Here is a 57,671-nt window from a genome sequence, read left to right as displayed (position 1 = left end):
TAGAGCGAACACCAATTACCCGGATGGAATAACGTATAGATACATACCGCCCAATCCCAATTTTGTAAACTCTTTGGGAATTAATATCGACTATGCATTTATTATAGAATATGTCGACGGCGTAGCGCCAACGGCAGTCTGTCAGGATTTTACAGCCTATGTAGACAGTAGTGGTAATGCTATCATTTCTGCTGCAGATGTGGATGGCGGTTCTAGCGATGATAGTGGATCGGTAACGCTAAGCATAGACACGAATACCTTCGATTGTAGCGATGTAGGGCCTTCCGGTGGTCCCTTCCAGGCGTATCAGGCCACGAGTAACAGTGGTAATCAGGCATGGACAGGTGAATTGGGGCTTAAATTCGATGTACTAACACCCATTTTTATTGATGAATTGGGAGCTTTCGATCATTTAAGCGATGGTATTAACGGGACTCAATCCGGTGGAATTCGAGTTGCGATTTTCGATCGGAACACTCAAAGTATTGTTCCAGGATTGGATATAATAATTTCAGGTAGTGCAGATCCATTGGTAAACAACCACAGAATGCGCAGCATTACGCCTGTAGAACTTCCCGCAGGACAGTATATGGTTGTGGCTAAAGGTTTTCAAGCAGGACAACTGAATGGAAATAACACGGGAAATGGCACCACAGATGACGGGGGAGGCCTTATCTCATTTGTAGGTACCCCCAACTATGGACCCGGTACGCCCGCAGGATTTAGCTATCCTAACTTAGTGGATGCAGGTCCTGCCAATAGATACTTAGCAGGGACTTTTAATTATTACCCCAGTACTGCTAATATAGTTACACTAACCGCGACAGATCCGGCAGGAAATACAGATACCTGTATGGCCAATGTAACAGTGTTGGACACAATTTCACCTACGGTAATGACTATGAATATGAATCTAATGTTGGACGCTTCAGGAAATGGAAGTATTACAACAGCGGATATTGATAATGGTACAACCGATAATTGTGGAATTGCCTCTTTGGCCCTTGATATTTTAGATTTTGATTGTACCAATCTGGGGGCAAATACTGTAGTGTTAACGGCTACGGACGTTAATGGAAACACAGCAACAAGCAATGCCGTGGTTACCGTCATGGATGACATTAACCCAACAGCTAATTGCCAAAATATTACGGTGTCTTTAGATGCCACAGGAAATATTACTATTTCACCATCCGATGTAAATAATGGCTCTACCGATAATTGTGGTGCACCTTCCCTTTCTTTGGATACGACCGATTTCGATTGCTCTAATCTCGGAGTGAATACGGTAACCTTAACAGCAACTGACGCTAGTGGAAACAGCGATAATTGTACTGCAACAGTTACCGTAGCAGATACAACACCACCTTTTATAACGCTTAACGGGTTGGGTACGGGAACCCTAGCAGATCCTTTTGTTTCTGTAGATCCAACTGTGGTTGGAGGAGTTCCTTCCGGACGTTATTATTTTAGTTTTAACGGGAATATATTTCAAGGTGAATTAGATAACGATAACCTAGGCGGATCTTGGCTTATGATTTTGAATTACGTACACCGTGCTGGAGATAATTCAGATCTTGTGGTTAGAAATGCAGACTTACCGTTATTGGGTTCTTCTACTTTGGGCGATAATGAGGCTGGGAGTGCCAATTGGGGACATTTTGGGAATACACTAGCAGCAGATATTGATTTTTCCGAAATCCGTTTCTTCGGTCAAACTTCGCGTGACCCCAATGATATTATTGATTTTACGACCAGTTATACGAACGTACTAACTTATGTAAAAACGGGAACTGGGAGTTTCTCAGGTATTAACAATCCGGCAAATTATTCACTAGGGCCTAATCATACGGCTTCCATTCCGCAAAATGCACCGAACTTCTTTACAAGCCGAGGAAATTTTGCACTTACAGATTTTCCCTTCTGGCGAGCTGGACAAGCCCACTGGGGAATCCGTGGATTAGGAGGCCGCTGGGAAGTGGACGACGCAGCTGGAAATAGTTTCAATACCATTCATAGAGTATGGGTTCGTGGAGATTTATCTCTTACATCAAGTGCTACTACTTCCTTGACTTTGGATGCTAGTGGAAATGCGACCCTATCGGTAGCAGATCTACCCTTGACAATTACAGACAACTGTATCAACTTTACCACTAGCTTGTCGCAAACCGATTTCACATGCTCCGATGTTGGGCTAAATACCATACAGCTTACCGCCACGGATGACTTTGGAAATAGTACTGCTATAGATGTATTAGTGAATGTAATAGACGATATTCCACCAGTGGTAAATGGTTGCCCAAGCGATTTTTCGGTGAACAATGATCCCGGCGAGTGTGGTGCCGTAGTTACTTTCACTGCACCTACGGCAACGGACAACTGTCCCGTTTCTGTGACACAGACTTCTGGTCCTGCAAGTGGTGACTTTTTCCCAGCTGGAGATACTCTAGTTGAATATACCATTGATGATGGAAACGGAAATGTAGAAACCTGTGGCTTTACGGTAACGGTTAATGACGTAGAAGCCCCAATAATTAATTGTGAGGATGTTACCATCGCGTTAGGGGATGATGGCACGGTAACCTTCGATCCGAGTATTAGTGTGGGGTATTCTGTTGATCAGTCAGGGACTTTTAATCCAATCGATATTTCAGCCAGTGGAACCGACGTAACCTTAAGTGATGACCAAGTTTCGGATCCGCTTCCTGTTGGTTTTGATTTTAACTTCTATGGAATTGACTATACCGACTTCCGTATTTCATCCAATGGATTCATCACCTTTAACGATGATACAGATAATGGGTGTTGTGATGGCGATATGATTCCCGATAACAATACACCAAATAATATTATAGCCTTGGCTTGGGAGGATTTAGATCCCGGAAATGGAGGGCAACCGACAGAGAATGTTATTAGATATGCGACCTTAGGGACCGCTCCCAACCGAATTTTGGTTGTGGAATACTTTAACGTAGACCATTTCTCAGATGGCTTGAATGTAACCACACAAGCTCAATTATATGAAGGGACCAATCGCATCGAAATTCATACTACAGAGATGCCTACCAATGGAGACCCTCATACGCAAGGTGTTGAAAACGCTAATGGAACTCTGGCTACCGCTACACCTGGCAGAAATGCAGAGGTTTGGGCAGTCACCAACGATTATGTAGCATTTATTCCTCCTTCTGGTGGCTTTGCTACGGATAATTGCGATATCACATTTACAGCTAATGCAACTACATATACCTGCGCCGATATCGGAGATCATACCGTTACTATCACCGCAACGGATCCGGCCGGGAACACTACAACTTGCGATATAACGGTAACTGTTTTAGATAATACGGCGCCAGAAATATATTGTAATGATATTACGGTTGAATTAGATGAGAATGGACAGGCAAGTATTGCTGCTACCGACTTAATTCCTTCCAATACAGACTATGTTATAGATCGATCTGGAATGTTTAATCCTGTTGATATTTCCAGCACAGCTACGCAGATTTCACTGAATGATGATGAGTTATCACCAAGCTTGCCCGTTGGATTTTCTTTCGGTTTCTATGGAAATACATATGATGACTTCCTTATCTCATCCAATGGATTCATTTCCTTTGGTACCAGGGACGCGGGTTGCTGCGATGGGGATGTGATACCTAGCACGAGTAACCCAAATAATTTTATTGCTTTTGCTTGGGACGATCTTGACCCTGCCGATGAGGATTTGCCAGCACCAGATATCATTCAATATGCCACTATTGGAACGGCTCCGAATCGGATTCTGGTAGTAGACTTCATAAATGTAGAACACATCGCTGAAACCATCGAGGTTACGAGCCAAGTGCAACTGCATGAAGGAACCGATATCATTGAGATTCACACCACTTCGAAGTTAGATAATGGCGAACCCTTTACCATGGGAATTGAGAATGCCACGGGAACGGAAGGTTTGGCTGTACCGGGAAGAAACTCCCAACGATGGAATGCAATAAATGAATATGTTGCCTTTATACCACCTGGAATAACCGAAAATTGTTCTGTGGATACCATTAGTTTGGATACCACCACTTTTACGTGCGATGATTTAGGAGATAATACGGTAACCATTACTATAACGGATCAGAGTGGTAATACGTCTACCTGTCAAGCTACAGTTACGGTTGAAGATAATTTAGCCCCAATAGTGTCCTATGATGGCGCCTATGGAGACGGATCGCAGACCAATCCATTTACAAGTATTGCCGATTATGCATTGAACGGAGTCCCAACAGGCGTATACTATTTCAACTTTAATGGAGCAACATTCCAAGGTTACCTGGATATGGATAACGTTGGAGGTAATTGGTTATTAGTACTCAACTATGTACACGCACAAGGAACCTTTCCTCCTCTAAACGATAGAAACACCAGCTTACCATTATTGGGGTCGTCTACTTTGGGAGATGACGAAAGTGGAACTGACTTCTGGGGACACATGAATTTTGAATTGGCACCGGAAATCGACTTTACCGAATTGCGATTCTATGGGGAAACAAGTGACCATGGAAGAATACTTCACTTCACCACCGATTTCGCTCCCGGAATCAACTATGTAAAAACGACCACTGGATCCTTCGACGGAATTCAAAATGGAAACTTTACGGCGATGCCTAATCATACAGCAGATCTTCCAGGCGTAGCTACTGGATTCTTGTCTGGTTTAGAGCGATCATTAACGCGAAGACCGTTCTTCAAGCTCAACGGACCTCCAATGCAAAGCCGTCTGTGGGAAATAGGAACAGCTGGCAATAGCCGCTGGACCATGGATTCTCGTGTAGGAGCCTTCAATACAAACACCATTCACAGAGTGTGGGCAAGGGGAGATGATTCACCAACCTTGGCCGGAAACCCTGTGGATCTAACCCTTCAATTGGATGCTTCCGGGAATACAACACTAACATCCACAGAACTACTTACAGTGATTACCCTAGTGGAGAACTGTCCAGATTCCTTGGTGTACACCTTTACGGAAGAGAATTTCGATTGTTCGGATGTGGGAACTCCTACTTTGGTCACTACCACCATTACCGATGGAGCAGGGAATTCGGTTAGTTTCCCAGTAAATGTAATAATAGAAGACAATGTGGCTCCTACCGCATTATGCCAGAACATTACAGTACAATTGGATGCCAACGGAATGGCTTCCATTGCAGTCGCGGATATCGACAACGGATCCAATGATGTATGTGGAATGCAATCCGTATCCATAGATGTAACCGATTTTACTTGTAGCGATGTAGGAGACAACAATGTGATTCTTACCGCTACCGATGTAAATGGAAATACTTCGACTTGTACAGCTGTTGTAACGGTAGAAGATATGGTGGCACCAGTTGCCATTTGTCAGAACATTACGGTTCAATTAGATGCCAATGGAATGGCTTCCATAACTGCGAGCGATGTTGATAATGGTTCTAATGATGCCTGTGGTATTCAGTCAACTTCTATAGATGTGACCGACTTTACGTGTAGCGATGTTGGAGATAATAATGTGGTATTAACCGTAACCGATGTCAATGGAAATACTTCCACTTGTACGGCCGTAGTTACCGTAGAAGATACCGTAGCACCTACAGCCCTTTGTCAGAACATTACAGTACAATTGGATGCCAATGGAATGGCTTCCATTACAGCTGGAGATATAGACAATGGTTCTAATGATGCCTGTGGTATTCAGTCAACTTCTATAGACGTGACCGACTTTACATGTAGCGACGTTGGGGATAACAACGTGGTATTAACCGTAACAGATGTCAATGGAAATACTTCTACGTGTACAGCTGTAGTTACCGTGGAAGATACAGTGGCACCGGCGGCCATCTGCCAGAACATTACGGTTCAATTAGATGACAATGGAATGGCTTCCATTACGGCTGGCGATATAGATAATGGTTCTAATGACGCCTGTGGAGTACAATCAACCTCCATAGACATTACCGAGTTTACTTGTGCGGATATAGGAGACAATAATGTAGTACTTACGGTTATGGATGTAAACGGTAATACTTCAACATGTACAGCAATTGTTACCGTTGAAGATTCCATTGCACCAACAATTTCATGTCCTTCGGATGTTACTACTAGTAATGATCCCGGAATGTGCTCTGCGATAGTAACTTTTGCCGACGCCATAACATTGGATAATTGTGGAACTGTCACCGTAGCGCAAACGGGTGGACTTCCTTCTGGAAGTGATTTCCCAGTGGGCACAAGTACGGTAGAATTCACCGCTACAGACGGTAGTGGTAATACAACGGTATGTACTTTCAATATTACCGTAGAAGATAATGAGGCTCCTGTCATTGCATGTCAGGACATCACTATACAATTGGATGATACAGGGATGGCTACCATCACGGCTGTTGACGTCACAGGGGTCGAGACGGACAACTGTGGGGTGGCTTCCTCATCCATTGATGTTTCCACCTTCGATTGCAGTAACGTAGGGATAAATAATGTGGTGCTAACAGTAACAGATATTCATGGCAACATCTCAACCTGTACCGCCATGGTTACTGTAGTAGACGTTACTGCACCGATGGTGGTATGTCAGGACATTACCGTTCAATTAGATGATACGGGAATGGCAATCATAGATGGTACCATGATCGATAATGGAAGTACGGATGCCTGTGGCATCGACACTTATGAATTGGATATTGACACGTTCGACTGCTCTATGATAGGAGATAATGTGGTGACCTTAACCGTTACCGATGTAAACGGGAACAGCGCTAGTTGTACTGCTGTCGTGACAGTTGAAGACAATATAGATCCAGAAGTAGTTTGCATGGATATCACGGTCGAGCTAGACGAAAATGGTTTTGTATCCATTCTACCAGAGGATGTGGCCACATTTACAGACAACTGTGCCATAGAAACTACGGCCATCGATATTTTCGAGTTTAGCTGTGATGATATTGGAGCACCTATCACTGTTCAGGTATTTGCTAACGATGCCAGTGGAAACTTGGCCACTTGTACCGCTCAGGTTACAGTGGTAGATGTATTGGCACCAGTCATTACGTGTCCTGAAGACCAAACGGTTGATCCGGGAGCTGGAAACCTGTTCTATGAAATTCCAGATTACTTCGCAACGGGAGAGGCCACGGTTATGGATAACTGTACCGATCCAGTGACGATCACTGCTCAGGATCCTGTCGCAGGTACATTAGTACCGGATGGAGTGTATACCATCACCTTAACGGCAGAAGATGAATATGGAAACGTTTCCACCTGTGAGTTTGAGTTAATTGTTGAAAGTGTGTTGGGTCTGGAAGACAATGCGATCGATCTTTCGACCGTCGTACTATATCCAAATCCAGCTTCGCAGTGGGTATACTTGAGCAATCCAATGCAGATAGCTTTGGAAACCGCTTCCATTTATGATATGAATGGTCGATTAATTCAAACATTCGATCTTACCGATATGGGTGCCGAGAAAGCTATGGATATTTCGAATCTAAGTTCAGCTACTTATATGGTATTCATAAAAGGAGAACAAGGACAAATTACCAAAACGCTCATCAAAGAATAATATTCATAAATAGGTTAATAGTTTTTTATAGTGACAGCAGTCACGGTTTGATTAGGCGAGCCCCTCACAGCAATTTTGTGAGGGGCTATTTTTATGTTGTTTTCTTACTATTATACTATGATTTGGCAGTCTTTTTTTGGTGATAAAATGTGTATATAATCCGATTTATTTGCTGATTACCAGTGTTTTAATGATTTGTCCGCCCTTTTGTCCACCCTTTTTCCTACAAAAGTGTCACTTAAAATTCTATTTTTGGGGCTTTACAACTAGTTAACAGTATCAACCAATTCAATAAACTATGAGACTGATCCTTACCCCGCGACTGGCACTGCTATGGTGCTTATTAATCTCTGCCTTTACTTATGGGCAACAAAGAGAAAACGCAACTGCCCTTTCCATTCCGGAAGTGGAAACAAGAGATTCTGAAGAATTCGCTACTCAGAATTATGAGACCCCAGCATTTGTAAAGCCTATGGCCAAACTGCCTTCCCAGCAAGATGTGAGAAGAGCCGAACAGCGTAGTGCTATGCATGTAAAAGACTTAAAACAAAATGTGACCTCTGTATTGGATTTCCAAAATGAAGAGATCTTACATCTAAGCATGTCCTCTGCAGGAAACATTGCCTTGCTAAAAAAGGACGGTAGTGTTTTAGAAGGGATATCCAATCGTACCAGCAACCAAACGATTCAAATTGTTGGAAATGATTTAGACAATACCTTAATCGTAGACGAAAAAGTACTTGATTTAGGTATTCACATCCTTTATGAAGGACGTGGACAACAGACTACTACTGGTGATGTGCTGGAAGTAACCCGAAACTCGGGAAAGTATCAAGATGTGATAATCACCCATTTCAATAAAAGTGATGGTGTGATACAAATCGATGGAAAATCGTCCATAACCTTTACTGGTTTGGAACCGATAACCATAAGTTCTATTGTCAATTTGACAATTAATTTGACAAACATACCCAATCCGGATTGTCAATTGGCCAATGAGGCTACCGCTGGGTTTAACATTTTTTCGGGAAGTACTTTTGAAGACGTTACTTTCGAAAATCCAACCGGATTAGTTACCATTAGTGGTGGAACCGATGTAGACGCATTATCCGTTATCGGATTGGATGCCGCTTTCGATGCGGACTTAACCATCAATTTTGATTCTGATGACACTATTGATTTCGAAACCAATCCAACCGACTTAGGATCTGGAGATTGTATAGTGACTTCGGGAATTCTTTTCATTACTGAAGATCTGACGACTACTGGAGATATCAACCTTACTTCAGAAGAGAATTTTGAAATCAATAGTGCAGCATTACTTCAATCTACCGATGGAGATATTACGATCAATGCTGGAGCTACGCCAGATGCAGGAGACGATTATATAGGTGTACGTGTTAATTCAGGAATTATTGAAACCACGGGTACAGGAAACATTTCCATTACGGGGCAAGGTGCCTATAATAGCAACACTTTAAGACACGGAATTGAAATAAGAAGTGCAGGGATTGTTCGTACTGCAGGAACGGGAAGCATTACACTAAATGGAACGGGTGCCGATGGAACCGACTCTAATTCGGGTCTGTTTATTTTTCAGAATAATTCATTAATCGAATCCAACGGAGGAGGAATCAACATTACCGGAGTTGGAGGTAATGGAACTGCGAACACCAACGCAGGGATTACTTTGGCCGATGATGCGACTGTAAGAGATCTAAACGGAGGATCCATCGTATGTAATGGTACAGGTAATGGTACAGCAACAAATAACCATGGAGTTCTCATTAGAACCAACCATCAGCTAAGTACTTCTACCGGTGATATAACGATAACAGGTGTTGGTGCCAGCACGGGTATCAATAATAACCGCGGTATCTCAATGCAAAGTGATGCCGATATAGTTTCAACAGGAGGAAATATCACCCTTAACGGTACGGGAGGAACTACTACAGGAAATGGGAATCGAGGTATTTACTTTTTAAGCACTGGAACTACGATAAGTACAACCGGAGCAGGAACTATTTCCCTTCTCGGAACCGGTGGAGGCGGCGGCAACTCTAATATGGGAATTGAATTAGCAAATGGAAGTAGTATTACCGCAGAGGATGGAATGATATTAATTGATGGTAATGGAAACGGAACTGGAAACACTAATGACGGAGTACGTATTAATAATACGGTGTCGTCCACTTCAGGTTCTATAAATATTACCGGAGAGTGCTTATCAACGGCTGGAGGTCAATTGCTTATAGGTGTACGATTTGATGGATCTTCCAATGTTCAATCTGTCGATGGAGATATTACCATTCTAGGAACCGGAGGAGACGGAACAGGAAACTTTAATATAGGAGTAGCTCCCTTATTTGGAGCGACCATTAGCGCCACAGGAAGCGGTTCTATTTCTATGACAGGTACTGCCGGGGCAGGCGCCCTTGCCACTACGGGTATTTTCTTTCAAACCGACACAACAAATATATCGACCAATGGAGGAGGAATATCCTTAACGGGAACTGGAGGAACCGGAACCGGAGATCAAAACAATGGAATGACCATACTTCAAGGGGTCGACATAAGTGATCTGGGAGGTGGAGATATTACATTGATAGGGAATAGTGGAAGTGGAGTTAGCGTTAATACAGGGATTGTAATTAGCAATGCCCCTGCGAGCACATTTACCACTAGTACAGGTGCGATTAGCATAACAGGAAATGGTGGGACAACTACAGGAAGTTCCAATCAAGGTCTTGTACTTACATCGGGTTCCTTGGTTACCAGTACCGGTAATGGAAACATTCAATTAGCAGGTACCGGAGGTTCTGGAGTAGATTTTAACAGAGGTTTGGAAATTCCCAATGCTACTGTTACGAGTAATGGAGGAAATATAACTATAAATGGTACTGGAGGTGCCGGAACAGGGAATACCAATATAGGATTCAGTTTGAGAGGAGGTTCTCAAATCGCAACTACAGCTTCAGGAAATATCACTATCTCTGGTTTAGGAGGCTCAGGAACGGCAAATAACTACGGATCGGAAGTTGTAGGATCGTCTAGCATTTCTGCCGTAGATGGAACCATTCAAATTGATGGGGTTTCACTAGATGCCTCCGACGGAAATCGCTATGATGGCACTTCGGCAGTTTCTACGACCAATGGAAACATCATTTTAAATGGAAGTACAGGTGTTGCGACTGCAAGTGCTATCGATATCAATTCTGGAAATGCAAGCATTACAGCAGGAGGAACCATTACGGCCACGACTACAACAGGAGAGATCAACACCCCCAACGGAATTCCAGCGGGAGCGTCATTTAATGCGTCCAATACCATTATTAATGGTGTATTGGCTCCGGGGCAATCACCGGGACAACTGATTGTGAATGGTAATTTAACCATGGGATCTGGCGACACCTTCGAAGTGGAAGTGGATAATTTCACAACCGCCGGAACGGAGTACGATCAAGTGGTTGTAAATGGAACGGTTACCATCACAGACGCTACCTTAACCCTTATAGACAATACTTCGTCTACGGCGACACCTTTTGAAATTCTTACGCTCATCAACAATGACGGAACCGATGCCGTTACTGGGACTTTTACAGGACTAAGCAATGGTAGTGCAGTAGCATTCAACGGAGAAACTTGGTACATCTATTACAACCAAGGCGATGGAAACGATGTGATTCTTAGATCAAGTGCTATCAATGTGGAAGTAGATGCAAGTGGAAACCTTGTATACAATGACACTGTGGGCGTAGATGACGATCTTACCATCATCATAGATGGAACCAACTATAGAATTAGTGACAGCACAAAACCTGTGATTGCAGGACAAGGAGCCGTACAAGACGGAAACGATGCTTTGGTAGCCATCGCATCTGTTACAGGAGCGATCAATGTCAATACACAGGATGGAGATGATAATCTTGCGGTTGACTTTGGAGGTGGAAATTATACAGATGCCATCAATTACGACGGTGGAAATCAAACCACCACACCTGGAGACGCCATGGCATTGCAAGGAGGGGGAAGCTTCGCTTCGGTAACCCATACCTTCGTAAATAGCAGTGATGGCTCGGTAGACGTAACAGGAAATAGTACCATTACCTATACAGGCTTGGAACCTGTAATAGATAACCTAAATGTAGTAGATCGCATATTTACCTTTACAGGAGGTAACGAAACCATCACCATGAGTGATGATGGTACAGCAAGTGATAATATTTCATTTATTGACTCCACCCAAGGCGAAAGCGTAACCTTCGTGAATCCAACGAACAGTCTTACGATCAATTCGGGAACTGGAAATGATACCATCAATGTACAAGGGCTGGATGCCTTGTACGATGCCGATCTCATCATAAATGGAGACGATGGTACGGATACAGTGAATTTCATCACCAATGCTACAGCCATAGGTAATAGTGATCTAAATGTAAATGCAGAACTCATAGATGTAGAAGCAGATCTAAGCACCCTTACCACAGGAACACTAACATTGAATGCAAGTTCCCGAGCGAGGGTAATCAACGGTGCCTTGATGACTTCTGTTGATGGAAACATTGCAATTAATGGTAATGTAGGTGGGAGTCAGTCCGGTGCCAGCAATTTTGATGCGGTGCAGGTTTTCCAAGCTTCTGCCGTAAGAACCACGGGTACAGGAAATATTCTGTTTGAAGGAGTAGGAACCAGTAATGGTGGAGGAAGTACACATTTAGGAGTTCAGATTTCTGGTGCTTCCCTTGTTGAGAATACCGGAACAGGAAGTATAAGCCTTATCGGAACTGGAGGTAATGGAATTAATTCCAACCAAGGGATTCGAATTGGCGGAGTAGGAACTTTTGTAACTACTATAGATGGAGGTATTACCATGAATGGAATTGGAGGTGATGGATCTGGATCTAACAATGAAGGAGTTTTAATTTTTGTAGGAGCTACAGTAAACGCTACGGGAACGGGAGCAATTAATGTTACGGGTACGGCAGGTACAAGCTTCAATAATGGTAAAGGAGTAGTGTTTTTTAGAAATGACACTTCCATAACCTCAGCTGGAGGAGGAATCACGATAGTTGGGAACGGTTCTGGAACCAATAATACATGTAGAGGGGTGAGTATCGAAAATGGAGTAACCCTAACAGATACTGCTACTGGTAACATTTCCATTACTGGAAATGGAGGTAATGCAGTTACAAACAATCATGGTATCGCTATTTTGGGAGGTTCTTCCTTAAATACGCTTAATGGAAATGTTCTGCTGAATGGTTCTGGAGGAAATGGAACGGGTAACAGTAATTATGGTATTCTAGCAAACGGAAGTTCTACCATCAATGTTACTGGAACTGGAAACGTAGATATCACGGCAAATGGAACCGGAGGAGTGAATACCAATAGAGCATATTTTGGTAATAATGCGGTTGTAACCACCAATGGTGGAGGAATCACGGTGAATGGAACTGTAACCAACACAACAGGGAATAACAACCAAGGAATATTTTTAAATGGAACGTCTGGTTTTAGGGATACCAATGGAGGAACCATTACGCTTATAGGTACTGGTGATAATGCAGCTGCATCGAATCATGGAGTGCAACTAGGGGGAAGCAATGTGTTTGTGGAGACCAACAATGGTCAAATCAATATCACGGGAGTTGGAGGAAATGGTAGTGGAAATGGGAATCAAGGAGTGGTTTTCAACGCTGCTACCGTACAAGATTTAGGCACAGGAAATATTAATATAGATGGAACTGGAGGTGATGGAGCTGCTTTCAATAGAGGATTTGAAGGGCTTACCGCCACTTTTGCCTCTAATGGAGGAAATATTACCCTTAACGGAACTGGAGGTAACGGTTCAGGAAACTTCAATGTTGGGATGAGCTTGCGAAATGCTTGTCAAGTAACTACCATGGGTAATGGAACCATTTCTATAACTGGTACAGGAGGAGTTGGTAATAATGCCAATTTTGGTAATGAAACTGTTGGAAATGCCACTGTAACTAGCGAAAATGGAGCCATAACCATTACTGGGATCGCACCAGATACCGTAGGAGGCGGACAAGATGGTCTTCGTATTGATGGTACCTTCTCGTCTACACAGAATGCTCCGATTACATTGAATGGAGGTTCAGGAATTTCTACCTCTTGGGCAGTCGCCTTTAGAACCGATGTAACCTTGGTACAAACCGGAGGAGATGTTACGATTAATGCCACTGGTTCGGAACGTATTGTAACGATCGCTTCCATTCCGCCAAATGACTTGATAGATGCCAATGCGATTACAGTGAATGGTATTTTGCGTGCTGGAGATAACGGAAGAGCTCAATTCCCAATTACAGGAAATACTGCTTTCTCTGCTGGCGATGAGTTACAGTTCAATATTGCCGGATTTACGAATGCAGGAACCGATTTCGATCAAATCAGTGTAACAGGAACTATAGATGTAACGGGATCAACTCTAACGCTTATCGATAACTTTGGTCCAGCTGAAGATAACTGTGAAACCATAGTGCTTATCGACAATGATGGCACGGATGCCATTATTGGAACCTTTGCTGGTATAGCAGAAGGAGATTCCATAACCTTTGGTGGAATCACAGGAAAGGTTTCTTACGTAGGAGGTGACGGAAACGACTTCACCTTGAACTTGGACGATACGGCACCTAATGCCGTTTGTCAGAACATTACCATACAATTAGACGCTTCAGGAAATGCTAGTATCACCGCTGCCGATGTGGACGGAGGTTCCACGGATAATTGCGGTATCGATACTTTGGCAATCGACGTATCTACTTTCGATTGTTCGAATGTAGGACCCAATAACGTAACATTAACCGTTACCGATGTAAATGGAAATGTTGCTACGTGTATTGCAGTGGTTACCGTTGAAGATAGCGTGGCGCCCAATGCTGTATGTATGGATATTGATGTGTTCTTGGATGCTGCAGGAAATGCGACCATCACCCCAGCCGATGTGGATGGAGGTTCTAACGATGCCTGTGGGGTCGCGAGTTTGAGTATTGATATCGACACCTTCGATTGTAGTAATGTAGGTCCAAACAATGTTACGCTAACCGTAACGGATGTAAATGGAAACAGCTCAAGCTGTATCGCAGTGGTAACCGTGATCGACGATATCCCACCAGTGATTTCCTGTCCTACCGACGTAGTAACAGGAACCGATCCTGGGTTGTGTTCTGCTATGGTAACCTTTAGCGATGCCATAGCCAGTGATGCTTGTGGCGTGACTGTAGCGCAAACGGATGGATTACCGTCTGGAAGTGATTTCCCAGTAGGTGTGAACACAGTTGAATTCACCGCGACAGATGCCAATGGAAATACTACGGTATGTACCTTCACGATTACTGTGAATGACGACGAAGCTGCTGTAGCTGTTTGTCAAGACATAACGATTCAGTTAGATGCTACTGGAAATGCTACCATTACGGCTAGTGATGTAGACGGTGGTTCTACTGACAACTGTGGTATTGCTAGTCTTGATGTTGACATCGACACTTTCGACTGTAGTAACGTTGGCGACAATACGGTAACATTAACTGTGACCGATGACAATGGAAATGTTTCTACCTGTACTGCCATCGTAACGGTAGAAGATGTGACGGCACCGGAGGTGTTCTGTCAAGACATCACAGTACAGTTAGATGCTAGTGGAACGGTAACCATCTTGCCATCCGATATCGATAACGGAAGTAACGATGCTTGCGGCATCGATACCTACGAATTGGACATCGACACCTTCGATTGTAGTAACGTAGGCGACAATACGGTTACATTAACCGTGACCGATGTGAATGGTAACAGTGCAAGCTGTACCGCTACGGTGACCGTTGAGGATACGATAGATCCAGAAGTGGTGTGTATGGACATTACCGTAGAACTAGACGAAAACGGAATGGCGGTGATTACCCCAGAGGATGTGGCTACCATTTCTGATAACTGCGGGATCTTTACCACGGCCATCGATATCTTCGAGTTCGACTGTGATGATATCGGAGCTCCGATCACAGTTCAGATATTTGCCGAAGATGTAAATGGAAACCTTGCTACCTGTACCGCTGAGGTAACAGTAGTAGATACCATGGCGCCGGAAATTACCTGTCCAGCGGACCAAACGGTAGATCCAGGACCGGGAATGTTGTTCTATGAGATTCCAGATTACTTTGCGACAGGAGAAGCCACCGCAGTGGATAACTGTACCGATCCCGTGACGATTACTTCTCAAGATCCAGTGGCAGGTACTTTGGTTCCAGATGGAGTGTATACGATTACCTTGACTGCAGAAGACGAGTACGGAAATGTGTCTACTTGTGAGTTTGAGTTAACGGTAGAAAGTGTACTAGGATTGGAAGACCTTCCCGTTAACCTATCTAGCATTGTTGTATACCCCAATCCAGCAACGGATGTGGTCTTCATTAGTAATCCTCAGAACATCACACTTGAGAAAGTGACACTGTTCGACCTTGTAGGAAGAAAGGTGGCAAGCTATGATCTCAGAAATTCAGGAATGGAAACCTCGCTTGATATTTCCAACCTCGCCACGGCCAGTTACACTCTGGTCATTGAAGGTAGTGGTGGACAAACGAGCAAACGTTTGATTAAGGAGTAGATTTTGAATCTACAAATCGCAGATGCCCTTCATCATGTATGGTGAGGGGCTTTTTTATACCCTTATATTCATGGGTTTAAAACATTTTGCCACTTTTTGACACCCTCAATTTTGTGGGAAAATAGAGACGATGTTCTATCATTGTGCTGTAAAAACACAAGCCTGCTATGACCCCAATAACTAGAACCACAACGCTCGCCATTTTCCTTCTTTTTGGTTTAATTTCTTCGACCGCTCAAGTGGGAGTGGGAACTACGGATCCCAAAGCATCCTTAGACATAAATGCTAGCGATCCATCCAATCCATCCAATACCGATGGCTTTTTGGTTCCACGTATCGATACCTTTCCGGCAAGTGATCCTACCGCAGACCAGAATGGAATGTTGATTTATCTCACCACTACCGATGGAGGCAATCCACCTGGTATGTATATGTGGGATAATGGAGCTACTTCTTGGAATCGATTGGATGCCAATACCCTTTTTGAAGTGATGAGTGGCGTGGTACGTCCTGGGAATCAAGTAAACATGAGCACGGCCGATTTCGTTTTCGGATCCACACAATTAGACGACTCAGGAGACCCCGATCACGACAATCGTATGTTTTTCGATAAATCCAAGGGGGCTTTCCGAGCAGGAAAGATTGATGATTCTAAATGGGACGATAGCAATAGGGGAGTTTTATCTGTAGCTTTTGGTGAAAATAATACCGCTAGTGGGGAAGGTTCCATGGCATGGGGTATTGATGCTGAGGCAACTGGTCAATATGCTACTGCTTTTGGTCCGGGAGGAAGGGCATATGGACGTTATTCCACTGCTTGGGGCGTTGCTACGACGTATGGGGAATTAGCCACCGCATGGGGGCAATTTACAGGTGCCGATGGTATCTATTCCACGGCGTGGGGTTATGGAACCTATGCACCATCCGGTTATGAGACCGTTCTGGGGCGATACAATAACAATTATTCAGAACTTTCTAGCAATGGATGGAACGATGCCGACCGCTTGTTTGTCATCGGAAATGGTTCCTCCTCCGTAAATACATCGAATGCCTTGACCATCTACAAAAATGGAACGATGAACATCAATGATGCTTACGATATGCCTACGACAGACGGGTTTGCAGGGCAAGTACTAACTACAGATGGAACTGGAGTTACTTCATGGGATTTCGTTTCAGGAAGTACCGACGATCAGGCATTAACGATTAACAATATGACTGGTAAGCTCACCATTGAGGATAACAACACGGTAACTTTATCAACTATTGCGGATGATGATTCGGATACGATGATACAAATCGAGGAAAATTTCGATGAAGATATTATACGGTTTGATCTGGCGGGTACGGAATACTTCAGAATGAATACAGGTCGATTGGAGATCCAAAATACGGGAGGTTCTGTGCTTATAGGTGAAAATGCAGGAATTAATGAAGATCTCTCCAATCGGAGGAATGTTTTTATTGGTAGGCGAGCGGGTAGGTTCACCACGTCGGGACAGGGAAATATTGCTTTGGGGGTAGACGCTTTAACTACCAATACAACAGGGGAATATAACATTGCATTGGGAACTGAGGCTATGTTTGCTGGATTTGCAGGTAGTTTTAATGTCGCTATGGGTAATAGGGCTTTGGCTCCTGGTTCAGGTGCTTACAATGTAGCCATTGGCAATGAAGCATTAACGTCAAATAATGGTAATAATAATGTGGGTATAGGAGCATATGCAGGTTTTCGAAACACAGGAAGCAACAATGTTTTTCTAGGTACTAACGCAGGTTCTGGTGATACCTCGGGTTCAGAAAGATTATATATAGGTGATTTGATATATGGCGAATTCGACAATCAGCTACTTAGGGTGAATGGGACTTTAAACATTAATAACACCTACCAATTTCCTACCACAGATGGTACATCAGATCAGGTATTAGCCACGGATGGAAGCGGTACCGTTTCTTGGACTACCATGGATGAAGGTTTATTCGAAGTGTCAAGCAACGTAGTACGACCCAATGCAAGTGTGGACAATACTACCGATGATTTCGTCTTTGGCTCTTCTCAATTGAATCACAGTACAGATGTCTCTCTAAATAGTCGCTTCTTTTTCGATAAATCCAAAGGAGCTTTTCGAGCCGGGTATACCGCTATAACGGGTTATTGGAATGAGAGTAGTAGAGGTTTTTATTCATTTGCAGCTGGACAGGACACGAGGGCCACAGGTTCAAGCTCGGCTGCATTTAATCGTCTTACCACAGCTTCTGGATTGTATGCAACGGCTTTGGGGTACGGAACCAATGCCACTGCAGATGCAGCTACATCAATGGGATGGCAAACACGAGCAGATGGATTAGCATCCATAGCTTGGGGTCAGGGAACGGAAGCCGATGGTTCGCATGCTACAGCATTTGGTATTTATACGGATGCTACAGGTGCCAGTAGTACTGCTTGGGGTTATAATACATTCTCCCCTTCTTTTACCGAAACGGTAATCGGTTCTTATAACACACTATATACGCCTACTGGAACGGCTACTTGGGACACAGCCGATAGGTTGTTCGTTGTTGGAAATGGTGTAAATAGCGCTAATCGTTCTGACGCCATGGTTATACTGAAAAGTGGTCTAACCGCTATAGGGCATAATGCCCCTGTTTCCGATTTGCACATCAAGCAAACCGACGATGTGATTGCAGGTAATGGAGGGATTTCGTTGGAAAGCAGTGCTAGTACGGAACGATGGAAAATTAATGTGTCTGGGGTGAACGTTGTTGTTTCACAAAACAATAATCTTCGTGCCATCGTGGTTAGTGGCACGGGACAGTGGTTGGCTGTTTCCGATAGAAATAAAAAGAAGAACATTACAGAAATGACGCAAACCCTGGACGGAGTCATGAAACTTCGTCCAGTGAACTATCATTATAATGATCAATTAGATTCTGAAGCAAAGGTTCCAGGGTTTATTGCACAGGAAGTGGCTCAAGTATTCCCAGATTTGGTGCATTATGACGAAAATGGTGCCGTAATGGGATTGAGTTATGCCGATTTTGGAGTGGTAGCTATCTCTGCCATTCAGGAACAGCAAAAGGAAATTGAATCGCAACAAGAGAAAATTGACGATTTAGAAAAGCGCTTAGAGCGTATGGAGCAGTTACTGCTTCAGAAGCAATAAAACAGTCAACCGTATTCGGTATTTTTGTAGGAATGAAAAAACATCTTTCCATTCTTCTCATACTTGCCTGTGGATTCCTTTATTCGCAAGAGGCAGACTCTACGAGAACTTTGTTGGAAAGATCGGTAGAAAATGCGGTCAATGATTCCCTACGAATCGATGCCCTATTGGCATTGGGTGAATACGAAATAGAATACAACTTAGCCAAAGCCGAAGGAATTCTGAACGATGTCCTCATCGAATTATTGGAGAAGGAGGAAGCCAACGACATTCAACTGGCAACCGCCTATATTCAGAATGGGATCGTAGAACGGAGAAAAGGCAATCATACCAAAACACTGGATTATTACTTAAAGGCCTTGGATATATTTGAAATGGCCAACGATTCACTGAGGATTTCCGACACCTATCACAATTTAGGGATGGTCTACAGGAGTCGTGGTGAATTCGGAAAAGGAATAGCCTATTTCAAGAAAGCAATTGCCGCAAAAGAAGTGATAAAAGATACCCATGGTCTGGGAGCTGGGTATAATATGATGGGTGTGATCTACAGAAAGCGAGAAAACTTCGATTCCGCCATTGATAGCTATAAAAGGGCTAAGCAGATTTTTCAATCCATACCAAGTAGCGAAGATATTCAGCGCGTAAATAACAATATGGTGGTGCTTTATCTTAAACTTGAGGAATATGAAAAGGCACTTCCACTGGGCTTGGAGAATATCGAAGATTCCAGACGTAAGGGAAAGGAGTATTCACTATGTACTGCCTATTACAATGTATCTAGAATCTACATTAGAATGGAGCGCTATGATTTGGCTATGGAAGCCATTGATAGTTCGTTGGTATTGGCAAAGAAAAATGGATTCCGGGAGAGCATTGCGAATGCGTATTTAAGAAAAAGCTTTATTAACAACAAACAAGGTAATTTCAAGAAGGCTTACGATAACTATAGAACTTTCAATAGGCATTCGGATTCCATTTTCAACATTGAAAATGTAAAGAAGGCACAAGAGTTAGAACTGAAATACCAGTTTGAAAGGGAAAAATACGCCGATAGCCTCAAATTTGCACAGGAAAATAAGGAAACCCAGTTGCGAGCAGAAAACGAGGCGAAGCAGAAAATGCTCTATCTCATACTGCTTTTGGGAACCCTTGTCGCGGGGGGATATATACTATACCTCGTACGAAAGAATCAGAAAAACAGAGCCATGCTGGCCGAAGAGACCCTGCAACGGGAAAAGGCGGAAAAAGAGTTGTTGGACCAACGATTACAGGTCAATTTGGAAGAAACCAAACGTCTCATTGCCGATAATTCCATGCGATTGTCCTTCAAACAAGAATTACTGAATTCCTTAAAGAACGAATTGGATAGCAAAGATCCGGAACAACTGAAAAGTTCTCTTAAGTCCCTAACCCTAGGGCTACAGACCCAAATTGCTACAGAGAATAAATTATCCGGAATTCAGACACGTATCGATGAAGTGAATAAAGGATTCGACGCGAAACTTAGGGAGTTATTTCCAGATTTGACCAAAACCGAACGGGAAATATGTACTTTATTGCGACTCAATTTGTCGGTCAAGGAAATCATGACCATACGGAATGCGTCCCTAGATTCGGTAAAGAGTGCGCGATATCGCATTAGAAAGAAAATGGCCATTCCCACAGGAACGGAACTGGAGCGATTTATTCAAGATATTGCATAGGTACATTCGGATGCTATCACAACAATCAATAGTTCGAAAACATCACATCGAAGCTACCTTTGGTAACCTCCCGTATATCCTCTGGATTAGCTGAATTCCTCAATCTAAAACTAAAAGTACCCGCTACATGATCGTCGGTAAGCTCAGTGATCGTAATGGAACCGGGATTATCTGGCATTCCATTGGTGAGGTAACCGCCGCCACCTCGAAAATCTTTTTTATAGAATCCTCGCATTCCTGCTTGGGTAATTGGGTAGGTTCCGGGGCCTAAGTTCCCAGCTGCTTGAAATATTTCTAGGGCAAGATGGGAGCCATCCGCACCAAAGGCTTGAATACGCACCAAGGTATTGCCATCGGTAATGGCTTCTTCTTCCAGTTTGGAATCGGGATGGCCGGGTGGGGCACTGATCCAATCGACACCATCCATGGTAAATTGAACAACACCTTTATCGGTAGCGCTCGAAGCATTCCTATTGGTACGACCACCACATGCTACCAATACAAGAGATAAAAATAAGCTTAGGAGTAAGGGAAATGAAATAGCTTTCATAATTGAAAGTGTTTGGTTTTTAGCTTCTTACAAGGTAAGGCTATTCCCTTGAAAATCAAAAAACAAGAAGGTTACCCTACCATTTCATCTACAGCTGCCCGTGCCGATCGCGCCGCCACGTGCACACTGCTCCAGTCTTCACCATCGCTATAGGCATCCCCAGCGAAATAAAGCTTGTTATTTACAGATTCTCCCAAGGTTCTCACCATTTTCCAGTTCTCCTGATCGGTGATGTATGCACCTTGCGCATAAGGTTCCTCGTTCCAATTCTGTACAATATGATCTACGTAGTTGGCGCTAGCGGCACCGTTAAAAACGGCATCCAATTCGTTTAGTATATAATCACGCAATGCATCACCAGAAAGTGCCTGGTAGGGCTCTGCTTGTTGCCCAACAGAGAAAAGCCCCAATACATTCATATTGGTATTTTGACCATAAGCCGCATCATAATAAAGACGCTGTCCTGCGGGTGTTTCGCTATCGTCAAAGGCCAGATAGGTGGGATAGAAATTGTTTGAAAATTTAAAGAAGGCCTTAAAACCACCCCATACATTCACATTTTGAATGGCATTTTGTTTAGCAGCGGGTAGGGCGGGAGTAAAGGCGATCGATCCACTTTGCAAAATCTTTACAGGCACCGTTACAATGATCCTATCTGCCGAATACGTTTGACCTTGATCGTCGGTAACGGTTACCTTGTCTCCGGAATAATCGATAGCCGTTACAGGAGTATTAAAGGTGATTCTAGACTGTACACTCGGAAGAACATAGGTTTCGAAGAAGTCGAACCAACTAGAGCCCACAAATTTCCGATCGATAAAATCATTACCGAATACCGTTCCCAAGGGAACCACAGATAGGGAAGAACCATCGTAATATCCCGCGGTATCGTTTTCAAGATCGTACGGTACAGTTTGGGTATTTATATTTACAGAAGGATCATTTACAATTTCCGAAAGTACAGAGGTATCGACATGCAGCCATTCTCCACCCAAGGGAATAGGGAAATCTGCAAAGCTGTTGTTGCGTTTTGTTCGTCCTCCATAGCGGGAAGAGGCCTCTAAGATTCTAAAATCGATGCCTTGCTGTGCCAAGAGGTGTCCCGCAGCCATTCCCGCAGCACCAGCGCCTATGATTAAAACAGATTCTGAAGATTCTATGGGATCACCACCATTGTCATCCGTAGAACAGGCGTGCAAAACGGATTGAAAGGGTAATGAAATGCCCAAAAGCCCACATACTTTAACAAATTCACTTCGAGTCATAACGAGAATGGTTTAGAATTCATAACAAACCTAAGGTATTCATCTTTCAGCACACAGAAAATTCAATCAACGGAAGCACAAGGATCATTACCGTACACTTTTTTCCTATAAGTGGATTTTTGCTATAACGACATCCACTTATCGGTTTTCAGCTGCCATTGGTGGGGATACAACGGCTTTTTATCAAATTTTATGGTATTCATTGATTGCGAATTCGTAATCTTGTTTCAGGTTTTAGCCAAAAGAGTAAGATGAAGCGGACTAATTTTATACGGTATAGCATCCTAGGACAAGTCATCCTTTGGCTTATCTTATTGGCAATGGGTGTGTCGTATGAGTTGGCAATCATCGACTTCTGGCCAGCGCTGGTCATTAGCCTGAATTTTGTAGTGTTGACCATGATAGTGGTCTATATACACTATTTTATGTTGTTGCCACTATTGTTCCGAAGAAAGTACCTGCAGTATGTAGTTTTTACACTCATTACATTGGGTACTGGCATTTTCCTTTATTTGACATTCGATACTTTGATGCCATTCGATTATCCTATGGAAGAATCATTATGGAGTTCTTCGGCCTATAGTTTCTTTTCGCTTATTCTCTTCATTGCTTTGTCTAGTATGTACTACTATATCAATAAATGGTATTTGCATCGAGAGAAGCAAGAAGTACTTCAAACTGAAAAATTGAGAACTGAGCTTAACTTTCTACGTTCGCAAATCAATCCACATTTCTTATTCAATACGCTGAACAATATTTATTCGTACGCACAGACAGGCAATGAGAAAACCGCTCCCATGCTAGAGAAACTGGCGGGAATCCTTCGTTTTATGGTGTATGAATGCGATCAGAACACGGTAGAACTGAATAAAGAGATTGAAGCCATTGAGAACCTTCTCGAGATTCACCGTATGAAGAATTCTGCCCAGACGAATATTGTTTTTGAATACAAAGGGGTTAAAGGATACCATTTGGTGGCACCCTTAATTCTCGTTAATTTGGTTGAAAATGCCTGCAAGCATTCCAATGCGGTGAGTGATCTCAATGGTTTTATACGATTGAATGCTGAGGTGAACGAACAACATCTATTGCATTTTAAAGTGTCCAATTCCATAAAACAAAAGACAGATAGCACGACACTTAGCCCAGGGGGCTTGGGATTGAAAAACATTGTAAAACGTCTGGATTTGCTTTACGGTAATACGTATGCCATGAAGGATGCTAACGATGGAAAGGTATACCAATTAGAACTAGAGATTCCTTTGACTGTAAAGAATGCCGAATACATATGAACAAGATCAACGTACTTATATTGGATGATGAGGAACCGGCGCGATTGCTGTTGGAAACCTATTGTGATAAGTTGGAAGATATTCATGTGGTGGGATTGGCGAGTAACGCCTTGGAAGCCAAAAAACTGATCGAAAATGAAACTGTCGATATTCTGCTGTCCGACATTCAGATGGACGATATTACGGGCATAGACCTTGTAAAAATGCTGAGGCAAAAGCTGGTGACCATCTTCACTACGGCCTATTCAGAATATGCTTTGGAAGGCTATAATTTGGATGTGGTCGATTACTTGGTAAAGCCCATTTCCTTTCAGCGATTCTACCAAGCCATAGAAAAAGCAAAAGACCTTATTTCATTTTCTGAAGAAGATAACAAAAGGGGCGATTCAAGTCTACTTTCGGATTACTTCTTTGTGAAAACCAATAGGAAGATGGTGAAGGTTCATTTTAATGATATCCTTTTTACTGAAAGCTATGGAGAGTATGTAAAGATCTATACCCAAGATGACATGATCTTAGCATTGCAAACAACAGGTTTTATGGAAACCGTGTTGCCGCAAAAGGATTTCATCCGCATTCATCGTTCCCACATTGTAAACCTGAATCACATTCTGGTAATAGAAGGGAATTTAGTGACAATAGCATCCCATAAGCTGACCATTAGCAAACGGATGAAGGATGCTTTTATGGAGAAAATTCGCTGGAAGGGGATTATCTAATCGCAATGGTATCCAATTAGAATCCAGGAGGAAGCGCAACCGTCCCAGTGTTGGAATTCAACATATTCTTGGAAATGGATGTTTGCACTTTCGAAATGAACCCTTTTCGGTAGATGATTACATTTAAATACAAATCGATCGGAGTATCCACGTAAGAGCCCACACTGAAATCGTACACCCTAAATACAGAATCATTGGGAACCGCCTTGAGGCACCATGTACCTGTAGCACCGTTTTCGAAGGCATAGATCTGGTACCCTTCAATATTTACGGTCGAATGGTTACTCAAGATGATCACCTCTGGATTTCCAGTACCAGCTTCTTCAAAATAATATCCTTGCAAGGTTACGATATAATCTGTCGTAGAAATCTTGGTGTCATATTCAAACAAGCCATTCGATGAAAGATCCTGAAAAATAAATTCCGCATTATTAATGGGACCGTATTTACTCACATCGATATCATACTTTATAATGTCGCTGGTGGAAGTCTGTATTAATAGTTTCGAATTCCTGATTTGAGTGTTATCCCCAGGATTTTCTAAATATAGATTTGAGTCGGTGCGCACGTCGCCCACCACATCCAATGTACTATTGGGGGTCATGGTGTTGATTCCTACCTGACTTAGAACAAGGGAACATTGAAAAAGACCTATTAGAAAAAGTATGTAATTCTTTCGCATAAGTTGTATATTTTAATTTAGAACCGGAACAGAGGAAGCCGTTCCCGTGAAACCACCCCCTAAGTCTGTATGTATAGAAGGAAGGTTTCTGAAATATGATTTGTCATACACCACTAGGGTAACATAGTATTCTACGCTATCTGAAGGTTGTAAGTCTAAGATTCTGTTACGGATTTCAAGATGCCATGTTCCACCATTCTCGAAGGTGCGAACCACAAATTGACCGATGGATTTCTTGGTAGCATCGTAGTCTAACTTCTCCAAGGCATCCCCAACATATCGGAAATTTGCCACACCTACGATATACTTGCTGGTATCGTATTGCAGATCGAGATCTTCAATATTGTCAGAATCTATGTTGCTGAAGTGGTAGTTGACTAGGTTTACGGGAGCTACACTAATGGATTGAACATCGAGTACCGAAAGTTCACCTACCGGATTTGAATTCGTTTTTCTTGCTACCAGTTTAAAATCTTCTTCTGTAGATCCAACAGTGGTTAAGGTGCCTACTTTAAAAGCATCTTGCACCAACATATCGCCTGCCACGTGCAAATCTGCTTTAGGAGCCGTAGTACCAATTCCTACCTGAGCGTACGATAGTCCACTTATTAATAGTGCTACTATCAGTGTAATTTTATACTTCATAATTGAATAGGTAATTAGTTAATAACGGGAAAGCTAGCTGTTGCGGTCGATCCACCACTCATAGGAACAGCGACCGTACCCAATTGTTTAGACAAATCCCTTGAAAAAATAAGTGTGGTGATGGTCCATTCGCCAATGGCCGAAACGTCTGCATTACGAGCCACTGGATAGTTGGCAACAATATGCCAAGTCCCGCCACTAATGAAGGTAGCTGTATAGGGTAGGCTATAATGATCGGATTGCCCATCGGTATTATAAAGCGATAATTCTTCGTTATAATTTGCCGAAATTGCAATGAGGACATAATCGGTGGCATCAATACCCGTATCAAAGTCTTGAACGAAATCCTGGAACATGTTTTCAATCACATATTCCTGAATATAACCCAAGGCTGCACCTGTAGGGTTACTTACGTCCAACGTTTTAATAGTATTGTCCGTGTCTTGTACAAGGAAGGTAGAGGTGTCGCCATCCGCTAATGAGTTAACGGTGCCAATGTCTATAGTGGACGAAATTTCCACATCACCGGCTACTTCTAGTGTGGTTCGGGGGGCTGTTGTGTTTATCCCAGTTTGGGAAATGATTTGGTGGGGGCAAATACATAAAAAAACAGCCAAGAAAGTGATACTTCTTATTACCATTTTATTACTGATTTGGTGTATTCCAAATATAGCAGGTAAAATGTAATTAATTGAATTTCAAATCGTTGTTTAACGAGTATATGTGTATTATATCGATTATTTACGGTATATACGTAATTTAATGTAGGAATCAAGGAAAATTTGCTGTCAGAAAATAATTACAATGTGTTGTTCAATGAATTAGAATCAGATGAAAAATTACCCGGGTATTGAAGGTACATTTAAGTGTTTTTAACCCTACCTAAGACATTATATAGTTAGCAGCGGGATTTTGCTTTTGGAAAGATGTAAAAATGGTTAAGGAGATCTTATATCAATAAATTTATTACACCTTAATATAATACCTAGAAAATCTGTAGAAATAAAAAGGCCTACCACGACGGGTAGACCTTTTCTTTGGTTGAAAGAGAAAAGTTACTCTTTAATAAACCGTTGGGTGGTTGTTACCCCTTCTGCTATGGCTTTAAGGATGTATAGTCCATTCGGAAGTTTGGCAATGGGCAACGAAAAGTCGGCCGCATTGGGATGAACAACATCTACCATTTTTCCTAGGGCATCATAAATTTCAACCGTTTGTATAGGGCCGTTATTGGAGAGTTGTAATACATCACTTGCTGGATTAGGGCCCATAACAAAGTCGGAAAACGCAACCTCTGGAGTAGTAAGGGTATTACATGCTCCAGTTACCGAGATGTCAAAGTTTCCAAGTTTACTGCCAGAATCTTGAAAGCCGGTAACAAATACATAGAATTCGGTATTTCCGTTACTAGGGAAGGTAACCGAGGACCTAAAATCGCAAAAATCGTCGTTGAGAGTAACACAAGTAAAAGAGCCGCACTCCCCTGTAAATACCTGAAGTATGGTGTCCATTTCGGAAGGAGTGCCACTGCAGACATTTACAGTGATATCACCTGCAATACCTGCATTGTCATCAATGACATACCAAACTCCTGGAACATTCGAGTTTCCTCCACAGGCCGAAATGTTTGGGTTGCCTTCGGTAGTGGCAGACAAGTTACTTCCCTTTAATGTTTCGCCACAACCAATAGCAATAGCATTGGTGCAGGTGTCATTTTCTGGGAACAAGGCCTCGGTATGTATTTTCTGAAAGGTATCACCCGAAGTGCTTCCCGTGGCACAATGCGTTCGGATAAATACATGGTAAAAAGTACCTTCGGTCAATCCATTAAACGTAGCCGTTGAGGTTCCCGCGGCTAGTGTTTGTTCTTCAATAATGAAATCACTCGAATTGGGCACCGGATTATACGCATGCAGGGATATGGTATATCCTTCGGCGGTTGAGATTTCACCCCAAGTAAAGGATATACTTTCTGTGGTGACCTCACTTACAGTAAGATCTTGGATGGGTGCGCAGGGGCCAACATCGTTTACAGTAATCCCTTCTTTGCCAAGTGTTTTGTAGTCTGTGGCTTGCACAGGAGTTTCACTAAGAATAAACAAAATGACCATTAATAATAATGTGACTTTTTTCATATAAAAATTAAGTTGGGTTTGTTGCAGCAAAACTAAATAAATTGATTCCCGCTGTCTCCATTATGGAATTACTATAATCTTACTGGGACCTTACTAAGCTCTTCCTATTTATTCAGCTTGTATCCATAAAAAATAGCTATATTGATCTGAAAACCAGTATACCATGATTCGACTAACTACCCTTTTTACCCTTGTTTTCTTAAGTGTGATACCTGCATCCGCCCAAGGCGATGATGCGTATCCCGATGTCATTTATGTTCCTTTCGATGCTTTTCGTGAAAACCGAAATACCAACGATACTGATGCTACCGAAATAGGTTCGGCCATATTCAAGTACTGTTTAAAGAACCAAGAAGAAGCCCGTGCAAGGGATTGGAATACCGTACGGCAAAATCCAGATTTGGATATGAATGGAACCCGCTATTTTATCACGTATTCATACCATTACAATCCCGAAACCGGCATATGCTCTGTAACTATAGAGGTGTATTCTGGCCCAAGATACAATCCGAGAGCGTCGAATTCTCTTGGAACCTTTCGCGGCTCTTCGCAAAGAGGCTACGAAAACCAGGATGGAAGAGAGGTCATGACAGAAAGTGACTGCTTGTATCATGCAGGTTATGAAGCTGCTAGACAACTATGTAAATCGGAATTGTTTGCACCTGGTTGGGAAACCAGACCCTTTCCAGATGGGGAATAAAATGGACAAAAGCCTTAGTATTAGATAAATTTAAGATAAGATTCACTATAAAGACTGTAAAAGAAACGTAATTTTGCACCCTCAATCGTTGCAATGATTAAGGAAGTACTATTTACTATTCTATGGAGCCTATCACCTTTTGGAGAGGCAAAGGTGGGTATTCCCTATGGTCTTCTTAGCGATCTTAATCCCTATTTCGTATTCGTTATCGCATTGGCAGCCAATATTTTGGTATTTCCCATGATGATGTTTTTTTTGGATAAAGTGAATGTTGGCTTGTTGCGATGGAATTGGTACAAAAGGGCGGCCATTTGGGTGGCCAAAAGAGCCAAAAAGGGATCTAATGGCAAGCTAAAGAAATACGGTTACCTTGGTTTGGCGTTCTTTGTTATGATTCCCTTACCAGGTACCGGAGTGTACGCAGGTTCCATTGCGACCTATTTATTCAAAATGGAGCGCAAAAAGGCATTCTCTGCCAACACAATTGGAATTACCATCTCTTCTGTCATCGTCTGGTGTGTTGCTTTCTTCGGACAAGGCGTATTATAGAATTCTGGAACAACACAAACCCATCTTTCATGTCTCTAGGTTATTGGACATTCACATTTATGGAAGTTCATTTAAAAATCCGTCAATACTTTGGAGCAGGGCCAGTTTTCTTTCAACCGTCAACTCGGGATTCTTATCCGCTTCCAATAGGGTTATGGCCTTGTCGAAATGTTTCTTGGACTCATCATACTTTTTGAGTTCCAACGCATAGTACCCCAAGTAATAATGTACTTCTGCAGAATTGGGATAACTGTCATAAGCCAATTTAAAAAGTGCATAGCGGTATTTGTATGTTGGGTCCTTTCTCCAGGCCAACCAATCTTTCATCTCCTTATAAAAACCAATCTGGAAGGGAGAAGGATTTGCTTTTTTGTAACTAGTATAGATGCTGTCCACATATTGAAATCCGTGCATGCGAAATGCATTTTTAATGGTGGCAATATTGGGAGGTTTGGGCACGGATCTTTTAATAAAGGAAGTATCAATCTGAGTTGTATATTCTGAGCTAACTGGACCTTCAATGAAGTCCAACCCTTCTGAACTGCCCTTGAGAAAAGCATTTAAAAACTGAACCATATAGATACTAGAGATACTATGTCCTTCCTGTACATTCCCTTTAGGTTCACCAATAATATGAGGCTTGAAGCTTTCTAACTGACCATAATTCAGGAAATGAAATTCACTCATCGTCTTAAAACGAAAGAAATATCGATCCGAATGCTTGAGGTGGAAAATATAACTGGGATCTATCGCGGGATGTGGAACGTAAATCGCGAGAATGGGAATATCTACGGCGTTGGTACTATAAAATGGAGTTCCTTTAAGTAATCGTTGCTCAAAATTACTAATTAGACCGCCGTCTAAACTGATCAAACAATCCACGTTGGCATTTCTATTCTGATACGCTGTAATTTGAGAGGAATTGATGGCATTGCCTATAAGTCCGATTTTGTGAGAATCTACCTGTGGCAGATTGGCTAGGAAGGAAATGGCAAAGTCCAAATCCATAACAGCTGTTTCCAACCCTTGGGAAGAAATATCCTCTGCCGAGGCATGTGCTCCTTTTAGAGTGGTAGAAGCCACCACATATCCTTGGCTTGCGATGTACTCGCACATGATGCTATGAGCCATAGGGCTCATCCCGTTGGGAAATACTACCAACGGAAATTTACCGCTCGTTGGTTCAGCATCTTTTATGGCAAAACTCTTGAGAGTTCGCAGTTGGCTTAGGTCTTCTATGGTGAAATTACCGTTACCTCCCAAGGCATTGATCTTTTCTACGATTTGCCCATCCGAAAAGACTATCTGACTTTCGGAAAGGGGGCTAAAATCCAATTTTCGGCTATTTAGGTCTATATAATCTCCATAGATCATTTGATCTTTTGCAATTCCAGAATTGGTAGGGTACCAGACATTGACCTGCATTTGTCGTCCTTCCGTTTCATCGTTAGGAAAGAGTTGGCCGTTCCAATCGGAGTAGGGGATGGCGGGTCTCGAGCGATCGTACAAGAAATGGGTGGTGTACCCAACATAGTACGGACCGGGTTGTAGCGAGCCCCACATTTGTGGCGTCTCAATAGGTGTTTCATCACTACAGGATAGGGTAGTAATTAATAGGACAAGAAGAAGGAATCGGAAAGTTGTAAGCATATCACAAGGTTTAGTGATGCTTAAATTAGTGCGCCCTCTTATTTTGGAGGTCTCAATAAATGCAAACAGGTATCAATACCCGTAAATACTTAAGATTTACTCGATTTAAACTGAAGTGGAGTTTGCCCTACATACGATTTAAAGATGCGATTGAAACTGGCTTTTGAATTGAATCCGGAATCCAAGGCAATACTTAAGATTTTCATATGATCGAATTTGGGATCCCGAAGCTTTGCCTTTACCTCTTCCACGCGATATTCATTAATGAAACGATAGAAGTTTTTGTTTAATTCGTTATTAATAGCAGCAGAAATAGTTCTTTCGGAGAGGCCAACGGACTTGCTTAAATCGGCTAGCGTTAATTCGGGGTTTCTGTAAAGGTGTTTTTCTACAATGATTTTCTGAAGTTGTACAATAACACTCGATGTTTCCTTTATCTCTGGTTCGTTTGAAACATTAATAAACAATGGGGCTGTTGGTGCTTGCTTGTATCCTTTTATAACCAACCACTGCAGCATAAGAATGTATACCACAATGCATATAAACTTGTATGTGTTCCAATAATCTAGGTTTTTCTTCCCAAGAAAAGATCCACTTATAATTAAATATGCCGCTACCATAGCAAAAGCACTCATGACCACCACAGCCAAATTTTTTAACCAGCTTAGGGTGATTTTTTCAACATTGGAGTATTGATTATAAAGCTTTGCAGCATAGCGTACCAACAAGCGATAACTTAACAAGGTAAAAATGAAGATGATGATAATGGCTAAGGATTCCAATAGCTCTGTAAACTTATGAAAGTACGGAAAAGGGTTCCCTTCTTGGTAAAAGAAATGATAAGTACTGTGCACAAAATTCAGGATGATGGGGCTGAAATACCACAAATGCTTTTTCTGAAATTTGAATTCCTGCGTGAGTGCCTTTACATAGAAATAAAAGGAAGGGCCAATCCAATAGGAAAGGGAAAGTGGGAGCCACACCAACCATCTGTATTTGTACCAGACCATGTTTTCCAGTACATAAGGCGTAAATGAAAAACACATAGAAACGATTAAGAGTGCTAAAAATCGATTGGCAACTTTATTTTCTTTTTTATCTAATATGAGTAGGCTGAAAATTAGGCCATTGAAAACGGCCAAAAGGGTAATTAGTTGAATAGCGGTAAGTTGGATCATTTCCCAATACAGAAATTCGCGAAGATATTCCCGAGGAGTTCATCGTTCGAGATTTCGCCTGTAATTTCGCCAAAGTAGTATAGTGCCTGTCGTATGTCTATAGCCAATAAATCGCCACTAAGGCCAGAATCCAGGCCTTCCTGTACTTTCAAAATCTCTTCCAGAGCTTTTAGCAGGGCATCGTAGTGCCTGGTATTGGTCACGATGGTTTCGTTATTGCGCAAAGCACCTGTATTCACAAAATCCAGCAATTGTGTTTTGAGTTCTTCCACACCTTGGCCCGTTTTGGCCGAAAGGAGCAATGTCTGCGATCCTTCTACGGAACTTAGGGACACATTTAATTCTTTTTTAATGTTTTCCGAAAGTTGATCTGCCTTGTTGGCAATGATCACCAAAGGTTTTTGAGGATATTTGTTTTTTACCTTTTCAATTTCAACTTTAAAAGTATCGATAGCCTCACTGGCAACTGTTAACTGGGTACTGTCCGCTAAGAAAACCACCACCTGTGCTTGTTCCATTTTCTCGAAGGTCTTCTTTATTCCCAATCCTTCGATCACGTCGTCTGTATTTCGAATTCCAGCAGTATCAATAAATCGGAAACCAACCCCACCAATCACGATTTCATCTTCAATCGTATCCCGGGTAGTTCCTGCAATGTCACTAACAATGGCACGCTCCTCATTCAATAAGGCATTCAAAAGAGTCGATTTCCCAACATTGGGTTCACCCACAATGGCAACGGGGATACCATTCTTAAGCACATTCCCGGTAGCAAAGGAATCGATAAGACCTTTCAATACATGCGTAATTCGGGTAATAAGCTTTTGAAATTCATCCCTATTGGCAAACTCCACATCTTCTTCGGCAAAGTCGAGCTCCAATTCAATGAGGGAGGCGAAATTCAATAGTTCCTCACGTAGCTTTTTTATTTCAGAAGAAAACCCGCCGCGCATTTGTTGAATGGCCAACTGATGGGAAGCAGCACTATCGCTGGCAATAAGATCGGCCACAGCTTCCGCCTGACTCAAATCCATCTTTCCATTTAAGAAAGCCCGTAAAGTAAACTCTCCCGCCTGTGCCATACGCGCACCACGACGTAAACAGAGCTGTATGATTTCCTGCTGAATGTAATTACTCCCATGACATGAGAACTCCACCACATCTTCCCCTGTATAGCTGTTCGGATTTTTGAAGATAGTTGCCAATACTTCATCGATAACGCGATCCTCGTCCCTAACATGGCCCAAATGAACGGTATGCGTTTTCTGTTCGCGCAAAACCTTTCCAGAAACAGAGGTAAAGATTTCTGATGCGATATCGATAGCCTTATTACCCGAAAGTCGGATTACGGCAATGGCTCCAGCACCGGCAGGCGTAGCTAGGGCAACTATGGTTTGATCATGTGTCATTGGCCGCAAAAATACGAATTCTGTTGCTATGTAAAGTCAGTTCGAGCCTCCCCCTGTCAGTTCGAGCAGGCAGTCATTTGTCACCTCGAGCGCAGTCGAGAGGTCTTTTTGCTCGGCCTGATTACGTGAGTTCTCGACTGCGCTCGAACCGACAACGACTCTAAGGTTGTAACATTTTCTACGAAATACCTACCTATACATTGAGTTATTAAACAATCAATCAGAAAATGGAAATCATACCTTCATCAGCCAAACGCCAAGACAATTCATTGCTCATGGTAACGCACTTATCCCAACTCTTGTACTATTTAACAGGATTTGGGGGACTTGTCGTGCCGCTTATTCTATGGCTTACCCAAAGGGATAAAGTCATGGGAATGGACGAACACGGAAAGGCCATTGTAAACTTTCAGCTTACATTAATCCTTATCACCATCTTGTCCATTCCGGGCATCTTTCTTTTCGGACTTGGCATTTTGGGAATTATTTACGCTTGTATTATAGGCTTTGTATTACCCATCATTAATGCGGTAAAAGCCAATAATGGAGAGGCTCCGAGTTACTTTTCGACCATTCGATTCATATCGTAACCATGTGGACCACAATTTTAATAATTGCAGTGGCAGTAATACTTTTCTGCCCTTTTTTACTGAGAAAGCGTAATAAGTAGTTTGAGAAAACGAAAAAGAAAAATTGTCATCAGAGTCCTTTTGGGCTTGCTACTCATTACCACCATAGGGGGCTATATTGGATTTACCCATATAGCTCCCTATGCTATTTTACAACCTGGCAGGGTTAGTTCGGATATTACACCTTCAGATTACAGCGTGCAAAGCGACCCCCTTACCATAAGGGTGGCAGATAGTATCGATCTTAAAGCACATTGGATATATGCTTCGGAACAAGATCCCAAGGGAGTTATGATCTTTGTGCATGGTATAGGGAGTTGTAAAGAGAGCTTTATTCCCTTAGCGGCTTCTTTTGCGCTACGTGGTTACAGCAGTGTGGTTTTCGATTTGCGGGCGCATGGTAAGAGCGGGGGTGAATTCTGTACCTATGGATTCTATGAGAAGCAGGATATTGCAAAAATCGTAGATGTTATTAAAGAAAAGCACCCCAACACACCCATTGGTATTTGGGGAAATTCTTTGGGAGGCGCTATTTCCTTGCAAGCCTTGGAATACGATGAGCGCATCGATTTTGGTATTATTGAAAGCACCTTTACCGAATTACATATCATCGTGCATGACTACAAAAAGCGGTTTCTGAAAGGTTTTGGTGTTAAATCACTTTCCAATTATGCCCTAGAGAAAGCCGGCGAAGTTGGCAGCTTCGACCCAATGGAAGTGAGTCCTATTTCTTCTGTGAAAAATATAGAACAGCCCGTATTTATTGCTCATGGTGATGCGGACGAGCGCATTTCTTATACCTACGGAAAAGCCTTGTATGACAATTTAGCTTCACAAAACAAACACTTTGAGTTGGTAGAAGGTGCCGGGCATCTAAATGTGGGACAAATAGGAGGAGAGGCCTATATGCGCCTGATATTCGATTTTATTGAAGCACAGACCAAACCTATTTCCGACGAAATAACTTTTTAAGTGCATAGGGTAAATTTAGTACCTTCAAGGTCTAAACAAACCTTCCATGAAAATCGTAGATCTTTCCAAACCCATCCGTTATAATAAACAAGACCCGTGGTTCATGCGGGTAAAGATTAAACGCAAACCTCATAAAAAGGCCAATCTACTCATCCGTCTATTCTTAGGGCTTCCTAAAAAACTGTTCCCCAAAGGATTTGTAGGATGGGCCGATGATACCATTCAGAAGATGGGCGTGCATTCTACCACCCATATCGATGCGCCCTGGCATTATTCGCCTACCTGTGATGGAAAACCCTCGAAAACCATTGATGAAATGCCCTTGGAATTAGGGTATGGAGATGGTATTGTCATCGATATGACCCATAAACCCGACTTCGAAGCCATTACGGTAGAGGATATTAAGGGTTTTTTGGAAAAAGAACAGCTTTCCTTGGTACCCGGCATGATTGTATTGATTAAAACGGGAAGGGACAAGTACAACGGCACTAAGGAGTTTCCCATGAAAGGAACAGGGATGAGTGCTTCGGCTACCGAATGGCTTATCGACCAAGGGATAAAGGTTATGGGAATCGATGCTTGGGGTTGGGATTTACCTTTGAAGCATTTGGTACAAGAGGCCAAAAAGAGCGGTAATTCGGAGCTCTTTTGGGAGGCGCATTTGGTCGGTCAACGCAAGGAATATTACCATATGGAGCAGTTGGTAAATCTGGAAGCCCTTCCTTACAGTGGGTTTAAAGTAGCCGTTTTTCCCTTAAAAATTGTAGGTGCTTCTGCTGCTCCGGCAAGGGTTGTGGCTCTATTTGACGAATAATTCAAAGGAAATTGACATCCCATAAAGCACTATTTATTAGATGTTTATTAGGTCTTAAGTGTCCGATAAATAGGATTCGGGACACATCCCCTGTCAATTTATCCCTGCATAAATTGTTAATCTCTAATTTTATGAAACAATAGTAACGCTACATTTATGTTATTTGCCAAGATTGTTGATTTCATATTAATCGCAGGGGTCGTACAAGCATTTGTATTTAATTCGGTGACGCTCTTTTTCAGGAAGAAATTTAGCATAGTAGTACTCTACCTGAACTTGGTTGTCCTTTTTATATCACTCAACAATCTACAGGCTTGGTTAATTAATGTGGGTTTTACATCGGACCTATTTTACATAGAAAACCTTTTGGTCCCTTGGTACTTTTTCATTTTGCCCATGTTTTATGCCTTTATCATTCACTTTCTCGAAGTGGACAAAAAGATCATAGGTTTTGTAAAGTTTTCGATTGTGGTCTTCTTAATCGAGTTTATACTTCGATTGGGGGTCATTACCTATGTTTATTATTACGTGCCTGGACAGGATATTTCCTATATCGAAAAATACACGGCTGCAGAAGATATTTTTAATCTCGCTCTTAGCTTGGCAATTTTCTACAAGGCCTTCGAATTAGTTTTCAAAAGGCGGGATGTGTATCACCAAATGTTGAGTTATGATGATTTGAATTGGCTTCGCTTATTCTTTAAAATAGGTGGGGTAGTGATACTCTTTTGGATCTTTGCCAAAGTAGCCGACTTTGTTTTCGATATTAAATGGGGCTATAACATATTGAGGTTAAGCTCTTCCATTCTGTTATACTGGATCGGGTATCAGGGCTTATATCGTTATAATGTGGTTCAAGATCGAATCCAGTTGAGAAGGCATATCACCAAGAACCAGAAGTTTATAGGAGTAGGGGTTGCCAAACTGAACGATAAGGGCGATATGGACAAGCTTAGAACGGATTTCAATGAAATTAACGCGTTCGTCATTGAAAACAAAAAGTATTTGGATGCTGAATTGAGCTTGAGCAACTTGGCTTCCGATTTAAAGTTAAGCACCAGCCATCTATCTAAAGTGATAAACGTGTGCAGCGGACAGAATTTTTCAGATTATATCAATTCCCTTCGGGTGGCCCAAGTAAAAAAATTGATTACCGACCCCAGTTATAGAAACTACACTATGGTCGCCATTGGGTTAGAATGTGGTTTTAATTCGAAGTCAACATTCTACTCTGCTTTTAAGAAGCTAACCTCAAAAACTCCCTCTCAATATCTAGAAACGATAGACGATTAAGGGGTGTCCGAAATCTTCGCTGGACATCCAGATTTAGGGTATATGGATAATATTGCACATTTAGTTTTATAGCCCTCTCTATAATTGAATATTGAAACAACTGGTGCTATCTATGAGCCCAGTTAAATCTATTTAATTATGAGAGCATTTGTAATTCCCTTAAAAGAGAATTCTATTCGTTTAATGCAGCGAAAGTCCAAATGGCGAACGGTGGCTATAATCATTGGTTTCTTAGCATTTTCTGGAAATGACAACCTCCAAGCACAGGAAATGGAACAGAATTCGGAAACCAAAGAATCGAAGTTTACCACTCGTTCTATTTCTTTTATGGCCCCCTTGGGGTTTTATTCTGAAAAAGGCAATGCAGGCTTTTCGTTCGAACTGGATACTAGTTTTGAATACACCAAACATCTTTTTACGCTCCTTGGTGGTTATGGTAGAAGTTATGGTATTTTCACTCCCGACAACTCATTTACACAGGTAAATGTCTATTATGGCCGTGAGTTCCCTCTTTCGAGAACTACTTTTCTCGAAGGACATGCCGGTACAGGATACTTTTCATACGAATCGCCTGGTTCCAGTGGAGGCTTTTTTTCACTACCTAGGGAAGAAGTAAAAGGTTCGACTATTGCCTTCCCACTAATGGCAAAACTACGTATACATACGGGACCCCGATTTTCTCTTGGCTTTAAAATGGGGGTAAATATCAATTCCATACGAACCATTACAACATTTGGGATTTTCATTCAATGGAACAACCGTAAATGGTAGTCTCAACTTCCTATCAAAATTCATCAATAACATTATTTTAAAATTCATAATATGAAGAAGTATATTTTTATGTGCCTTTTACTTTCGTATTTCGCGGGATATGGGCAAGAATTCAATCCCCACATGCAAGAAGACGACAGATTCCGTTTTAACTCCCTTTCGGTTACGTTCCCGTTGGGAATCTATATGGATGGAAACACTGGCGGTCTTTCATTTGACGCTATGGGTACCTTCACAAAAAAGAAACATTTGTTTTCAATTATGGCGGGAACATCTGGAGAATTTTCTGTTCTTGGAACGCCGGACGTTACACAGCAAGTGAATGTTCTCTACGGGAGGGAATTAAAACTATCACGAACCCTCTATCTTGAAGGTCATATTGGTGGTGGCTACTTTGCATATGGGTCGGTCGATGTAGATCCAACCCGATCCGGATTGGAATATGACTATACCATAGGCTTACCGATCTTAGGAAAATTCCGAATCCATACGGGACCACGTTTTTCCCTTGCCCTGAACTTGGGTACGAATATCAATTCGGCCAATACTATTTATACAGTTGGGATTGCTTTTCAATGGAATAGTAGAAAGTGGTAGTGAAATGGCTGCTTTATGGGGTTATGCCCTATAAAGCAGTCTTTCAAAATATACTTTGGTATTCGGGAACACGAAACCTCCTATCTTATCCTATTGTGAAGATAGGGCCAAATAGAAAAGGATCGTTTGCACCCACTTAAACTAAGAATCTAGTCTTTGGTATTTTCTTCCAGATATCTATTTCTGTATATTGCTTTTTTCTTTTCTTCTCTAAGGCGAACGGACTTCTTTTTGTATTCTTTGCGTTCCCGTATTTGCTCCATTTGTTTAACGTTCCTGTGTTTTCTTTTGTATCGTTTCAGTGCTCTATCGATACTCTCGCCTTCTCGCAATATTATTTTTAGCATAGGGTAGATTTAATTTTAAATTAATTGAAGCCCTTCATGACAATATGGGAAGGGCTTTTCTTTGATATTAACTTATCACGGTTACTCGAACGGCATTCAGACCTTTCTTTCCTTGTTCTGTTTCGAACTGAACTTTGTCATTTTCGCGAATCTCATCAATAAGGCCACTCTGATGTACAAAGATATCTTCATTGGAGTCTTCGGGTGTGATAAATCCAAATCCTTTTGTGTTGTTAAAAAACTTTACGGTTCCTGTTTTCATGTTATTAAAATTATTGTTACTAAATATGTTTTTATAGTTTATTTATATAGAAGTAACTAGATACGAATCATTCGATGTGAATGTTAAGTTCGAAACGATAAAGAAGAAAGAAAAACTGATTTAAAAAAAGATGGTCTTATTAAAAGAAGATAATGCTTACTTGGTTATCCTTGGAGATACTTAAATATAATTGTGGTTATCTAATACGGTACTGTTTTTAGAAAAAGATAGCAAGGATACGCAAAGAAAAAATGTTCTAGACCAAACGAAGCTGTCTTATCAAGTTATAAAACGAAGGTATTGTTAATAATCCGTGTATGGGCCAATTAAATGTTAAATTTTTATTTTAAGGCTTCGCTATTTCGAGTGAATTAAGTTGGTGGGTGATGTGGGGCTTAGTTTTAATTAACATATAATTGCCGAAAATCAATATCGGAATAGTTGTTTGTTTATGAGGACTAGGAGAATTCCATCGGGGTCTAGTCCCTTATTCCACCAACATATTTATGGGGTTTCACCGTTATTAATAGATGTTTGTATGGTATTAATCAAAAAACAAGTATCAATGAATTACAGAGCAAAGTCCCTAGTTTCAGTTTGGATGTCCTTCCTATTCCTTTGTTGTTTTTCCTTCATGAATGCACAGAGTAATGTTGAAGACAAAGGTATATTGGCATTCGATCAAGACGTTATCGAATATGGTGAAGTAGCGCATAACTCAGATGGAAACCGAACCTTCACATTTAAGAATGTTGGAAAGGCACCCGTAGTGATTGCCGATATTAAAACCAGTTGTGGTTGTACGGTAGCAACCAAACCCACCAAACCCATTTTACCGGGAGAATCTTCCGAAATTACCGTGAATTACAAAACCAGTAAGGTGGGGCCTTTTTCAAAATCAATAACGGTAGTTTCCAACGCCCAGGAAGGTAGGAAAGTACTTAAGATTAAAGGAAAAGTCCTAGAAGCGGAAAGTAAGAGTTAAGAAAAAGAAATCGAGTATTAAAAAAACCTCCTGCTTTTTATGACAGGAGGTTTTTATGTTTTATTGTTTATTCAGACTAGTTATTCAACATCACTGGCATCACAAGCATAGTCACTTGCTCTCCTTCGTCCAATCCATCAATAGGAGTTAGGATTCCTGCACGGTTAGGCAAGGACATTTCCAAAGAAACATCGTCGCTGGTGAGATTCCCTAACATCTCTGTTAAGAAACGGGAGTTGAAACCAATTTGCATGTCATCACCCTGATAATCACAGGTAAGACGTTCGTCTGCTTTATTGCTGTAATCGATATCTTCTGCAGAAATATTCAATTCGGCACCTGCAATCTTCAATCGGATCTGATGCGTAGTTTTATTACTGAAAATACTCACACGACGAACACTGTTTAAGAACTGTCCACGATCGATAGTGAGTTTATTCGGATTCTCTTTCGGGATTACCGCTTCGTAGTTAGGGTATTTTCCATCGATAAGACGACAGATCATTTCGGTGTTGTCGAAAATGAACTTGGCATTGCTTTCGTTGTATTCTACCGTAACATCTTCTTCGCTTCCCGCCAAAATCCCTTTCAAAAGGTTCAAAGGTTTCTTGGGCATAATAAACTCTGCCGCCTGAGAAGCCTGTACATCATTGCGGGTATATTTCACAAGTTTGTGTGCATCGGTAGCTACAAACGTTAAATGATCGTTGGTAAATTGGAAAAACACACCACTCATCACAGGACGAAGATCGTCATTACCCGTAGCAAAAATGGTCTTGCTTATAGCAGTTGCTAAAATATCTCCTTGAATCACAGTATTACTAGGATCATTCAAAGTCACTGGGCTAGGGAAGTCCTCTCCATTCGCATACGCCAAGGCATACTTACCGTGATTGGAACTTATTTCTACGGTGTTGTTGTCCTCTACCGTAAAGGTAAGTGGCTGCTCGGGGAATGTTTTTAGGGTATCCAACAACAAACGAGCAGGGATACATACACTTCCACTCTCATTGCTTTCTACTTCCAATTTGGAAGAAATGGTTGTTTCAAGATCGGAAGCCGAGACAGTAAGCTCGTTTTCGTTCAGATGAAACAGAAAATTATCAAGAATAGGCAGTGTATTATTATTGTTAATGATGCCCCCAAGCACCTGTAACTGTTTTAGAAGATAAGAACTCGATACAATGAATTTCATTTATACAAATTTCAGAAGAATACTGTTTTTCCTATACCCCCAAAATAGGGTATTCCTTACGTACAAATATAGCTCGAAAGCGTTGTTTGTTAAAACAAACTTATTAACAACTAACGCCTGTATTTTCGGCGGCGATACCATTGAAAGAAAATTCCGAAAATCCCCAACAAACCTAATGGTAACAGGAGGTTAACCAACTGCCATTGGGTTCTTTTTTGGGCCGTTTTCTGGGGATCAAGGAATGGAATAGCGATTTGCTTGGTTCGAATGTTTATAAGTCCGCTGTCGTCTAGCAGATAATTTACCGTATTCAATAAGAACTCTTTGTTCCCGTAGAAGGAATTGGTCCACTTATCGAATCCCAACTCCAAAGGCCTACCGCGGTCCAACTGATTCCGAATAACATCCCCATCACTAATCACCACCATTTTGGTAGGAACACTTTTTTCCATCGCATTTTGAAGGGCAAACGGCTTTATTCTATTCGCATATATCGAAGGGAATTCACCTTCTAAAAGCACGGCCAATGGAACCTCTCCAGCATTGAACTCTTCGGGGTTTGGACCTTCATTTACGATTTTCAGATTCTTGGGGATTTCCTTGTCAATATCAATTTCGGCTGGCAATCCCACGATTTTAGAAATAGGGGAAGTGCTTAATAAGACGGTTTTCTTCACCAAATTGGGAAGTGTATCGATACTACTCGCATATTCAAACTTTACCGCTTCTATATTCGTAGTAATAGGATGGTTGTTGGCACTCGCCGATAATGGATGGTAGAGCCACGGATAGGGTTGGTATTGCGATTCGTTACCTTCTCCACTGGCCAAGGTAATAGGAGCTGCGTAAATATCTTTTACCAAATCCGGATTTACCCGTACCCCATATTTGAAGAAGAAATCGTTCAACCCTAAATCTTGAGGCACTGTAAAAGTGTTTCCACTAATGGTATCCAACTGCTGAAAAGTAGGGTCTACCAACCAAAGGGATGCCCCTCCATTCATGGTGTATTGATCCAGTACATATTTCTCTTCTTCTGAAAAGGTCTCCTGTGGCTGTGCTGCGATCACCAAATCATAATCATTTAAACTTTGAAGGGTACGTTGCGGACTCACCGCTACCGAATCTAACGTAAATTGTCCAATGAAATAATATTCCCGAAGCGTGGTGATAAAGTCGGCCAAGTAGCGATCGGGTAATTCTTGATTTCCTTTTAAGACCGCTACCTTTCTCCGTTTGGGAAGGGTAAGCTTGCTAAACCCATCGGCAAAGGCATATTCCAAATTCTGAATGGAACCATTAATACGCTCTTCGGAGGTAGCTCCCAATTGATTCTTCAACAAAGGAATAGCAATGGTTTTATCATTGTAGTAAGCCAAAGCCCACGGATAAACAACTTCGTTGGTCGTTTTGCCATTTTCTTGAATCTGCACATTGGCTCCCTTAATACCGAATTGCATCATGATCTGTTGCATGGCATTTCGGTCTACGCCTTCATCCAAAGGATTTACGAACTGATATCTTACGTTCGAATTGTAAGCGGAAAACTCTTCAAGTAATTGTTGAGTCTCAACTCGGAGGCGCTTAAATTCCGAAGGTAATCTCCCATCCAAAAATATGTCGATACTAATGGGTGAGTCTACACCGTCAATGATGGTCGTGGCCGCTTCCGAAAGGGTGTATCGCTGATCTTGGGTAAGGTCAAAGCGTTTATAGATCATACCGGACAGCCAATTCACAAGTATAATCCCAATCAGGGTACCCAGGAGTATGGTAATCTTTTGTTTGCTCATGACTCCTTTTTGAGTTTAATATAGGTTCCTGTTAGAAATAAGAACGCCACACTTAAAAAGTAAATGACATCTCTTGTATCGATCACTCCGCGGGACATGCTCTTAAAATGGGATTCCATCCCAAAATAGGCAATGTTGGATCCCGATCCATCACTGGATAGCCCTTCGAATCCAAAATACAGCACAAAGCATAGAAAGACTGCGATGATGAATGCCACAATCTGATTCTTGGATAGGGAAGAGGCAAAAATACCAATGGAGGTATAACCAATGGCCAAAAACAAAAGGCCGAGATACGATCCCAAAGTACTTCCCACATCCCAATTCCCGGAGGGATTACCCAAATTGGAAATCGTAAGTATGTAGGCAAGGGTAGGCACAATGGCAATGACGATAAGAAGCAATGCACCAAAGTACTTTCCTAAAATGATATTTCGTAACCCTAAGGGTTTTGTAAGCAATAGTTCTAAAGTTCCCAATTTGGTCTCTTCGCTAAAGGAGCGCATGGTCACAGCGGGAATTAAGAAAAGCAGAATCCACGGTGCCAATTCAAAAAAAGGCGATAGATCGGCAAAACCTGCATCGAATACATTATAATTGCCTCCAAACACCCAAAGGAACAGTCCGTTGAACACCAAGAATAATGCAATGACCAAGTATCCTATGGGACTGGAAAAGAAGCTGCTTATTTCTTTTTTTATAAGGGCGATCATGGGGTTAGGCTAGTTGGTGAAGGGTATCGACACTCCAAGCTTGGGCTTTAGAACGAAATAGGGGCTTGGTTGTTGCCCAAACCGATTTAAAAAGCGGACTATGCCTATAGCTTTCCAAATCTTCCTCCCGATCCCAATGGCTGTAAGTAAAAAATATGGTAGGGTCGCGTTTGTCCCTCCACAATTCCAAATGTCTACAACCTGGGTATTGCCGTATCCTTGATTTCACTTCCTCAAAATTATTCAAAAAAGTGGATACGTGCTGTGCATCAAATTCCATTTTTACAATTCTTGTAAACACCTCTCTTGCTTTTTTATTTACTGAAATTAATCGTTACCGTATCCCAATATTCCAATCCAAACAACGTGGCGGCGCTCCCCACGGTTCTTGGGTTGCTCTTGTACACGGCCAATTCCAAATAATTGGACGAGTTCCATATCGCCAGTTTCTTTCCATCCTCTTCACGCCGGTCGGCCGGGAGATCGAAGTTAATAGAATCACTGTAATGGGTATATATTTTACTGAAGGTGGCCGTACGTGCCGTAATTTTAAAATCACGCCCTTTGCCCACCTTTTCGAACAGAGCCTTGGTAATATTGCACACTACATTTCCGTAATTATCAATGTAGATTACGTTGCCCATTAACTGATTCCCTTCCGTATTTACCACAGGCTTCAGGCCTGTTAGTTCTTTGATCTCATGTATAGTTTTCCCAATCACTTCCAAAGTTCCACCGCGGGCCAAATGACAGGCTACTTTCACAAATACATCGAGCACAGGGAAATTACTTTCCACCCGATCATGAATATTGATTTCCACAATCTTTTCCGGATTTATTTCTGAGGTAAGCATGGAAATAATACCATTGTTCGCACAAATGAAATAATGCCCATCCAATAACAAGGCAATATGCTTGTTTTCGGGATTCAATTCACTATCGATCCCTATAATGTGTATAGAACCCTTCGGAAAGCTTCGATAAGCGTTCTGTACGATGTATGCCGCTTCGGTACTATGGAAGGGAGAAATGGAGTGGGAGATATCAACAATCCGTACATTTTCCAACTCGCTGTAAATAGCTCCTTTAACCGCACCGACATAGTGATCTTTCTCTCCAAAATCGGTTGTAAGGGTTACAATGGGCATTCGCTATTAATTGTTGATATTTTGTTAAACAACTACCGCAAAAATAGGGTACTTTTGCAAAGAGAAAAAGTATATTTACCCTAGTTATCCATAAAACAATAAACAACCGCTTTTGAACGAACTAATTATTGAACTCACTGAGATTAGTCCCAAAGAATTTTTCGGACTTCAGAATGCCAATATTGACCTTCTCAAAAAATATTTCCCAAAACTGAAAATCGTTGCCCGTGGCAGTAAAATTAAGGCCTATGGGGATGAGGAAATTCTAGAAGAGTTTGACACCCGAATGACCATGCTCCTAGAGCACTATGTGAAGTACAATAAACTCGATGAAAATACCATCGAGCGTGTACTTATGAGCGAAAGCAGTGCCGATTACGAAACCTCCGAAGTGAGTGGAGAAGTATTGGTGCATGGGGTGAGCGGCCGACTGATCAAAGCACAAACAGCCAATCAGCGAAAGTTGGTGGACCTCATGCAAAAGAACGATATGGTGTTTGCCATTGGTCCCGCGGGAACCGGAAAAACCTATACTGGGGTTGCCTTGGCAGTAAAAGCATTGAAGGAAAAACAAGTACGCCGCATTATACTTACCCGTCCTGCAGTGGAGGCAGGGGAGAACCTTGGATTTTTGCCAGGTGACCTTAAGGAGAAATTAGATCCATACATGCAACCGTTGTATGATGCATTGCGGGATATGATTCCTGCCGAGAAATTGGATTCCTATATAGAAAAAGGGGTAATACAAATTGCACCTTTGGCTTTTATGCGTGGTAGAACCTTAGACAATGCATTCGTAATCTTAGATGAGGGGCAAAATACAACCCATGCCCAAATGAAGATGTTCTTGACCCGTATGGGAAAGAACGCCAAGTTCATGATTACGGGCGATCCTGGACAGATCGATCTCCCACGACGTGTTATTTCTGGTCTAAAGGAAGCCTTGCTTATCCTGAAAGATGTGGATGGAGTAGGGATTATCCATTTGGATGACAAAGACGTTATCCGTCACCGACTCGTGAAAAAAGTGATTGCCGCCTACAAAGCGATTGAAAACAGAAATTAATGAGCCACACTATTACCGATACCAACTTCAATTTTCCCGGACAGCAATCTATTTACAAGGGAAAAGTACGGGAAGTATATACCTTGAATAACAATCAATTATTGATGATCGCCACCGACCGTCTGAGTGCGTTCGATGTGGTCATGCCCAAAGGAATTCCATACAAAGGCCAAATCCTAAATCAGATCGCCACGAAAATGATGAAGGATACAGAAGATTTGGTTCCCAATTGGTTGGTTGCCACGCCAGATCCTAATGTGGCTATTGGAGAAGCCTGTGAGCCGTTTAAGGTAGAAATGGTGATTCGAGGTTATATGAGCGGCCATGCGGCTAGGGAATACAAAGCAGGTAAACGAATCCTTTGTGGAGTGCCCATGCCAGATGGAATGAAAGAAAACGATGCCTTCCCCGAGCCTATCATTACACCTGCCACAAAAGCAGAAAAAGGAGATCATGATGAGGATATTTCCAGAGAAGAGATACTAAGCCGTGGCATTGTTTCTGAAGAGGACTATGTCATTTTGGAAGATTATACCAGAAAGCTGTTTCAACGCGGAACCGAAATAGCTGCCAAGCGTGGATTGATCTTGGTAGATACGAAATACGAGTTTGGAAAGACCAAGGATGGTAAGATTGTACTTATCGATGAAATCCACACGCCAGATTCCTCAAGGTATTTCTATGCCGAGGGATACGAAGAACGCCAAGCCCAGGGAGAAGCCCAAAAGCAACTTTCCAAAGAATTTGTACGGCAATGGCTTATTTCTAACGGATTCCAAGGATTGGAAGGACAAGTAGTACCATTCATGAGCGATGAGTACATAGAAAGTGTTTCCGAGCGTTATATCGAATTGTACGAAAACATTACGGGAGAGTCGTTTGTGAAAGCAGATGTCTCGAACATCGAGCAACGGATTGAAACTAATGTACTCAATTATATAGGTTCCTAAGACCCTTTTAAGTCAAAATTGTAGACGTATCCAAGGCTCACATCCGTGAAATCTGCCTGACCTCCATTGGAATTAATATGGAAACCGACATAGACATTGTTTCGTCTGTGTTCCTTGGTGCCCCATAAGTAATACTTCATTCCCATACGAGAAGATACGAGATGCTTTACGCGAAATTTGGTATCGAATTCTCCCAAAACAAAATTGTTGTCTACTGGAATTTCTCTCGGAATAAAGGCCCATCCCTGATTAAGGCGCCAATCGATTTTATAGGCAGGTTTGTGAATATTGAGCCCAATCTGTACTTCCAATCCTACATGATTCAATAATATTTCTCCCGAGCCATACACACCCAAGGCCGAAGCATTCCACACAGGGGCATCCCGTAAAGACTCAAATTCACGACCATCCTGTACCAAAGATTCATTGTCGTTTATATAATCGAAATAATGCTCATAATAGCGGTAGTAAAAACCAACTCCCAATTTATAGGTGTTGTTGATTACCTTCCCGTATTCTCCCGCAAATGTGTAGACGGGCTTCTTATCATTGAAAGGTTCTGGTTTCCCTAGTACGTTGATTCCATAGCCCCCACGGAAAGAGAGGTACGGATAAATGCTTCGTTCCAATGCCAGGAAGGAAACGGGTTCTTGCATGGCCTTTTTCGATTTAATATCGGCCGAAACGCTCAACAGAAAAGAGTTGAGTCCTTGGTTGGGTAAACGGGTATGTCCGTTTGAATGGTGAAAATATCCGATTCCCGCTTTCCAATCGACACGCCCTCGAGAATACAATCGATAGTTGAAATGTGCCCGAAACGACCAAACCAATTCCGTCGTAATTCCTTGGTTGTTTGGATTGGTAATAGGATCGTAAATAGTGTTGAAATAGGAACCACCCATTCCTACCAATATGGATAGATTCTTACTCTTAAAAGCTCCGAATTCGATAATGGGCATCACCGTGAAAGCACTGCCCAGACTATCTCTATTGCCAAAATCGGTATAGGCTAAGGATAAACCCGTTCTTGGGCCTTTTAGGCGTCTAGCCCATTCCTGTGAGTTGAATTTTTGATCCCATAATAGATTGAAAACAAGGGAACCTTGTCCGTCTGTTTCAGGAAAGTTCTCATTGGCTTCGGCGGTAATTCCCCCCAGTATTCCTGGAGATAAAATGATAGGGCTTTCGGTTTCCTGTGCATATACCAAAGACAGGGAAAGGAGAAAAAAAGCAGTTAGTAGTTTTTTCATTTCGATTACAAATAAAGCCAAATGAAATGAATTTTGAAATTTAAATTACTTTAGTGGTTCAATTAAACAAACCAAACCTTGAAAGAAGCCCTAGAGAATTTCACCTCCCAACTTTCCTCATCGGCGTGGGGACTTCCGTTACTCATCATTCTCATCGGTGGAGGATTATACCTACTTATTCGAATTCGATTTTTACCCTTTCTGTATTTGGGACATGCGATTGCTGTGCTTCGTGGAAAATATGATGATGAAAAGGACGATGGTGAAATAAGTCACTTTCAAGCACTAACCACGGCACTTTCTGCGACTGTTGGAATGGGAAATATTGCGGGAGTGGCAGTTGCCATTACCATTGGTGGACCGGGAGCTGTGTTTTGGATGTGGGTAAGTGCTGTAATAGGAATGTCTACTAAGTTCTTTACGGCAACCTTGGCCATTCTGTTCCGAGGAAAAGATAGCGAAGGTAATATTCAAGGAGGGCCTATGTATTTCATTGAAGAAGGATTGGGAAAGAAGTGGAAGTTCTTGGCCATTTTCTTCAGCATTTCTGGACTTATAGGAGCCTTACCGGTATTCAATGTAAATCAGCTAACCCAAGCGATAAACGATATTATGTTGAAGCCCATGGGTGTTTATTTGGATTGGAAATCCAATTTGGTCATTGGTATCATTTTGGCGGCGATTACTGCCATTGTAATTCTAGGGGGGCTTTCCCGAATTAGTAAGACCGCCGAGAAACTTGTTCCCTCCATGGTGGGCCTATACTTCATTATGGTGCTTATCATTTTGGGGATCTATATTGAAGAAGTCCCTCATTACTTGGGGCTCATCGTGACGGATGCTTTTTCCGCTTCCTTTTTTGAAGGGGATGCCTTCTTGGGAGGCGTTGTTGGAGGATTGATTCTGCTTGGTATAAAAAGAGGCGCCTTCTCCAACGAAGCTGGTATTGGTACAGCTCCCATGGCGCATGGCGCAGCCAAGACCAACGAACCGATTCGAGAGGGATTGGTGGCTATGTTGGGACCGGCCATAGATACACTGATCGTTTGCACGCTCACGGCTTTGGCCATTTTGGTAACCGGTGTTTGGCAGTCCAGTGGGGATAATGGAGTCTCTCTTACAGCTGCTGCGTTTGCTAATGCTATGCCTTCTTTTGGAAAATACGGTCTTATGCTATGTATTGCTGTATTCAGTATTTCGTCCTTGTTTTCGTATTCATATTATGGCACCAAGTGTATGTCCTACTTGTTTGGGGCAGAACACAAGGGAATCTATAATTACTTTTACATTGCAAGTATCATTTTAGGGGCAACAGCTTCTTTGGGGATGATGATCAATCTTATCGATTCCTTCTTCGCCTTTATGGCCATTCCCACAATGACGGCTACGATTATATTGGCACCCAAAGTGGTGAAAGAGGCCAAGATCTACTTTAAGAAGCTTAAAAATCCTACTTAAGGGTTCGTAATAGGGAATCCAATCGGCGACTGTATTTCTCGGCACCATTAGGATTTAAATGACTTTGGTTCCAAAAGTCATGTACTTCAAAATTAAGGGTGTCTTGTTCTAGGTCGAATAGGGTGACATTGGCATATCTTTCCAAGGATTCGTTAAGAATGCTATCCCTTCTGTGTAAAATACCTGGATGTTTTCGGTCGTGATAGGTTTTGTACATGGGAACCTTGCAAATCACAACGTTGTACCCCTTTTCCTGAAGATAATCCAGCATTTCAAAATATAGGCGTGTGTTTACTTCGAAGATGTCCAAATTGGGTTCGGTATTGATCTTAAAGCGTGGCATGGCTGCAATCTTTTCCTCATCATGACCTAAATTTTGGAATTGCCCATGAAAAGAATTGGTGTTAAAGCCCTGCGCATTATAAACTTCTTTATGTTCCCCATCCACATAGTATTCAATTATCTTTTTTGAAAAGAATGGGGGATTGGATAGATAGGCCAATTTATCCTTAAAATAGATCCCTCGCTCAAAATTGTTGATGCCGTAGTACTTCAAATAAAAGTTGTTCTTCCAAAAGTCCTTGCTATTGTGTGCAATTTCGAAATGACTGTAGGATACTTCAAAAATGATCGTTTTTAGATGGGGCAAACGATCTTCCATACCCTTCAATAGTTTGAAATCCGTGTCATGATGCTGGTCTCCAGAAGCCATATTCAACGTTGAAGACTGTATCCATTCAGGATTTACGGCTTGCTGCATTTGTGAGGACCCCAGTACCATATTTTCGAAGGTATATTCTTCGGCTTCCATGTAGGCCACATTCGAAGTGAAAGAAGAAGGAATGTTCAATGTTAAGTATTCAGCAATGCAGTATATCCCAATTACTGGGATAAAAAACAATAGGCAATATGTAGCAAATTTCCGTAGCATTAAAACTGAAAATAAATAAAGGCCTCTTTCGGTTCGGCATACCGAACGATTAAGAAAATGAGTATATAATAGATCGCCCAACGCGCTGGTTTTGGGATCTTAATTTCCAATTGCTGAAGCGGAAAGTCCTTTTTCTGTGTTAGCAACTCGGCAACGACGAGAATGACCAAGTACATGAGTTTAATTCCGATAAGGGAAGAAATTTGAGGGTCTATTTCCAAAGTGAACCACTTCTTCAGAATTAAAAAGGATTGTGAAATGTCATGCGATCTAAAAAACATGGACATCAAGGCTGCTATGGCAAAGAAATAAAGGAAAGAAAGTATCCTTGGAATCTTGTAAAGCTTCTTTTGAAGTACTTCCCCGTTTTTGAAAAATGGAATCCGCTCTACAACCAAAATGATTCCGTTTACCAATCCAAACATTACAAAGGTCCAATTGGCCCCATGCCAGAGCCCTACCAAAACCATGGTAACGATCACAGCAAAAACGCGTAGGGTAGGGGTGATTTTCTTTCTGCTTCTTAGGATGGGGAAGTACACATAGTCGGTAAACCATTTGGTGAGCGTAATATGCCAGCGCATCCAGAATTCGGCAATACTAATAGATAAATAGGGAATCCTGAAGTTTCTATTCAGTTTAAACCCGAACAGTTTGGCAGTTCCTATGGCAATATCTGTGTACCCCGAAAAGTCGCAATAGATCTGAAAGAAAAACAACAAAGAAGCATAGACCAAAGTAATTGCGCCATAGCTTTCGGGTTCATTGAAAACCATGGTCACTGCAATGCCCAGCTTATCGGCGACTAATATTTTTTTGAAGAGTCCCCATAGAATTTGTCGTAGGCCTTCTTTTGCCGACTGATAGTCGAAACTCCGTTTATTTTCAAATTGGGGAAGCAGGTCCCGCGCTCGTTCAATAGGTCCCGCCACCAATTGGGGAAAGAAACTTACGAAGCACATAAACTCCAAAAAATTATGAGTAGGTTGTATTTTCTTTCGGTACACATCGATCGTGTAACTCATGGTTTGGAAGGTATAAAAGCTAAGTCCCACAGGAATAACGACATTCCAGAAATAGTATCCCTCTGTGGCTTCTATTCCGAAGAGCGAACGGAAGTTGTCTAAGAAGAAATTGAAATATTTAAAGGTAAAGAGGACACCTATATTCCAAAGAATACTACTCCAGAGGAATAACTTTCTTTTATTTTTATTGTCAGTGGATCGCAAAGCTCTTCCCGCCAGATAATCCACTACCGAACTCATAAAGATAAGTCCCAAGAATCGCCAATCCCATAATCCATAGAAGACATAACTGGCAACTAGCAATAGAATATTCTGGGCCTTTCGTCGCTTAGCGCCAATAATCCAGTACATTGCAAACACAATGACCAGGAAGAAACCGAAATCGAAAGAATTGAATAGCACTTAGGATTATTTGGTATCGGCCAAAGATAAAAAAAGGCCGCCATTGGCAGCCTTTTAATGGGTACAAGTATCTTAATTTCCTTGTATCAATATATTGTCGATCGCAATGTCTTCGTCCTCCGAATCCAAGTTTTCTATCACCAAGCGTATGCTTACGGTTGGATTCCCTGCCGTTGGGAAGGTAGATTTATATTCTACCAAGGTATCTGTGAGGATAGCATCATCTCCTATACCGTCATGGTCCGCATCCAATCGAGGGACCTCGTTGGTTTGGTTTCCATCCATTCCTATTTCCGATTCAAAGGCAATAAGGGAGGTCCAGTTCACATTATCGAAAGAGTATTCTATTCTGACCGAACTGTCCGCATCCCAATCCTGATTGCCATCAGATGCGTCATCTTCCGCAAAAAATGCGGAAACATCAATAATACTAAAGGGAGCAATGGATAAATTATCCCAGTTCATTTCAATACGGTCTACATTACCACTGGAGGTAGCATCGGTATCTTGGGCGCCGTAGTAACCATTTCCTTTTACTGCGCTGTAATTGATGGTGCCTGGAACCCCATCTTCCGGAAGAAGAATCCCGAAGTAATCCTGAGAACTCACATTGGTAACATTGTCAACAGGATTAGGGGTGTAGCTTAGCATATCGTCCTCGAAATCTTCGTATACCATAATGCTATTGCAAAAGCTATCGCTTGTAAAGGTCCCGTTGATGACTCCATAGCTAATGGATTGCCATCTCCAAGTTCCTTGCATGTAGGAACAATCACTCAATCCTGTCGGTTCGTTATTATAAAGATGACTCGCAATCCAAGTCACAGGATTTCCATTTACTATATATCCCGTGTTCGTCGTAGTACCGTTTCCACTTTGTACGTTGCAGTTTCCTATGGTCCCGGTATCATAACAGTTGTTTTGTACGCCAATACCACTATAAACCGTAGTGCCAATAGCCGATTGTGTTGCTATAGTACCATTGCTGTCTGAAGAACTGAATACAAAATTGAAGGATTGTTCCAACCCTGTTCCCAACACGGGATGTCCATTACAGGTTCCACATTCATAGGTTCCCGTAATAGGGGTAACGGGAGCACGTTCAGTGTCCTTTAATACGATCATATCTCCTTGCAATCCTTTAAAGGTGACATCGGTTATGGTAGGTTCGGCACCGTTTGCTTCTACCGAAAACAGGAAAGAAACCTCCGCCGATTCGAACAATAGATCCTGTACCATCGCATGGTCATCCACATATTGGTTGGCTTTAATGAGATAGGATTCGCCTGAATTAAGCCGTAAGGTTGCCATAGGGTATTTTACCTTTCTGTTAGAAGGGTTGTTAGGCAATTGTACGGTGATCACTCCACGGTATTTGGAGTTGTAGGTCGTAAACACACCTTTGTAAGCTCCGAGGTTGGAATCTTCCGAAAGGTGGTAAGAAAGGTTTGATGAATTTTGATTGGAAATCGGGTCGTTTTCTACGGTACAGGAAAGCACCAAAAAAAACATTGTCAGGGGTAAAACAATCTTTTTCAAAACTAGGGGCGTTTTTTGAATATTATGTAATATTTATTAAATTCTGGTTAACAATATTATGTAATTCTCAATAAAAAATTCATTTTAACAATTTTTTTCGATGAAATACACCTACTAAACCAATAGGTTTTAAGGGGTTTAGCTGCGATTTTTCTGGAAGTAAAAAGCGGAATAAATAGGTAATGAATTGTAAATCAAAACATTCTGTTTCTAAGGCGGATTTGAGAATTATGAACTAAGAAAGTTGTTGTCAAAAAAATGCCTTCACCAAAAATCTGACAAAGGCATTACTAACATCTATTACTTAACTAATCTATCTAAATACGATGTATATGTATTTTATTCACAACAAGGAGCAACAGCGTCACTTTCAAAAACCCCTTCAATTAGCCCATAGGAAATGGAAGGCCATTGCCAGGTTCCGCTAATGATAGAGGGGCATGCAAAATTATCGATCCTTTCGGCAGACCAAGTAACAGGATTACCATTGGCCATATACCCCACGGTAGTGGTAAAACCATCACCGCTGGTCATATTACAAACCTCTCTTTCGCAACCCATTTGAAATTGTATTTCACAATCTTCATTGTCGAAGTGTCCAACCCCTATGTATACCGCACTATTTAGAGTTACCTGTGTGATTATGCTACTACTGCCGTCGGCGTGACTTGCGATTATTAGATTAAAGGATTGGTCATTTATTCCCCCTAAAATAGTCCCCATCCATTCGTGTATATATGGACTATCATTACATACCGTGCAACCCCATGTACCAGTACGTGTTTCTACTGTAGTACTTTCCGTTTCTTTCGCTGCTTGAATATCGCTTTCCATACCATTTAAAGTGACGTAGCTTAGTATAGGAGAGATCCCATCTTCCATCATGGAGAAAACGAATGAAAAATCCTGAGACTGGAAAAGTAGTCCTTTCGTAGATTCGCTAGCTGATATAGGCTTCAAAGCTTTTGCCTCGTATACATCTCCGTTTTTGAGGGTTAGGATTGCAGTCGGATACGTATTAGATCCTTCAGCAAATTGAATGATTACCGTCCCGGTGTGTCCAGCTGCCAATGTGGTAAATACCCCTTTATAAATGTCGTATTGTTGACTTGGTTTGGTCGTCGGCGCTAATAGGTTTTGCGCGTCGTTAATCGTGTCTACTTCTTCCTTGGAGCAGGACACAGCCAAAAACAATACTGCGCCCGCTACTAAAATCAATTTCTTCATGTCCATTTTGAGTTCTTAAAATTTAATTCCGTTCCTTATTATAAATGGAGTGTATCGAAATCAAAATAGCCCCAACTGTAATGAAGTAATACCGATAACTTGCACTTATAATACTATCGAAATTATAGAATTGGGTTGGATGGACAACATAAAAAAAGAATTACGGTTCACGTAATTCTTTTAAAGGTCGTTTTTAGCATTTAACGGAAAATGAACCCTAGTGTATTTTAGTCGAAATAACTGAAAGTTTCGCCTTTTTCTATTTTCAACAAAGATTCATAAATAAGCTTGATCACATTTTCCACGTCTTCTCGATGCACCATTTCTACCGTAGTATGCATATATCGAAGTGGAAGTGAAATCAAGGCGCTGGCAACACCACTTCCGCTATAGGCAAAGGCATCGGTATCCGTACCTGTAGCACGCGATAGCGCTGCACGCTGGAAAGGAATTTTCTTTTCCTCTGCAGTATCCGTGATCAGGTCCCTCAGTCTTTGTTGTACGGCAGGAGCATAGGCAATAACAGGTCCACCGCCAATTTTGGCGTATCCCTGTTTCTTCTTGTCGATCATTGGGGTAGTGGTGTCGTGTGTTACATCGGTGACGATGGCAACGTTGGGTTGAATCCGTTCCGCGATCATCTGTGCACCCCGTAATCCGATTTCCTCTTGTACGGAATTTGTAATGTACAATCCGAAAGGAAGTTCTTTCCCATTTTCTTTCAATAACCTTGCTACTTCAGCGATCATGAATCCACCCATTCGGTTATCGAGGGCGCGGCATACAAACTTATCTTTGTTCAGAATATGGAACTCATCGGGATAGGTAATGACACATCCTATATGTACACCCATTTTCTCCACTTCCTTTTTATCCTTTGCCCCAATATCGATAAAGATATTGTCTGGTTTAGGAGGTTCTTCCTTAGCTCTGCTTCGGGTATGGATGGCAGGCCACCCAAATACGCCTTTCACAATTCCTTTTTTGGTATGTATGTTTACAACTTTCGAAGGAGCGATTTGGTGATCACTTCCCCCATTCCTAATAACATATAGGAGTCCATTATCTGAAATATAATTCACATACCAGGAAATTTCGTCGGCATGCCCTTCGATAACGACCTTATAATCGGATTTCGGGTTAATAACCGCCACCGCAGTTCCGTAGGTATCGGTAATGAATTCGTCCACATAAGGTTTCAGGTAATCCATCCACATCTTTTGCCCATCCCACTCATAACCGGTGGGAGCGGCGTTGTTTAAGTATTTTTCGAGAAATGTGAGTGATTTTTTATTTAAAATAGATTTAGCCATAAGTGCGTTTTGTAATGAGAATCTCAAAATTAGTAATTAATTAATAACGCTCCCTTTTCAATTTTTATAATTTTGGAACGGTTTTAGAGAAGCCCGTAAAGAAATGTCCAAGTTTACCTACATACTACTTATATATATAGTCACCTTTTCTTCCAATCTCTGGGCACAGAAAGGGGATACCTTACGGGAATATAAAAAGGATAGCACCTATACCTTCTATTATATTGTGGAAGGGGATACCATCCCCAGGGAGTTTATCGATTTACAGGAAGTAGTTCTTTTGAATAAGTTGGAATTCAATTCCAAAGAAGACAGAAGGCGTTATTTAATCCTTAGAAGAAAAACCCGAAAGGTATATCCGTATGCAAAACTGGCAGCAGAGAGACTTGAGGTAATGACGGAGCGATTGGCTTCTTTGGAAAGTAAACGAGCCAAGCGTAAGTATGCCAAGCGTGTCCAAAAATATATTGAAGGGGAGTTTTCTGAAAAGCTGAAAAAACTGACGCGTACTGAAGGTCAGATACTGGTGAAGCTCATTCATCGGCAAACAGGGAGGACCGCTTTTAATTTGGTGAAGGAACTGAGAACGGGATGGAGGGCTTTTTGGTACAACACTACGGCCAATATGTTCGATATTTCTTTGAAGGTGGAATACCTACCTTTCGAGGTGAAGGAGGACTATTTAATTGAAGATATCCTCGAACGATCTTTCCAGGATAATATATTGGAGCGACAGGAACCGTGGGAGGAAATCGACTACTTGGATCTCACGGCACATTGGAACAAATTGACTGGGGAAAACTAATTCATTTTTTTACTTGCCTCAATTACAGAAAAGTAGTATCTTGCTTGTCCGCTCTTTTTTTAAGCTGTTACAAATATAGTATTGATTTGAATGGATTTCCGGGAAATGCGGCCGAGAAATATCGGCAGATGGAATTCCTTATTTCGGGTCAATTTTTTTGTGGCTGTAACCTGCACCTTTTCAATTGTTTATAAACGGTTAATAAAAAAGGCTGAAAAAAGATTGAAATTGTTTTGGTGGAATAAAAAAAGGGGTTGTATATTTGCACCCGCAAAACGGATGAGGGATTGTCCGAACAGCGGAAAAAATAGAATTAAAAGTTCATTGATATATTGAAATTGAC

General features: G+C 41.8%; 41 protein-coding genes (1 of these 41 running past the window's edge). 19 read left to right on the top strand and 22 right to left on the bottom strand.

From position 1 onward, the window contains the following. The 4 genes from POV27_RS10945 to POV27_RS10930 form a co-directional block, all read left to right on the top strand. On the top strand, positions 1 to 7,579 hold the 3' portion of the coding sequence (locus tag POV27_RS10945) for an HYR domain-containing protein (protein WP_272862810.1). The gene continues 386 nt to the left of window position 1, outside the view; only the last 7,579 of its 7,965 coding nucleotides appear in the window; its start codon lies beyond the left edge, outside the window; its stop codon occupies positions 7,577 to 7,579. Positions 7,580 to 7,877: 298 nt separating this feature from the next. Beyond that, on the top strand, positions 7,878 to 16,199 hold the full coding sequence (locus POV27_RS10940; protein WP_272862809.1) for an HYR domain-containing protein: 8,322 nt from the start codon (positions 7,878 to 7,880) through the stop codon (positions 16,197 to 16,199). Positions 16,200 to 16,366: 167 nt separating this feature from the next. Further along, positions 16,367 to 19,363 (top strand): tail fiber domain-containing protein, encoded by a 2,997-nt coding sequence (locus tag POV27_RS10935; protein ID WP_272862808.1) that lies wholly within the window; start codon positions 16,367 to 16,369, stop codon positions 19,361 to 19,363. A 32-nt stretch (positions 19,364 to 19,395) separates the two neighbouring features. Beyond that, on the top strand, positions 19,396 to 21,069 hold the full coding sequence (locus tag POV27_RS10930) for a tetratricopeptide repeat protein (protein WP_272862807.1): 1,674 nt from the start codon (positions 19,396 to 19,398) through the stop codon (positions 21,067 to 21,069). Between the two features lie 25 nt (positions 21,070 to 21,094). On the opposite strand, the gene POV27_RS10925 is transcribed toward POV27_RS10930, so the two are convergent. Both POV27_RS10925 and POV27_RS10920 read right to left on the bottom strand, forming a co-directional pair. Further along, a complete protein-coding gene (locus POV27_RS10925) occupies positions 21,095 to 21,619 on the bottom strand; it encodes a hypothetical protein (RefSeq protein ID WP_272862806.1) in 525 nt (174 codons plus the stop codon). Positions 21,620 to 21,690: 71 nt separating this feature from the next. Continuing rightward, positions 21,691 to 22,884, bottom strand: coding sequence for a flavin monoamine oxidase family protein (locus tag POV27_RS10920; protein ID WP_272862805.1), 1,194 nt, complete (start codon positions 22,882 to 22,884; stop codon positions 21,691 to 21,693). A gap of 251 nt (positions 22,885 to 23,135) precedes the next feature. Between POV27_RS10920 and POV27_RS10915 the strand changes: the two genes are divergently transcribed. Both POV27_RS10915 and POV27_RS10910 read left to right on the top strand, forming a co-directional pair. Next, positions 23,136 to 24,176 carry a sensor histidine kinase gene (locus tag POV27_RS10915; RefSeq protein ID WP_272862804.1) on the top strand — a complete coding sequence of 347 codons (1,041 nt, stop codon included), beginning with the start codon at positions 23,136 to 23,138 and terminating at the stop codon, positions 24,174 to 24,176. Then, positions 24,173 to 24,895 (top strand): LytR/AlgR family response regulator transcription factor, encoded by a 723-nt coding sequence (locus POV27_RS10910; RefSeq protein ID WP_272862803.1) that lies wholly within the window; start codon positions 24,173 to 24,175, stop codon positions 24,893 to 24,895. Before POV27_RS10915 ends, POV27_RS10910 begins: the two co-directional genes overlap by 4 nt. 16 nt (positions 24,896 to 24,911) lie before the next feature. Here the strand turns inward: POV27_RS10910 and POV27_RS10905 are convergent, their stop codons facing one another. The 4 genes from POV27_RS10905 to POV27_RS10890 all read right to left on the bottom strand — a co-directional run bounded on the left by POV27_RS10905 (position 24,912) and on the right by POV27_RS10890 (position 28,357). Next, positions 24,912 to 25,577 (bottom strand): hypothetical protein, encoded by a 666-nt coding sequence (locus tag POV27_RS10905; RefSeq protein WP_272862802.1) that lies wholly within the window; start codon positions 25,575 to 25,577, stop codon positions 24,912 to 24,914. Positions 25,578 to 25,589: 12 nt separating this feature from the next. Beyond that, entirely contained in the window at positions 25,590 to 26,222 is a 633-nt protein-coding gene (locus tag POV27_RS10900) for a hypothetical protein (RefSeq protein ID WP_272862801.1), read from the bottom strand. Positions 26,223 to 26,236: 14 nt separating this feature from the next. Further along, the gene (locus POV27_RS10895; protein WP_272862800.1) at positions 26,237 to 26,863 is read right to left on the bottom strand and encodes a hypothetical protein; all 627 of its coding nucleotides are present in this window, start codon (positions 26,861 to 26,863) and stop codon (positions 26,237 to 26,239) included. Between the two features lie 414 nt (positions 26,864 to 27,277). Beyond that, complete coding sequence (locus tag POV27_RS10890; protein WP_272862799.1) at positions 27,278 to 28,357, bottom strand: T9SS type A sorting domain-containing protein; 1,080 nt, start codon at positions 28,355 to 28,357, stop codon at positions 27,278 to 27,280. Between the two features lie 163 nt (positions 28,358 to 28,520). On the opposite strand from POV27_RS10890, the gene POV27_RS10885 reads away from it, so the two are divergent. Next, positions 28,521 to 29,057: a hypothetical protein gene (locus tag POV27_RS10885; RefSeq protein ID WP_272862798.1), complete on the top strand. Its 537-nt coding sequence runs from the start codon at positions 28,521 to 28,523 to the stop codon at positions 29,055 to 29,057. A 93-nt stretch (positions 29,058 to 29,150) separates the two neighbouring features. Beyond that, complete coding sequence (locus tag POV27_RS10880) at positions 29,151 to 29,606, top strand: COG2426 family protein (protein WP_272862797.1); 456 nt, start codon at positions 29,151 to 29,153, stop codon at positions 29,604 to 29,606. Between the two features lie 57 nt (positions 29,607 to 29,663). On the opposite strand, the gene POV27_RS10875 is transcribed toward POV27_RS10880, so the two are convergent. From POV27_RS10875 to mnmE, 3 genes are all read right to left on the bottom strand, one after another. Next, positions 29,664 to 31,256, bottom strand: a complete 1,593-nt coding sequence (locus tag POV27_RS10875; RefSeq protein WP_272862796.1) for a hypothetical protein — start codon at positions 31,254 to 31,256, stop codon at positions 29,664 to 29,666. An 89-nt stretch (positions 31,257 to 31,345) separates the two neighbouring features. Continuing rightward, the gene (locus POV27_RS10870) at positions 31,346 to 32,434 is read right to left on the bottom strand and encodes a helix-turn-helix domain-containing protein (RefSeq protein WP_272862795.1); all 1,089 of its coding nucleotides are present in this window, start codon (positions 32,432 to 32,434) and stop codon (positions 31,346 to 31,348) included. Further along, positions 32,431 to 33,843: a tRNA uridine-5-carboxymethylaminomethyl(34) synthesis GTPase MnmE gene (gene mnmE, locus POV27_RS10865; protein ID WP_272862794.1), complete on the bottom strand. Its 1,413-nt coding sequence runs from the start codon at positions 33,841 to 33,843 to the stop codon at positions 32,431 to 32,433. The genes POV27_RS10870 and mnmE overlap by 4 nt, the downstream gene beginning before the upstream one ends. A 227-nt stretch (positions 33,844 to 34,070) precedes the next feature. Between mnmE and POV27_RS10860 the strand changes: the two genes are divergently transcribed. From POV27_RS10860 to POV27_RS10835, 6 genes are all read left to right on the top strand, one after another. Beyond that, positions 34,071 to 34,433, top strand: coding sequence for a DUF4870 domain-containing protein (locus POV27_RS10860; protein ID WP_272862793.1), 363 nt, complete (start codon positions 34,071 to 34,073; stop codon positions 34,431 to 34,433). 81 nt (positions 34,434 to 34,514) lie between these two features. Next, entirely contained in the window at positions 34,515 to 35,444 is a 930-nt protein-coding gene (locus POV27_RS10855) for an alpha/beta hydrolase (RefSeq protein ID WP_272862792.1), read from the top strand. 46 nt (positions 35,445 to 35,490) lie between these two features. Then, positions 35,491 to 36,258, top strand: a complete 768-nt coding sequence (locus POV27_RS10850; protein ID WP_272862791.1) for a cyclase family protein — start codon at positions 35,491 to 35,493, stop codon at positions 36,256 to 36,258. Positions 36,259 to 36,414: 156 nt separating this feature from the next. Then, positions 36,415 to 37,551, top strand: a complete 1,137-nt coding sequence (locus tag POV27_RS10845; protein ID WP_272862790.1) for a helix-turn-helix domain-containing protein — start codon at positions 36,415 to 36,417, stop codon at positions 37,549 to 37,551. Positions 37,552 to 37,689: 138 nt separating this feature from the next. Beyond that, positions 37,690 to 38,322, top strand: coding sequence for a hypothetical protein (locus POV27_RS10840; protein WP_272862789.1), 633 nt, complete (start codon positions 37,690 to 37,692; stop codon positions 38,320 to 38,322). A gap of 51 nt (positions 38,323 to 38,373) precedes the next feature. Continuing rightward, the gene (locus POV27_RS10835; RefSeq protein ID WP_272862788.1) at positions 38,374 to 38,919 is read left to right on the top strand and encodes a hypothetical protein; all 546 of its coding nucleotides are present in this window, start codon (positions 38,374 to 38,376) and stop codon (positions 38,917 to 38,919) included. 149 nt (positions 38,920 to 39,068) lie between these two features. Here the strand turns inward: POV27_RS10835 and rpsU are convergent, their stop codons facing one another. After that, positions 39,069 to 39,266: a 30S ribosomal protein S21 gene (gene rpsU, locus POV27_RS10830; protein WP_272862787.1), complete on the bottom strand. Its 198-nt coding sequence runs from the start codon at positions 39,264 to 39,266 to the stop codon at positions 39,069 to 39,071. Positions 39,267 to 39,333: 67 nt separating this feature from the next. Continuing rightward, a complete protein-coding gene (locus POV27_RS10825; RefSeq protein ID WP_272862786.1) occupies positions 39,334 to 39,528 on the bottom strand; it encodes a cold-shock protein in 195 nt (64 codons plus the stop codon). Between the two features lie 565 nt (positions 39,529 to 40,093). Between POV27_RS10825 and POV27_RS10820 the strand changes: the two genes are divergently transcribed. Then, positions 40,094 to 40,513 (top strand): DUF1573 domain-containing protein, encoded by a 420-nt coding sequence (locus tag POV27_RS10820; protein WP_272862785.1) that lies wholly within the window; start codon positions 40,094 to 40,096, stop codon positions 40,511 to 40,513. A gap of 76 nt (positions 40,514 to 40,589) precedes the next feature. Here POV27_RS10820 and dnaN read toward each other — a convergent pair whose 3' ends face one another. The 5 genes from dnaN to POV27_RS10795 form a co-directional block, all read right to left on the bottom strand. After that, complete coding sequence (dnaN, locus tag POV27_RS10815) at positions 40,590 to 41,708, bottom strand: DNA polymerase III subunit beta (RefSeq protein ID WP_272862784.1); 1,119 nt, start codon at positions 41,706 to 41,708, stop codon at positions 40,590 to 40,592. A gap of 110 nt (positions 41,709 to 41,818) precedes the next feature. Then, positions 41,819 to 43,501: a gliding motility-associated ABC transporter substrate-binding protein GldG gene (gene gldG / locus POV27_RS10810; protein ID WP_272862783.1), complete on the bottom strand. Its 1,683-nt coding sequence runs from the start codon at positions 43,499 to 43,501 to the stop codon at positions 41,819 to 41,821. Next, the gene (gldF, locus tag POV27_RS10805) at positions 43,498 to 44,214 is read right to left on the bottom strand and encodes a gliding motility-associated ABC transporter permease subunit GldF (RefSeq protein WP_272862782.1); all 717 of its coding nucleotides are present in this window, start codon (positions 44,212 to 44,214) and stop codon (positions 43,498 to 43,500) included. The genes gldG and gldF overlap by 4 nt, the downstream gene beginning before the upstream one ends. Positions 44,215 to 44,218: 4 nt before the next feature. Next, on the bottom strand, positions 44,219 to 44,515 hold the full coding sequence (locus tag POV27_RS10800) for a putative quinol monooxygenase (RefSeq protein WP_272862781.1): 297 nt from the start codon (positions 44,513 to 44,515) through the stop codon (positions 44,219 to 44,221). A 13-nt stretch (positions 44,516 to 44,528) separates the two neighbouring features. Then, positions 44,529 to 45,362 (bottom strand): SAM hydrolase/SAM-dependent halogenase family protein, encoded by an 834-nt coding sequence (locus tag POV27_RS10795; RefSeq protein WP_272862780.1) that lies wholly within the window; start codon positions 45,360 to 45,362, stop codon positions 44,529 to 44,531. Positions 45,363 to 45,474: 112 nt separating this feature from the next. Here POV27_RS10795 and POV27_RS10790 point away from each other — a divergent pair, with 112 nt between their 5' ends. Continuing rightward, the gene (locus POV27_RS10790) at positions 45,475 to 46,428 is read left to right on the top strand and encodes a PhoH family protein (protein ID WP_272862779.1); all 954 of its coding nucleotides are present in this window, start codon (positions 45,475 to 45,477) and stop codon (positions 46,426 to 46,428) included. Continuing rightward, entirely contained in the window at positions 46,428 to 47,378 is a 951-nt protein-coding gene (locus POV27_RS10785) for a phosphoribosylaminoimidazolesuccinocarboxamide synthase (protein WP_272862778.1), read from the top strand. The genes POV27_RS10790 and POV27_RS10785 overlap by 1 nt, the downstream gene beginning before the upstream one ends. Here the strand turns inward: POV27_RS10785 and POV27_RS10780 are convergent. Beyond that, positions 47,375 to 48,628: an acyloxyacyl hydrolase gene (locus tag POV27_RS10780; protein WP_272862777.1), complete on the bottom strand. Its 1,254-nt coding sequence runs from the start codon at positions 48,626 to 48,628 to the stop codon at positions 47,375 to 47,377. The two genes, POV27_RS10785 and POV27_RS10780, sit on opposite strands and share 4 nt — an antisense overlap. Positions 48,629 to 48,706: 78 nt before the next feature. On the opposite strand from POV27_RS10780, the gene POV27_RS10775 reads away from it, so the two are divergent. Further along, entirely contained in the window at positions 48,707 to 50,086 is a 1,380-nt protein-coding gene (locus POV27_RS10775) for an alanine/glycine:cation symporter family protein (RefSeq protein ID WP_272862776.1), read from the top strand. Here POV27_RS10775 and POV27_RS10770 read toward each other — a convergent pair. The 5 genes from POV27_RS10770 to POV27_RS10750 all read right to left on the bottom strand — a co-directional run bounded on the left by POV27_RS10770 (position 50,079) and on the right by POV27_RS10750 (position 56,523). Then, positions 50,079 to 51,017: a hypothetical protein gene (locus POV27_RS10770; RefSeq protein ID WP_272862775.1), complete on the bottom strand. Its 939-nt coding sequence runs from the start codon at positions 51,015 to 51,017 to the stop codon at positions 50,079 to 50,081. The genes POV27_RS10775 and POV27_RS10770 overlap by 8 nt on opposite strands. Then, entirely contained in the window at positions 51,017 to 52,444 is a 1,428-nt protein-coding gene (locus tag POV27_RS10765) for an MBOAT family O-acyltransferase (protein ID WP_272862774.1), read from the bottom strand. Before POV27_RS10765 ends, POV27_RS10770 begins: the two co-directional genes overlap by 1 nt. A gap of 72 nt (positions 52,445 to 52,516) precedes the next feature. After that, positions 52,517 to 53,983, bottom strand: a complete 1,467-nt coding sequence (locus POV27_RS10760) for a hypothetical protein (protein WP_272862773.1) — start codon at positions 53,981 to 53,983, stop codon at positions 52,517 to 52,519. A 339-nt stretch (positions 53,984 to 54,322) separates the two neighbouring features. Beyond that, a complete protein-coding gene (locus tag POV27_RS10755) occupies positions 54,323 to 55,210 on the bottom strand; it encodes a hypothetical protein (RefSeq protein WP_272862772.1) in 888 nt (295 codons plus the stop codon). A 227-nt stretch (positions 55,211 to 55,437) separates the two neighbouring features. Beyond that, complete coding sequence (locus tag POV27_RS10750) at positions 55,438 to 56,523, bottom strand: M42 family metallopeptidase (protein ID WP_272862771.1); 1,086 nt, start codon at positions 56,521 to 56,523, stop codon at positions 55,438 to 55,440. Positions 56,524 to 56,626: 103 nt separating this feature from the next. On the opposite strand from POV27_RS10750, the gene POV27_RS10745 reads away from it, so the two are divergent. After that, a complete protein-coding gene (locus POV27_RS10745; RefSeq protein WP_272862770.1) occupies positions 56,627 to 57,328 on the top strand; it encodes a DUF4294 domain-containing protein in 702 nt (233 codons plus the stop codon). The last annotated feature ends 343 nt before the right edge of the window (positions 57,329 to 57,671 follow it).

The sequence above is a fragment of the Aureisphaera galaxeae genome, from assembly GCF_028561275.1.
GTDB lineage: Bacteria > Bacteroidota > Bacteroidia > Flavobacteriales > Flavobacteriaceae > Aureisphaera > Aureisphaera galaxeae.
The sequence above is the reverse complement of the archived record's forward strand: the minus strand, read 5'-3'. Positions and strand labels throughout refer to the sequence as shown.

Excerpts from the sequence above, each read along its gene's own strand:
- POV27_RS10940 (WP_272862809.1), top strand. The coding sequence starts at position 7,878 with ATGAGACTGATCCTTACCCCGCGACTGGCACTGCTATGGTGCTTATTA.
- POV27_RS10935 (WP_272862808.1), top strand. The coding sequence starts at position 16,367 with ATGACCCCAATAACTAGAACCACAACGCTCGCCATTTTCCTTCTTTTT.
- POV27_RS10930 (WP_272862807.1), top strand. The coding sequence starts at position 19,396 with ATGAAAAAACATCTTTCCATTCTTCTCATACTTGCCTGTGGATTCCTT.
- POV27_RS10925 (WP_272862806.1), bottom strand. The coding sequence starts at position 21,619 with ATGAAAGCTATTTCATTTCCCTTACTCCTAAGCTTATTTTTATCTCTT.
- POV27_RS10920 (WP_272862805.1), bottom strand. The coding sequence starts at position 22,884 with ATGACTCGAAGTGAATTTGTTAAAGTATGTGGGCTTTTGGGCATTTCA.
- POV27_RS10915 (WP_272862804.1), top strand. The coding sequence starts at position 23,136 with ATGAAGCGGACTAATTTTATACGGTATAGCATCCTAGGACAAGTCATC.
- POV27_RS10910 (WP_272862803.1), top strand. The coding sequence starts at position 24,173 with ATGAACAAGATCAACGTACTTATATTGGATGATGAGGAACCGGCGCGA.
- POV27_RS10905 (WP_272862802.1), bottom strand. The coding sequence starts at position 25,577 with ATGCGAAAGAATTACATACTTTTTCTAATAGGTCTTTTTCAATGTTCC.
- POV27_RS10900 (WP_272862801.1), bottom strand. The coding sequence starts at position 26,222 with ATGAAGTATAAAATTACACTGATAGTAGCACTATTAATAAGTGGACTA.
- POV27_RS10895 (WP_272862800.1), bottom strand. The coding sequence starts at position 26,863 with ATGGTAATAAGAAGTATCACTTTCTTGGCTGTTTTTTTATGTATTTGC.
- POV27_RS10890 (WP_272862799.1), bottom strand. The coding sequence starts at position 28,357 with ATGAAAAAAGTCACATTATTATTAATGGTCATTTTGTTTATTCTTAGT.
- POV27_RS10885 (WP_272862798.1), top strand. The coding sequence starts at position 28,521 with ATGATTCGACTAACTACCCTTTTTACCCTTGTTTTCTTAAGTGTGATA.
- POV27_RS10880 (WP_272862797.1), top strand. The coding sequence starts at position 29,151 with ATGATTAAGGAAGTACTATTTACTATTCTATGGAGCCTATCACCTTTT.
- POV27_RS10875 (WP_272862796.1), bottom strand. The coding sequence starts at position 31,256 with ATGCTTACAACTTTCCGATTCCTTCTTCTTGTCCTATTAATTACTACC.
- POV27_RS10870 (WP_272862795.1), bottom strand. The coding sequence starts at position 32,434 with ATGATCCAACTTACCGCTATTCAACTAATTACCCTTTTGGCCGTTTTC.
- mnmE (WP_272862794.1), bottom strand. The coding sequence starts at position 33,843 with ATGACACATGATCAAACCATAGTTGCCCTAGCTACGCCTGCCGGTGCT.
- POV27_RS10860 (WP_272862793.1), top strand. The coding sequence starts at position 34,071 with ATGGAAATCATACCTTCATCAGCCAAACGCCAAGACAATTCATTGCTC.
- POV27_RS10850 (WP_272862791.1), top strand. The coding sequence starts at position 35,491 with ATGAAAATCGTAGATCTTTCCAAACCCATCCGTTATAATAAACAAGAC.
- POV27_RS10845 (WP_272862790.1), top strand. The coding sequence starts at position 36,415 with ATGTTATTTGCCAAGATTGTTGATTTCATATTAATCGCAGGGGTCGTA.
- POV27_RS10840 (WP_272862789.1), top strand. The coding sequence starts at position 37,690 with ATGAGAGCATTTGTAATTCCCTTAAAAGAGAATTCTATTCGTTTAATG.
- POV27_RS10835 (WP_272862788.1), top strand. The coding sequence starts at position 38,374 with ATGAAGAAGTATATTTTTATGTGCCTTTTACTTTCGTATTTCGCGGGA.
- rpsU (WP_272862787.1), bottom strand. The coding sequence starts at position 39,266 with ATGCTAAAAATAATATTGCGAGAAGGCGAGAGTATCGATAGAGCACTG.
- POV27_RS10825 (WP_272862786.1), bottom strand. The coding sequence starts at position 39,528 with ATGAAAACAGGAACCGTAAAGTTTTTTAACAACACAAAAGGATTTGGA.
- POV27_RS10820 (WP_272862785.1), top strand. The coding sequence starts at position 40,094 with ATGAATTACAGAGCAAAGTCCCTAGTTTCAGTTTGGATGTCCTTCCTA.
- dnaN (WP_272862784.1), bottom strand. The coding sequence starts at position 41,708 with ATGAAATTCATTGTATCGAGTTCTTATCTTCTAAAACAGTTACAGGTG.
- gldG (WP_272862783.1), bottom strand. The coding sequence starts at position 43,501 with ATGAGCAAACAAAAGATTACCATACTCCTGGGTACCCTGATTGGGATT.
- gldF (WP_272862782.1), bottom strand. The coding sequence starts at position 44,214 with ATGATCGCCCTTATAAAAAAAGAAATAAGCAGCTTCTTTTCCAGTCCC.
- POV27_RS10795 (WP_272862780.1), bottom strand. The coding sequence starts at position 45,362 with ATGCCCATTGTAACCCTTACAACCGATTTTGGAGAGAAAGATCACTAT.
- POV27_RS10785 (WP_272862778.1), top strand. The coding sequence starts at position 46,428 with ATGAGCCACACTATTACCGATACCAACTTCAATTTTCCCGGACAGCAA.
- POV27_RS10780 (WP_272862777.1), bottom strand. The coding sequence starts at position 48,628 with ATGAAAAAACTACTAACTGCTTTTTTTCTCCTTTCCCTGTCTTTGGTA.
- POV27_RS10770 (WP_272862775.1), bottom strand. The coding sequence starts at position 51,017 with ATGCTACGGAAATTTGCTACATATTGCCTATTGTTTTTTATCCCAGTA.
- POV27_RS10755 (WP_272862772.1), bottom strand. The coding sequence starts at position 55,210 with ATGAAGAAATTGATTTTAGTAGCGGGCGCAGTATTGTTTTTGGCTGTG.
- POV27_RS10750 (WP_272862771.1), bottom strand. The coding sequence starts at position 56,523 with ATGGCTAAATCTATTTTAAATAAAAAATCACTCACATTTCTCGAAAAA.
- POV27_RS10745 (WP_272862770.1), top strand. The coding sequence starts at position 56,627 with ATGTCCAAGTTTACCTACATACTACTTATATATATAGTCACCTTTTCT.